The organism is Kitasatospora sp. NPDC059795 (assembly GCF_042732175.1).
Classification (GTDB): domain Bacteria; phylum Actinomycetota; class Actinomycetes; order Streptomycetales; family Streptomycetaceae; genus Kitasatospora.
Genome location: NZ_JBHWID010000004.1, coordinates 202,255 through 258,009 on the forward strand (window position 1 = coordinate 202,255; position 55,755 = coordinate 258,009).

Annotated in this window: 50 protein-coding genes and 1 other RNA gene (1 of these 51 only partly in view); 23 read left to right on the top strand and 28 right to left on the bottom strand. The window is 73.6% G+C overall.

The features are described 5' to 3' along the window. Positions 1-117 precede the first annotated feature (117 nt). From ACFV4P_RS10505 to ACFV4P_RS10525, 5 genes are all read right to left on the bottom strand, one after another. Positions 118-1,068: a hypothetical protein gene (locus tag ACFV4P_RS10505; RefSeq protein ID WP_380469447.1), complete on the bottom strand. Its 951-nt coding sequence runs from the start codon at positions 1,066-1,068 to the stop codon at positions 118-120. A gap of 207 nt (positions 1,069-1,275) precedes the next feature. Then, entirely contained in the window at positions 1,276-2,256 is a 981-nt protein-coding gene (locus ACFV4P_RS10510; RefSeq protein ID WP_380469449.1) for an N-acetylmuramoyl-L-alanine amidase, read from the bottom strand. A gap of 7 nt (positions 2,257-2,263) precedes the next feature. After that, the gene (locus ACFV4P_RS10515) at positions 2,264-3,673 is read right to left on the bottom strand and encodes a hypothetical protein (protein WP_380469451.1); all 1,410 of its coding nucleotides are present in this window, start codon (positions 3,671-3,673) and stop codon (positions 2,264-2,266) included. A gap of 230 nt (positions 3,674-3,903) precedes the next feature. Next, entirely contained in the window at positions 3,904-4,560 is a 657-nt protein-coding gene (locus tag ACFV4P_RS10520; protein WP_073812077.1) for a class I SAM-dependent methyltransferase, read from the bottom strand. Between the two features lie 73 nt (positions 4,561-4,633). After that, positions 4,634-5,992 (bottom strand): M48 family metalloprotease, encoded by a 1,359-nt coding sequence (locus tag ACFV4P_RS10525; protein WP_380469453.1) that lies wholly within the window; start codon positions 5,990-5,992, stop codon positions 4,634-4,636. Positions 5,993-6,142: 150 nt separating this feature from the next. On the opposite strand from ACFV4P_RS10525, the gene ACFV4P_RS10530 reads away from it, so the two are divergent. Continuing rightward, complete coding sequence (locus tag ACFV4P_RS10530) at positions 6,143-7,222, top strand: Zn-dependent alcohol dehydrogenase (RefSeq protein WP_380469455.1); 1,080 nt, start codon at positions 6,143-6,145, stop codon at positions 7,220-7,222. A 156-nt stretch (positions 7,223-7,378) separates the two neighbouring features. Here ACFV4P_RS10530 and ACFV4P_RS10535 read toward each other — a convergent pair whose 3' ends face one another. The 4 genes from ACFV4P_RS10535 to lanL form a co-directional block, all read right to left on the bottom strand. Further along, on the bottom strand, positions 7,379-7,531 hold the full coding sequence (locus tag ACFV4P_RS10535) for a hypothetical protein (RefSeq protein WP_380469457.1): 153 nt from the start codon (positions 7,529-7,531) through the stop codon (positions 7,379-7,381). Between the two features lie 584 nt (positions 7,532-8,115). Then, positions 8,116-8,259 carry a VenA family class IV lanthipeptide gene (locus tag ACFV4P_RS10540; RefSeq protein ID WP_380469459.1) on the bottom strand — a complete coding sequence of 48 codons (144 nt, stop codon included), beginning with the start codon at positions 8,257-8,259 and terminating at the stop codon, positions 8,116-8,118. A gap of 235 nt (positions 8,260-8,494) precedes the next feature. Then, positions 8,495-10,363 (bottom strand): alpha/beta hydrolase family protein, encoded by a 1,869-nt coding sequence (locus tag ACFV4P_RS10545; RefSeq protein ID WP_380469462.1) that lies wholly within the window; start codon positions 10,361-10,363, stop codon positions 8,495-8,497. After that, entirely contained in the window at positions 10,360-13,155 is a 2,796-nt protein-coding gene (lanL, locus tag ACFV4P_RS10550; protein ID WP_380469464.1) for a class IV lanthionine synthetase LanL, read from the bottom strand. The genes ACFV4P_RS10545 and lanL overlap by 4 nt, the downstream gene beginning before the upstream one ends. A gap of 480 nt (positions 13,156-13,635) precedes the next feature. Here lanL and ACFV4P_RS10555 point away from each other — a divergent pair, with 480 nt between their 5' ends. From ACFV4P_RS10555 to ACFV4P_RS10565, 3 genes are read left to right on the top strand one after another with little or no spacing between them, the layout of a single operon-like run. Continuing rightward, complete coding sequence (locus ACFV4P_RS10555) at positions 13,636-14,472, top strand: Nif3-like dinuclear metal center hexameric protein (protein WP_073812069.1); 837 nt, start codon at positions 13,636-13,638, stop codon at positions 14,470-14,472. Positions 14,473-14,506: 34 nt separating this feature from the next. Then, complete coding sequence (locus ACFV4P_RS10560) at positions 14,507-15,250, top strand: zinc ribbon domain-containing protein (protein ID WP_380469466.1); 744 nt, start codon at positions 14,507-14,509, stop codon at positions 15,248-15,250. A 4-nt stretch (positions 15,251-15,254) separates the two neighbouring features. Beyond that, entirely contained in the window at positions 15,255-16,409 is a 1,155-nt protein-coding gene (locus ACFV4P_RS10565) for a bifunctional RNase H/acid phosphatase (RefSeq protein ID WP_380469468.1), read from the top strand. A gap of 98 nt (positions 16,410-16,507) precedes the next feature. Here the strand turns inward: ACFV4P_RS10565 and yaaA are convergent, their stop codons facing one another. Both yaaA and ACFV4P_RS10575 read right to left on the bottom strand, forming a co-directional pair. After that, positions 16,508-17,308, bottom strand: a complete 801-nt coding sequence (gene yaaA, locus ACFV4P_RS10570; RefSeq protein WP_380469470.1) for a peroxide stress protein YaaA — start codon at positions 17,306-17,308, stop codon at positions 16,508-16,510. A gap of 97 nt (positions 17,309-17,405) precedes the next feature. Next, positions 17,406-17,921, bottom strand: a complete 516-nt coding sequence (locus ACFV4P_RS10575) for a DUF3995 domain-containing protein (protein ID WP_380469473.1) — start codon at positions 17,919-17,921, stop codon at positions 17,406-17,408. A gap of 96 nt (positions 17,922-18,017) precedes the next feature. On the opposite strand from ACFV4P_RS10575, the gene ACFV4P_RS10580 reads away from it, so the two are divergent. From ACFV4P_RS10580 to rnpB, 3 genes are all read left to right on the top strand, one after another. After that, positions 18,018-19,472, top strand: coding sequence for an RNB domain-containing ribonuclease (locus tag ACFV4P_RS10580; RefSeq protein WP_380469475.1), 1,455 nt, complete (start codon positions 18,018-18,020; stop codon positions 19,470-19,472). 41 nt (positions 19,473-19,513) lie between these two features. Continuing rightward, positions 19,514-20,977, top strand: coding sequence for an MFS transporter (locus ACFV4P_RS10585; protein ID WP_380469477.1), 1,464 nt, complete (start codon positions 19,514-19,516; stop codon positions 20,975-20,977). A gap of 13 nt (positions 20,978-20,990) precedes the next feature. Then, positions 20,991-21,393, top strand: an RNA gene (gene rnpB / locus ACFV4P_RS10590) — RNase P RNA component class A. Between the two features lie 278 nt (positions 21,394-21,671). Here rnpB and ACFV4P_RS10595 read toward each other — a convergent pair. The 6 genes from ACFV4P_RS10595 to ACFV4P_RS10620 form a co-directional block, all read right to left on the bottom strand. Beyond that, the gene (locus ACFV4P_RS10595) at positions 21,672-22,640 is read right to left on the bottom strand and encodes a hypothetical protein (protein ID WP_380469479.1); all 969 of its coding nucleotides are present in this window, start codon (positions 22,638-22,640) and stop codon (positions 21,672-21,674) included. Between the two features lie 205 nt (positions 22,641-22,845). After that, positions 22,846-24,231, bottom strand: a complete 1,386-nt coding sequence (locus ACFV4P_RS10600) for an ABC transporter substrate-binding protein (RefSeq protein WP_380469481.1) — start codon at positions 24,229-24,231, stop codon at positions 22,846-22,848. 68 nt (positions 24,232-24,299) lie between these two features. Next, positions 24,300-25,184: a carbohydrate ABC transporter permease gene (locus ACFV4P_RS10605; RefSeq protein ID WP_380469483.1), complete on the bottom strand. Its 885-nt coding sequence runs from the start codon at positions 25,182-25,184 to the stop codon at positions 24,300-24,302. After that, positions 25,181-26,092 (bottom strand): carbohydrate ABC transporter permease, encoded by a 912-nt coding sequence (locus ACFV4P_RS10610; RefSeq protein WP_380469485.1) that lies wholly within the window; start codon positions 26,090-26,092, stop codon positions 25,181-25,183. Before ACFV4P_RS10610 ends, ACFV4P_RS10605 begins: the two co-directional genes overlap by 4 nt. Before the next feature lie 390 nt (positions 26,093-26,482). Then, positions 26,483-27,118, bottom strand: coding sequence for a response regulator (locus ACFV4P_RS10615; protein WP_380469487.1), 636 nt, complete (start codon positions 27,116-27,118; stop codon positions 26,483-26,485). Between the two features lie 80 nt (positions 27,119-27,198). Beyond that, positions 27,199-28,410, bottom strand: coding sequence for a sensor histidine kinase (locus tag ACFV4P_RS10620; RefSeq protein ID WP_380469488.1), 1,212 nt, complete (start codon positions 28,408-28,410; stop codon positions 27,199-27,201). A gap of 277 nt (positions 28,411-28,687) precedes the next feature. Here ACFV4P_RS10620 and ACFV4P_RS10625 point away from each other — a divergent pair, with 277 nt between their 5' ends. Continuing rightward, positions 28,688-29,245, top strand: coding sequence for a heme-binding protein (locus ACFV4P_RS10625; RefSeq protein ID WP_073812047.1), 558 nt, complete (start codon positions 28,688-28,690; stop codon positions 29,243-29,245). Positions 29,246-29,329: 84 nt separating this feature from the next. Here the strand turns inward: ACFV4P_RS10625 and ACFV4P_RS10630 are convergent, their stop codons facing one another. After that, positions 29,330-29,770, bottom strand: a complete 441-nt coding sequence (locus ACFV4P_RS10630; protein WP_380469491.1) for a hypothetical protein — start codon at positions 29,768-29,770, stop codon at positions 29,330-29,332. A gap of 223 nt (positions 29,771-29,993) precedes the next feature. Between ACFV4P_RS10630 and ACFV4P_RS10635 the strand changes: the two genes are divergently transcribed. Continuing rightward, positions 29,994-31,736 (top strand): SpoIIE family protein phosphatase, encoded by a 1,743-nt coding sequence (locus ACFV4P_RS10635; RefSeq protein WP_380469494.1) that lies wholly within the window; start codon positions 29,994-29,996, stop codon positions 31,734-31,736. Between the two features lie 78 nt (positions 31,737-31,814). On the opposite strand, the gene ACFV4P_RS10640 is transcribed toward ACFV4P_RS10635, so the two are convergent. Both ACFV4P_RS10640 and ACFV4P_RS10645 read right to left on the bottom strand, forming a co-directional pair. Continuing rightward, entirely contained in the window at positions 31,815-32,831 is a 1,017-nt protein-coding gene (locus tag ACFV4P_RS10640; RefSeq protein ID WP_380469497.1) for a serine hydrolase domain-containing protein, read from the bottom strand. A gap of 80 nt (positions 32,832-32,911) precedes the next feature. Further along, positions 32,912-33,310 carry an ACT domain-containing protein gene (locus ACFV4P_RS10645; protein ID WP_380469500.1) on the bottom strand — a complete coding sequence of 133 codons (399 nt, stop codon included), beginning with the start codon at positions 33,308-33,310 and terminating at the stop codon, positions 32,912-32,914. Between the two features lie 271 nt (positions 33,311-33,581). On the opposite strand from ACFV4P_RS10645, the gene ACFV4P_RS10650 reads away from it, so the two are divergent. From ACFV4P_RS10650 to ACFV4P_RS10675, 6 genes are all read left to right on the top strand, one after another. After that, a complete protein-coding gene (locus tag ACFV4P_RS10650; RefSeq protein ID WP_380469502.1) occupies positions 33,582-35,261 on the top strand; it encodes a hypothetical protein in 1,680 nt (559 codons plus the stop codon). Next, positions 35,258-35,617, top strand: a complete 360-nt coding sequence (locus ACFV4P_RS10655; RefSeq protein ID WP_380469505.1) for a hypothetical protein — start codon at positions 35,258-35,260, stop codon at positions 35,615-35,617. The genes ACFV4P_RS10650 and ACFV4P_RS10655 overlap by 4 nt, the downstream gene beginning before the upstream one ends. A 77-nt stretch (positions 35,618-35,694) precedes the next feature. Further along, positions 35,695-36,378 carry a hypothetical protein gene (locus ACFV4P_RS10660; protein ID WP_380469507.1) on the top strand — a complete coding sequence of 228 codons (684 nt, stop codon included), beginning with the start codon at positions 35,695-35,697 and terminating at the stop codon, positions 36,376-36,378. Continuing rightward, positions 36,375-37,280 carry a protein phosphatase 2C domain-containing protein gene (locus tag ACFV4P_RS10665; RefSeq protein ID WP_380469510.1) on the top strand — a complete coding sequence of 302 codons (906 nt, stop codon included), beginning with the start codon at positions 36,375-36,377 and terminating at the stop codon, positions 37,278-37,280. The genes ACFV4P_RS10660 and ACFV4P_RS10665 overlap by 4 nt, the downstream gene beginning before the upstream one ends. Then, the gene (locus tag ACFV4P_RS10670; RefSeq protein WP_380469513.1) at positions 37,277-39,034 is read left to right on the top strand and encodes a hypothetical protein; all 1,758 of its coding nucleotides are present in this window, start codon (positions 37,277-37,279) and stop codon (positions 39,032-39,034) included. Before ACFV4P_RS10665 ends, ACFV4P_RS10670 begins: the two co-directional genes overlap by 4 nt. A gap of 97 nt (positions 39,035-39,131) precedes the next feature. Continuing rightward, positions 39,132-39,776, top strand: coding sequence for a PadR family transcriptional regulator (locus ACFV4P_RS10675; protein WP_380469935.1), 645 nt, complete (start codon positions 39,132-39,134; stop codon positions 39,774-39,776). A gap of 18 nt (positions 39,777-39,794) precedes the next feature. Here ACFV4P_RS10675 and ACFV4P_RS10680 read toward each other — a convergent pair whose 3' ends face one another. Beyond that, on the bottom strand, positions 39,795-40,016 hold the full coding sequence (locus tag ACFV4P_RS10680) for a hypothetical protein (protein WP_073812032.1): 222 nt from the start codon (positions 40,014-40,016) through the stop codon (positions 39,795-39,797). A 402-nt stretch (positions 40,017-40,418) separates the two neighbouring features. Between ACFV4P_RS10680 and ACFV4P_RS10685 the strand changes: the two genes are divergently transcribed. Continuing rightward, the gene (locus ACFV4P_RS10685) at positions 40,419-41,114 is read left to right on the top strand and encodes a bifunctional DNA primase/polymerase (RefSeq protein WP_380469516.1); all 696 of its coding nucleotides are present in this window, start codon (positions 40,419-40,421) and stop codon (positions 41,112-41,114) included. A 103-nt stretch (positions 41,115-41,217) separates the two neighbouring features. Here the strand turns inward: ACFV4P_RS10685 and map are convergent, their stop codons facing one another. After that, positions 41,218-42,063, bottom strand: a complete 846-nt coding sequence (gene map, locus ACFV4P_RS10690) for a type I methionyl aminopeptidase (protein ID WP_380469518.1) — start codon at positions 42,061-42,063, stop codon at positions 41,218-41,220. Positions 42,064-42,186: 123 nt separating this feature from the next. On the opposite strand from map, the gene ACFV4P_RS10695 reads away from it, so the two are divergent. After that, on the top strand, positions 42,187-42,411 hold the full coding sequence (locus tag ACFV4P_RS10695; RefSeq protein WP_380469521.1) for a hypothetical protein: 225 nt from the start codon (positions 42,187-42,189) through the stop codon (positions 42,409-42,411). A 7-nt stretch (positions 42,412-42,418) separates the two neighbouring features. Here ACFV4P_RS10695 and ACFV4P_RS10700 read toward each other — a convergent pair whose 3' ends face one another. Both ACFV4P_RS10700 and ACFV4P_RS10705 read right to left on the bottom strand, forming a co-directional pair. Beyond that, a complete protein-coding gene (locus tag ACFV4P_RS10700) occupies positions 42,419-43,729 on the bottom strand; it encodes an MFS transporter (RefSeq protein WP_380469524.1) in 1,311 nt (436 codons plus the stop codon). A gap of 64 nt (positions 43,730-43,793) precedes the next feature. Continuing rightward, positions 43,794-44,372, bottom strand: a complete 579-nt coding sequence (locus ACFV4P_RS10705; RefSeq protein WP_380469526.1) for a hypothetical protein — start codon at positions 44,370-44,372, stop codon at positions 43,794-43,796. Between the two features lie 46 nt (positions 44,373-44,418). Between ACFV4P_RS10705 and npdG the strand changes: the two genes are divergently transcribed. Both npdG and ACFV4P_RS10715 read left to right on the top strand, forming a co-directional pair. Beyond that, complete coding sequence (gene npdG / locus ACFV4P_RS10710; RefSeq protein WP_380469529.1) at positions 44,419-45,120, top strand: NADPH-dependent F420 reductase; 702 nt, start codon at positions 44,419-44,421, stop codon at positions 45,118-45,120. Between the two features lie 119 nt (positions 45,121-45,239). Further along, positions 45,240-45,434 carry a hypothetical protein gene (locus ACFV4P_RS10715; RefSeq protein WP_380469532.1) on the top strand — a complete coding sequence of 65 codons (195 nt, stop codon included), beginning with the start codon at positions 45,240-45,242 and terminating at the stop codon, positions 45,432-45,434. 25 nt (positions 45,435-45,459) lie between these two features. Here ACFV4P_RS10715 and ACFV4P_RS10720 read toward each other — a convergent pair whose 3' ends face one another. Further along, on the bottom strand, positions 45,460-46,275 hold the full coding sequence (locus ACFV4P_RS10720; protein ID WP_380469535.1) for a site-2 protease family protein: 816 nt from the start codon (positions 46,273-46,275) through the stop codon (positions 45,460-45,462). A gap of 155 nt (positions 46,276-46,430) precedes the next feature. Here ACFV4P_RS10720 and ACFV4P_RS10725 point away from each other — a divergent pair, with 155 nt between their 5' ends. Further along, on the top strand, positions 46,431-49,748 hold the full coding sequence (locus ACFV4P_RS10725; protein ID WP_380469538.1) for an ATP-binding protein: 3,318 nt from the start codon (positions 46,431-46,433) through the stop codon (positions 49,746-49,748). Between the two features lie 44 nt (positions 49,749-49,792). Here the strand turns inward: ACFV4P_RS10725 and ACFV4P_RS10730 are convergent, their stop codons facing one another. From ACFV4P_RS10730 to panB, 3 genes are all read right to left on the bottom strand, one after another. Beyond that, on the bottom strand, positions 49,793-50,623 hold the full coding sequence (locus tag ACFV4P_RS10730; RefSeq protein WP_380469541.1) for an ABC transporter permease: 831 nt from the start codon (positions 50,621-50,623) through the stop codon (positions 49,793-49,795). Beyond that, positions 50,620-51,600, bottom strand: coding sequence for an ATP-binding cassette domain-containing protein (locus ACFV4P_RS10735; RefSeq protein WP_380469544.1), 981 nt, complete (start codon positions 51,598-51,600; stop codon positions 50,620-50,622). Before ACFV4P_RS10735 ends, ACFV4P_RS10730 begins: the two co-directional genes overlap by 4 nt. Before the next feature lie 121 nt (positions 51,601-51,721). Beyond that, complete coding sequence (gene panB, locus ACFV4P_RS10740; protein ID WP_380469547.1) at positions 51,722-52,594, bottom strand: 3-methyl-2-oxobutanoate hydroxymethyltransferase; 873 nt, start codon at positions 52,592-52,594, stop codon at positions 51,722-51,724. A gap of 195 nt (positions 52,595-52,789) precedes the next feature. Here panB and ACFV4P_RS10745 point away from each other — a divergent pair, with 195 nt between their 5' ends. The 3 genes from ACFV4P_RS10745 to ACFV4P_RS10755 form a co-directional block, all read left to right on the top strand. Next, positions 52,790-54,406: an MFS transporter gene (locus tag ACFV4P_RS10745; protein WP_380469550.1), complete on the top strand. Its 1,617-nt coding sequence runs from the start codon at positions 52,790-52,792 to the stop codon at positions 54,404-54,406. Positions 54,407-54,429: 23 nt separating this feature from the next. After that, positions 54,430-55,071: a TetR/AcrR family transcriptional regulator gene (locus tag ACFV4P_RS10750; RefSeq protein ID WP_380469553.1), complete on the top strand. Its 642-nt coding sequence runs from the start codon at positions 54,430-54,432 to the stop codon at positions 55,069-55,071. Between the two features lie 174 nt (positions 55,072-55,245). Continuing rightward, on the top strand, positions 55,246-55,755 hold the 5' portion of the coding sequence (locus ACFV4P_RS10755; protein WP_380469555.1) for an endonuclease/exonuclease/phosphatase family protein. The gene runs 498 nt beyond the window's last position; only the first 510 of its 1,008 coding nucleotides appear in the window; it begins with the start codon at positions 55,246-55,248; its stop codon lies off the right edge, out of view.

Sequence of the window (55,755 nt, forward strand, 5' to 3'; positions counted from 1 at the left end):
CGCTCGTCTTCCGCCCGCCGCCCCGCGGGGCCGGGCAGTGTGGGGCCACTCCTGCGGCCTACTCCTCTTGGTGTACGCGGGGTTGTGCGTCGGCCGACGCACGCCCCTGAGCGGGCGTCAGCCGCGCTGGATGCCCGCAGTGTCGTTGAGGACGCCGTGGGTGCCGTCGGGCAGCTGGGCGACGAGCGCGGCGCCGCGCTGGTCGACCGCCAGGTACCAGGTGCCGGGCACCAGGTCGCCGACCGGCGGGGCCGCCGGGTTGTCCTTGTTGGCCAGCTGACGGACCGCCGGAACGGCGAACCAGAACGGCGCGAACGGAGCGGCCGCGGCCTGCGGCGGAACCTGGTCCTGGATGGCCGGCTGGACGGCGGTGGGCTGCTGCGCGGCCGGCTGCGGGGCCGGGGCGGAGGCCTGCGCGGGCGCCGGGTAGCCGTAGCCGCCGGCGGGCTGGCCGCCGAACTGCTGGGCGGCGGGCACCGTCTGGTCGGCCTGCGGCTGCTGCTGGCCGGGGAACGGCTGCTGCTGCCCGCCCGGGTAGCCGTACGCGCCGGGCTGACCCGGCTGGCCGCCGTACGGCGGGAACGGCTGCGGGGTGGTCGCCGCGGGGGACGGGGCGTCCGACAGCAGCGGGCCCTGCAGGGCCGGGACGAGCGGACCGGCGATCACCGCGCCCGCCAGCGCCAGCGTGGAGAGCAGCGACAGGTAGGCGCCGACGCCGTTGGTGAGGGCGGTCGGGCAGCCGAGCAGCGTCCACAGGCAGCCCCAGAACGAGAGCACGGACAGCGCCGTGCCCCACTGGTCCAGCCGCAGACCGGCGACCTGCTTGGTGCCCCAGTTCTCCTTCTGCAAGCGGAACAGCAGGATCAGCGCCGCGCCGATCAGGCCGGTGAGCACCACCGACGGCAGCAACGGGAACAGACCCGAGGCCCAGGCGTTCGACGACGCGTCGGCCGGGCAGTACTTGCCGGAGCAGTCGAGCTTCCGGAAGGGCAGGAAGGACGAAATCAGGAGCAGGACCGCCGCACCGGCGACGGCGGCGTCTCCCCTGGTGAGAGCGCGCAGGTTCACTGACGTTCCCCTCATTGGTGTAGTCGTGGTCGGCGGGCGGTGACCGAGCCCCCGTGGTACCGGAGCGGTACGACGGGGCAAAAGCCTAGGGCCAACGCGACGCCGTGTGCACAGCGCCCTCCGGATCCGGTACGAACCGGACAACCGGGAGGAGCATCCGGCACGAGGACAGGACGGGTACGGGACGGTCGGTTCGGGCTGGTCGGCTCACCCCGTGAGATAGCTGGTCAGAGCATCGGCGACGGCCTGCGCGGCGCGCTGACGCCACTCCGGGTCGGACATCCGTCCGGCGTCGCCGGTGTTGCGCATGTTGCCACACTCGATGAACACCTTCGGGATCTTCGACAGGTTGAGTCCTCCCAGGTCGCTGCGCGTGTCGAGGCCCTGCCGGCCGATGTAGCTCGACGTCGGCTCACCGGTGCCGGACGTGAACGTGTCGCGCAGCAGCACGCCGAGCCGGTGCGAGGGATCGACGATCGCCGAGGTGTCGGCCGGGCCGGACACCACCTTCGCCGGCATGATCACGTGGAAGCCGCTGCCGGACGCCGGCGCGCCGTCCGCGTGGACGGAGACCGCCGCGTCCGCCTTCGCCTCGTTGCCGATCCGGGCCCGCTCGTCGATGCACGGACCCCACGGCCGGTCACCGTCCTGGGTGAGCGTCACGGTCGCGCCCCGGTCCTGGAGGATCTGCCGCGCCCGGTGCACCACGTCCAGGGTGAAGTCGGCCTCCGAGTAGCCCGCGTTGGTGGACGTGCCGGTGGTGTCGCACTCCTTGCGGCTGTTGCCGATGCTCACCTGCCGGTTGATGTCGGAGGTGTGCTTGACGTTGCCCGCGTTGTGGCCCGGGTCGAGCAGCACCGTCTTCCCGGACAGCGGACGGTTCGACGCGCTCGCGGACGGCGACGGGGACGACGACGGCGCGGCCTCGTCGGCGGACGGGCCGCCCCCCGGCGCGGGCGGGTCGGAGGCGTCGACCCGGTCGCCCTCCGCGTAGTGCGGCGACACCGAGGGGTGCGCGGTGACGTCCCGCGCGCTGTTCGCGACGGCCTGCCAGCCCAGCCAGCCGATCAGGCAGACCGGCAGCACCACGCTCGCCAGCTTCACGGCCGGCCGCCGGCGCGCGGTGCGCCGCTCCGGGCCGGGGTACGGGTCGGGCTCGACGGGGGGCGGGGTGGTGCGGCCGGTCACGAGTTCCTCAGATCCTGTCCCAGGTACGAACCGTCAGACCGTAGGTGTCGGCGATCGGCTTCCATTTCGCCACGAAGTCCTTCTTGGACTGGGTGGCCTGCGGGTTGAGGTCGTTGGCACGGCTCAGGTCGGCCGTGCTGGGCACCGTGTTGTTCGCGCAGCCCTGCGAGGAGACGGTGCGGGCCCACGCCGCGTACGCCCGGTCGATGTCCCCGGACTGCTGCCAGGCGTCCTTCAGCTTCGCCACCGCCTCCGGCCCGCCCGGCAGGTTGTCGGTGTGCAACTGGGCCAGATCGGCGAGCAGTTGGTCGCGCTGCTGGGCACCCGTGTCGAACACCTTCGCGGCCGCGTCGATCTCCGCCTTCGGCGGGCAGCTGCGCACCTTCGCCACCGCGTTGCCGATCGGCGCCTTCGCGTTCTCGCCCTTCGTCAGCAACGCGTCCAGCGCCTTCGCCTGGGCCGAGGCCCCCGGACCGGCCGAGGACGAGCTCGACGGCGACGCGGACGGGTCGGCGGACGGCGAGGTCGACGGCGCGGCGCCGCCGCCCTGGCCGCCCTGCGGGGCCGGCGCCGGGGCGGAAGCGCCGCCCTTCGCCTCGGGCGTCCCGCTGTCGCTGTTCTTCACCGCCCACACCACGCCGACGCCGATCAGCACCAGCAGCGCCACCGCCGCGCCCACCAGCACCGGGGTGCGCCGCCGCCGCGGGTCGTCCTCGTAGTCGAACTCGGGCTCCTGCCCGGCGAATCCGCCCGCGAACTGCTGCTGGCCGCCGAAGCTCTGCTGGCCGCCGTAACTCGGCTGCGGGCCGCCGAACTGCGGCTGCTGGTAGGGCTGTTGGCCGAACTGGTCGAACTGCTGCTGGCCGCCGTAGCTCTGGCCGGGCGGCGGGAACTGCTGGCCGCCGAAGGTCTGCTGGCCGCCGAAGCTCGGCGGCGGTCCCGGGGGTCCGGGCGGTCCCGGCGGGGGCTGCGGGGCACCGAACTGCTGCTGTTCGTACGGCTGTTGGTCGAACTGCTGCGGGCCGCCGTAGCTCTGGCCCGGCGGCGGGAACTGCTGACCGCCGAAGGTCTGCTGCGGGGCCGCCGGGGGCTGCTGGGGCTGCTGGGCGGCGGGCTGTGGCGCAGGCGCCGGTGCGGGGATCGGCGCGGGGGCCTGCTGCGGGCCGCGGACCGGGGTCGCCGGGCCGGGGGCCACGGCGGTCGGCGTCGCCTCGGGCTGCGGCGGCAGCGGGGGCACCGGGGACACCGGGGCGACGGGCGTGACCGGGCCGGCGTCGAACTTCGGCAGCGGGATCGCCGTGGTGGCCGGACCCGCGGCCGCCGGGTCGTCCGCCATCGGCCGGCGGACCCAGCCGCCCGCGCCGTTGTTCGCGGTCGGATCCCACACCGCTCGCGCGGCCTTGCCCTGTTCCGTCATGCGCTGTCCTCGCCCCCGCCTACTGACCCGCCGATGCCTGCCGTCGTCGTCCGACCGTGCCCCGCACCGGCCGTCCGCCGTCTGCCGCCCCGACACCGTACCGGCCGTCGGCGCGGCGGGTCACGGCGGTCCGCAAGGCGTCGCGGTGGGGACGACGCCGGAACGGCGATGATCGTTCCCGGCCGGGGCCGGAAAATCGGGCCCGGCCGTGGAGCAGTGGTGAAGGTGGGTCAGGACGCGGCGGCGCGGCGCAGCACCCGCAGCGAGCCCGTCACCGAGACCTCCTCGAAGCCCTCGTCCAGCGCCCGCAGGTACACCCGGTACGGGGCCTGGCCGCCGTCCGCCGGGTCGGGGAAGACGTCGTGGACCACCAGCAGGCCGTCCTCGGCCAGGTGCGGGACCCAGCCCCGGTAGTCGCCGGTGGCGTGCTCGTCGGTGTGCCCGCCGTCGATGAACACCAGCGCGAGCGGGCTCTGCCACACCGCCGCGATCTGCGGGGAGCGGCCGACCAGCGCCACCACGTGCGGCTCCAGCCCGGCCGCGTGCAGGGTGCGGCGGAACCGCGGCAGGGTGTCCATCAGCCCGACCTCCGGGTCGACCAGCCCGGGGTCGTGGTACTCCCAGCCGGGCTGCTGCTCCTCGGAGCCGCGGTGGTGGTCGACGGTCAGGGCGACCGTGCCGGCGCGGCGGGCGGCGTCGGCCAGCAGGATCGCCGAACGCCCGCAGTAGGTGCCGATCTCCAGCACCGGCAGCCCGGTCCGCCCGGCGGCGTCCAGCGCGGCCGCGTACAGCGCCAGGCCCTCGTCCTCGGGCATGAAGCCGGTGGCGGCGCGGAACGCGGCGAGCACCTGCGGGTCGGGCGTGGCCGCGGCGGACGGGTCGGTCATCGGGCGCTCCTGCGGGGCTGGTCGGGCGACTGACCAGGACCCTACTGGATGGTAGGAACGCCCTTCCCCGGGCCTATACCAGCTTGCCGGCGACCCGGCGGCGGAGCTCGGCGAGTTCGGCCTCGATCAGGGCGGCCCGGCCGGAGTCCAGCACCACCGGGTGCCGGTGCTGCTCGGGGGCGGTGGCGGTGAGCATCCGCAGCCGCAGGTGGGTCGGCGGGTGCGAGCCGTCCACGGCGTCGCCCTGCCGTGCGGCGACCCGCAGCCGGCGTTCGGTCTCCATCGGCGGGACGGTGCGGACGGCCTCGGCCAGCGACTGCCACAGGTCCGGGTGGGCGGACTGCCCGCCGTCGGCCCGCCGCCGGGGGAGGGTGCGCTGACGGAGCACCACCGTCTCGAAGGTCGGCCAGTGCAGCGACGAGGTGAGCGCGCCCCGGGTGTCGGCGACCGAGGTCAGCCGGACGGACAGCCGGTCGGCCCGGTACTCGGCGGCCTGCCCCGAGCGCAGCGACAGCCGGTTCATCACCAGCGCCAGCCCGTACGCCGCCCGGTTGACCACCCAGAGGACGTGGTTCGCCACCGAATCGGCGATCAGCATCATCAGTCCGGACGAGCCGGTTCCGAGCCGGGTCCGCTTCGGCGCGGTCAGCCTGCACCACTCGACCAGCGCGGCGGTCGCCGAACCGGTCCACAGGCCGCGCCGGTTGTCGCCGTTGACGCAGCGTCCGAGCTCGTGCGCGAGCACCGAGACCCGCTGCTGCGGCGCGAGCACCGTCCACAGCGGCAGGCCGATGGTCAACTGCCGCCGCCGGCGCAGCCCGAGCACGGCGAACGAGAGGTTCCAGTCCCCGTCCACCACGATCGTGTCGACCTTCGTCGCGCCCACCTCCTCGGCGATCCGGTCCACCAGCGCGTACAGGGTCGGTGCGGTGGCGCGGTCCAGCACGCCCTCGCGGGCCGGGCGGCCCAGCCGGGGCCGCAGCAGACAGGCGACGGCCAGCGCGACCACGCCGAGCAGCCGGTTCGTCCAGGCCGGCAGCAGCAGCCCCGTGACCAGGGCGATGCCGAGCAGGAAGACCGAGAGCGAGACCAGGTGGACCGCCCCCGCCAGCGCGTACGCCGCCACCGTCGAGGAGTCCTGGAGGTCGGAGCCGTCCTCCGCGACCAGCTTGAACACCTGCTCGGACCGCTCCCGGACGTCCCGCCGGGCCGCCTCGGCCCGGCGCTCGGCCTTCTCCGCCCTGCGCCGCTGACGCGGCGTGAGGTGCTCGGCGGGCGGCTCGGGCGGCAGCAGGTTCCACTCGCAGCTCGGGCACCAGGTCGGGAAGCGCTCGTTGACGGCGAGTGGCGACCGGCACTCGGGGCAGCGCTCGACCGGCTTCTCGGCGCCGGGTCTGTCGGACGGGTCGGTGATGGTGTCAGTGGTGGGCACGGCGGCGGATCCTGCCACGCCCGGGACACGACGGGAAAGCGGTTTCTGCGCTATACAGAGGGCCGTTCCGCCGCAGTAGAACGTGTTCCACCGTCGTCCCCCGCCCCTCCCACCGGCCTGCCGGTGGCACCCTCATCCCGGGAGCAGCCCGTGCGCGCAGCGATCCTGCAGAAGACCGGACAGGACACCCTGGACGTCCGCGACGACGTCGAAGCGGTCGGCTTCGGGCCGGGAACGGTCCGGGTCCGCATGCATGCCGCCAGCCTCTGCCACTCCGACCTGTCCGCGATGGCCGGCGTGCTGCCGCAGCCCGCGCCGTTCGTGCCCGGCCACGAGGGCGCCGGCGAGGTGGTCGAGGTCGGCGACGGCGTCACCGGCCTCGCGCCCGGCGACCGGGTGGTGCTGTGCTGGATGCCGCCCTGCGGCAGCTGCCCCGCCTGCCGACGCGACCAGACCCACCTGTGCGTGGCCTCGCTCCGCCGGCTCTCCACCCCGACCTTCCGGATCGGCGGCGACACCGACGCGTACGGCTTCTACAGCACCGGCGCGTTCGCCGAGGAGGTCGTGGTCGCTGCCGACGCCCTGCTGCCGGTGCCCGACGACCTGCCGTACGACCTGGCCGCGCTGATCGGCTGCGGCGTCACCACCGGACTCGGCGCCGCCGTCAACACCGCCCGGGTGGAGCCCGGTTCGGCCGTCGCCGTGATCGGCGCGGGCGGCGTCGGGATCGCCGCCGTCCAGGGCGCCCGGATCTGCGGCGCCGCCCGGATCACCGTGGTCGACCCGGTGGCCTCCCGGCGCGAACGGGCGCTCGGCTTCGGCGCGACCGAGGCGATCGCCCCCGACGGCCTCAAGTCCGCCGCCCGCAGCGTTCCCGGCGGCGGCTTCGACTACGTCTTCGAGGCGGTCGGCCGCTCCGAGACCGTCCGGGCCGGCTACGACGCCGCCCGGCGTGGCGGCGCGGTGGTGGTGATCGGCGCCGGCGCGGCCGACGACCGGGTCTCCTTCAGCCTCGGCGAACTCTTCTTCAACGAGAAGCGCCTGCTGCCGTCCATGTACGGCGGCGGCGACGTCCGGCGCACCGCCGGCCGGGCCGTCGAGCTGTGGCGGGCCGGGCGGCTCGACCTGGCCGGGATGATCACCCACCGGCTGCCGCTCACCGAGGTCAACGAGGCGATCCGGCAGATGCGCAGCGGCGAGGCGCTGCGGACCGTGCTGACCGTCGACTGAGCCCGGCGAGCGTCCCGGACGGCACCGTCGGGCCGAGCCCGGCGAGCGTCCCGGACGGCCGACGCCCCCGGCTCCGTCAGGACGGTGACGGGGGCGGGGGCGTCGGCGGTGCGAGGTGGTCGTGCGGCGGGCCGTCGGCCCGCGGCGGCCAGAACGTCAGCGGCGATGGCGGCCGTGCGGGTCCGCGTCCGTGCTGTCGTCGCTGGCAGTGGTGCCCCGGTGCCGACCGTGAGCCACGCCGTCGGCGGTCTCGTCGGCGCCCGGCGCGCGGTGGTCGTGCTCGGTGGTGTCGTCGATGGACTCGGACATCTGGTCAGTTTTCTCCGTGCGAATGGGCGGTCTCTGCGAAAGGTGCACCGGTACGCCACGGCGCACCGATGTGCCCGGAACCCGGACAGCAGGAAGCCGGCCGTCCTCGTGGTCGGCCCGCGCGGGGGCCACGATAACGGCCGAATCGGATCGGAGCCTACCCAAACCGCTGCGCGTCGCGCCCCGAAACCCCTGACGGGCGTTCACCGTCCGGCCCGGCCCGGGCGCCTGTCCGTCCAGGCGTCCCCGCCGGTGCAGGGCGGTACCGGGGGTGGGTATGGGGCTTTTCGTCAAGTGCCGTCGGTCTGTCGCGATTTGATGCTTTCGTCCGGCTCGGGCGCCGCAGCGGGCCGGTCGTCACGCACGGCGGACCGGCAGCCCAGGTCGGTGCCGACTCGGCCGCGCCGAGCACCATGGGACTGCCGGTCCGGAGGTGTGGTCGCACGTGCGGGGCGGGGTGGTCGCTCACCGGTGGTTCCGACACCGGGTGAGGGCTACCGGGGCCCCTGCGCGTGCCGACTCCGGGCGGGAGGGCCGTGCCCGCCCCCGCTTCGGGGGTGGACACGGCCCGGGGTGGCCCGAGGTCAGCTGATGGTGAAGATCAGGCAGGTCAGGGCCAGGCAGGTGAACTGGCACCCGGCGCCGTGGCCGCCCAGCTCGACCGACTCCAGCTCCGGCAGCTCCTGCAGGGCCGCGAGGTCGGTCTCGAACGCGGTCATGTTCTCCATGATGTTTCCTCCCCTATGGGTTCTCGTCGGGCACGGACGTGTCCGACGACTGCGACGGAAAGCGGTTTCCCGTTGCAGGTCCGGCTCCCGCCCGGCGCGCTCCGGGCCGCATCCGGGCAGGCCGGCGGGCCCCCGCGCGCGGCGGGAAGTCTGTTGTGGGTTGTTTCTTCGGGCGGGTTCTTGTTCGGGCGGATCGATAGGCCGGGCGGATCGGCGGGTCGGGCGGATCGGCGGGTCAGGCAGGTCTGCCGGTGCGCAGGAACCCCGCCAGCAGCTCGTGCAGGACCGCCGAGCCCTCCTCGGCGAGCAGCTCGTGCCCCGCGCCCGCCGCCTCCACGTACCGGAAGTCGGCCCCCTCGGTCCGGCCCAGGCGCAGCAACTCGTGCCGCAACAGGCGGGATTGACCGACCGGCACCACCTCGTCGCGGTCGCCGTGCACCACCAGCAGCGGGGCGCGCAGCCGATCCGCGAGCCACAGGACGTCGCGCGGACCCCGGGCGTCGTCGATCGGACGGTCGCCGCCGAGCCGGGTGGTCAGCGCCCGCACCGGCGCCGACGCCTCCGCCAGCAGCCGGCCGCCCGACAGGAACGGCGCCACCACCGCGCACCGCGACACCGTCCCCGCCGGGGCGTGCGCTGTCGCCAGCAGCGCCAGGAACGCGCCGTAGCTGACCCCGAACAGTGCCGGCGGCTCCAGGCCCAGCGCGGCCCGGTGCCCGGCGATCCCGGCCAGCAGCGCCAGGACGTCGTCCAGGTCCGGCCCGCCCCACGCGTTGCGGATCGCCAGCGCGAACTCCGGGCCGTAGCCCGTCGAACCGCGCTGGTTCGGGGCGACGACGGCCAGGCCCTGCGCCGCCATCCGCTGCAACGCCGGGTCGAACTCCAGCCGCCAGGCGTCCGCCGGCCCGCCGTGCAGCGCCAGCACCAGGTGCGGGGCGGTCAGCCACTGCTCGCCGCCGTACACCACCGCCTCCACCGGACCGGCCGGACCCGCCAGCTCCAGGCACCGCGCCGACTGCCACCGGCCGCCGTCCCCGGACACCGCCGAACCGTCCAGCCGCCACCCGGCTCCGTCGGCCGCCGGCAGCGCGTCCACGTCCACGGTGGCGAGGGCGGCCGGGCGGTCCGGCGCCGAGTACGGCATCCGCAGGCCCGCCGACGACCAGTGGCCGACCGCGCCGAGCCGCCCCGGCGGCACCGGCAGCCGGTCGAGCCGGCCGCTGCCCGGCTGCCACAGCACCAGCGAGGACGCCGCGCCGTGATCCATCTGGAGCACCACCCGGGGTTCCGTGCCCGGCCCGTCCGGCGCGAGGGCGATCGGCCGCAGCAGCCGGCCCGGCTGGTGCAGGCAGTCCGGGAAGCGCACCGGATCGGCCCCGCCGACCAGCGCCCAGCCCAGCCGGTCCACGCCCGGCGCGTCACTGCGCAGCATGCCGAAACCGGTGGCCGGGTCGAACAGCACCAGGCGGTCGTTGCTGCTCTCGCCCAGCTCCAACAGTGGGCTGGTGGAACCGAGTTGAAGATCCAGCACGACGGTCTTCACCATTCCGCCGACCACCCGGTCCAACGCCAGCAGCCGACCGGCCCCGTCCAGCCACACCCCGCCGCCGTACAGCCCGGGCAGCTCCGCCACCACGCGCGGCGCGGAACCGTCCGCCGCCAGCAGCCACACCGTGGTCACCGGGCGGGTGTCGGTGCCGAGCAGCACCGCGACCGGCGCCTCCGCGGGCCCCGCCGGGCCGGGCATCGCCAGCATCCGCAGACCCGGCAACCGCATGGCCGCCAACGGGAGTTCGACCGCGGGCCCGCCCGGTTCCCCGGCCGCGAGCAGCACCAGCGCATGCCGGTCGCCGTCGTGCCGGCACGCCAGCACCCGCCCGTCCGGCAGCGCGGCCAGCTGCGACCGCAGCCCCTCCGCCCGGCCCTCCGGCAGCACCAACCCCACCGGCTCCGCCGCCCCCGTCCCCGGCAGCCGCCAACTCTCCACGTACCAGCCGCCGTCGGCCCCGGTCGCCAGGCACGCCGCATGCGACCCGTCCCCGGCAAAGGTGAAACTCAACCGCCGCAACGCCTGCGACGCGGTGCGCACAGTCGCCGTACTCATCGGGATCCTCCTACGGTGCGGTGGGGCAACGGTGTTCCGGTCGAGTGGCTCAACTGCTCGACGCCCGGGCGCGTTCGGGGCGCCGTCGAAGACGCCTCCCGGTACGGCTCGGGGTCGGACCAGAGGCGGGGCCCGGAATGGCGCAGGCGGAGGAGGAAAGCGAGGGGGCCGGTGGTGCCGGTGCCGTAGGCGGGGGTGGAGGCGGCGCCGGTCTCGTCGGGGAGGAGCAGCAGGCCGTCGCGGCGGGCGGCGCGGGCGGCGATCAGCCGGGCGATCTCGTGGGCGCCGCGGCGGAAGCGGGTGTCGCCGGTGGCCCGGGCCAGGTCGAGCAGGTACTCGCCGTTGCCGGCCAGGCCGTGGCAGGCGGAGACCCCGCTGTGCCAGCGGGCGTTCAGCACGGCCAGGCCGGCCGCCTCGGCCAGTCGGCGGGCGCGGTCGTCGCCGGTGCTCTGCCAGTAGCGGATCAGGAAGCTGCCGGCCCCGGAGGAGCCGCTGCACCAGTGCGCCAATCGGACGTGCGCGGGGTCGCCGTGGCTCTGCGGCCACCAGGCGGCCTCGCCGTCCCGGCGGACGGTGGCGGCCAGGGTCTGGACCGCCCGTTCCGCCCCGGCCGTCAACTCGACGGCGGACGGATCACCGGCCGCGGCCAGCCGGTCCGCGCAGGCCAGCAGGAAGGCCCCGACCCCGGCGACCCCGTGGGCGTGCCCGAGGTGGACCGCCCCGGCGAGCGCCGAGTCGAAGTCGGCGGGCACTGGCCAGACCGTTCCGTACGGTTCGGTGCGGGCGGCGGCCAGCAGCGTGCGGGCGCACTGTGCGGCGCGTTCGAGGAACTCGCGCGCCCCGGTGGCGCGGTGGGCGCGCAGTTGGAGGAAGCCCGCGCCGGCAGCGCCGTGGCAGACGTCCGGATTCGGCCAGGCGAGCGGGACGTCGAGTGCCGTCTTCGCGGCCCGTTCGGCGAGGCCGGCGTCGTCGAGGGCGTCGGCGGCGTCGAACAGTGCCCAGGCGGTGCCGGAGCGACCGAAGTGCAGGCCGGGCAGCACCACCGGTTCGGAAGCCGCGCGCCGTTCGACCCAGTCGGCGGCCGTCACGGCGAGGGCCCGGGCCTGTGCGCGGACGGGTTCGGGCAGCGGGGCGAGACTCGCCCGGGCCAGCACCGCGAGCACACCGGCGGCGCCGTGCTGCACGTTGCACGGGTCGGTGAGCTGCCCGCCGGGCACGGTCGGCCACAGCCGGTCGAGCCGTTCCGGAGTGGCGGTGGTCGCCAGGTGACGCAGCCCGTCGTGCAGCAGCCGGTCGAACGGCGGCGGGCCCGCCGGGCGCGGAGCGGGCGGGGCCTCGCCGTCGAGCTCCTTCCGGGCCCGGGCCACGCTCCACCGCCGCTCGGCGTCCTCGGCACGCAACCCCAGTACCAGCGGGGCCAGTCGGCGCGCGGTGAGGCCCTCCCGGGCGGCCGACGCCAGCCAGCTGCCCATGGACCCGTCGCCCGGCAGCAGCGGGTCGTGGCCGGTGGCGAGCAGGAAGAGCAGCCCGCCGAGCGCGTACAGGTCGGCGGAGGGCGCGGCCAGGGCGGTGCGGTGCGGCCCGGCCTGCTCGGGGGCGCGGTACCCGGGGGTGCCCGCAGTGCCCGCCAACTCCCCGGCGGGGACGGTCAGTTCGAGGTCCACCAGGCGCACGCTCCGGTCCGGCAGGACCAGCACGTTGCCGGGGGAGAGGTCGCGCAGCACCAGCCCGTGCCGGTGGACGCGCTCCACCAGGCCGAGCAGGGCCGCCGCCAGCGGACCGGCCTCGGCCCACGGCACGTCCGGGGCGCCGTCGTGCCGCAGCCGGGAGGCCACCCAGCTGCCGAGGGCCTGGCCGGGGACGCGTTCCTGCACCAGGAACAGCGAGTCCTGCTGCTCGACCAGGGCGTGCACCCGCGGCGTCAACCCGGTGTCGGCCAGTCGGCCGAGCAGCTCGGCCTCGTGCCGCAGCGCCTCGCGGGCGTCCGTCCCGGCCCGGTCCACCTCGATGTGGGCGCGGGCCTGCTTGACCACCACCTCGGCGCCGGTGGCGGGTTCGGTGCCGAGGAACACGCCGCCCTTGGCGCTGTGCCGCAGCGCCGCGGTGAGTGCCCAGCGGCCGTCCAGCAGCACCCCGGCCCGCCGCCCCTTCGCCGCCGGCGGTGCGGAGGTGGTCGATCCCGCCCCCTCGACGGGGTCGGCCACCCACGCCGGACGGCGGTAGGAAGCGGTACGGACGTCCTCGACCAGCGCGCCGTCCGGGCCGCGCAGCATCGAGCGGTACGCGCCGTCCGGCCCGAGCTGCGCCCGGCCGGTGAAGACGCCGTACCGGTAGTGGACCGGGCTGCCGGGGCGGTACGGGCGGTCGGAGAGGATCGTCGGCCCGGGCATTCCCGACGTCGCCCGGTGGAGTTCCTCGGCGAGCCGGCGGAATTGTTCGTCGCCGTCCGGATAGACGGTGAGGAATTTCCCGGCCGAAGCCCGGTCGCTGTTGCGGGAATTGATTTCGTGCAGACGATCGCGGTCGGCGGCGAACTTGAACGTGCAAGGGTCCGCGGCGAGCACCGCGGCAACCGAGGCCAGCACCTCGACCGCGACCTCCGAGGCGGCGGCGACGTGCAGCTTCCAGCCCTGCTCGGGCAGTTCGCGGCCGGGCGGCCGCACCGTGCACCAGAACCCCTCGACCGCGACCGTCCAGTCGCCGCCGCCTCCCCGGGCCCTGCTGTTGGCCACGGCCGCCCGTGCCACCTCCGCCAACGTGCCGTCCCTGCCCGGCACGTCGTCGACCGGCACCGGCCCCCCTGTCCTGCGCAGCGGTGTGCCCGCCCCCATCTGCTTCACACCCCTTCGCGGTGGACTCGACCGACTCACGGTCTGCGGAAGTCACGAGAGGCTCGCCCGCGCCGGCCGAATTCGTTCGTGAATTGAGGCCGGTCGCCTTTTCCGACCCCCCGGTCGAGGCAACTCTCGTTCGCAGGACTGAAGTTACTTTCGAGGAGGGGGTGACTCAACACCGGCCGGGTCACTTCACTCTTAAGGGTGATCTAATTTCGTTTTCGAATACGTTCGGTCCGGCCGGTGTGGGCATGGGGTTTCCGGGCCCCCACCGGCCGACCGGTGGGTTCGGGCCCCGGAAAGCGCCTGCTCGCGCCCCGGCCCGCCGCTCCCGACCGCGTTGACGTGCAGGTGTACGGGCCGTCCGCAGCACGGGTGCCGGGCGGCCCCGGCCCGGGCCCGGCCGGGCAGGGCCGTGGCACGCGGTAGTCTCGACAGGTGCCGAAACTGTCCGACGTCATCGCCGTGCTCGAAGAGATCTACCCCCCGCAGTGGGCGGAGTCCTGGGACGCGGTGGGCCTGGTCTGCGGCGATCCCGACGCCGAGGTGGGCCGGGTGCTGTTCGCCGTCGACCCCGTGCAGGCCGTCGTGGACGAGGCCGTCGAATGGGGCGCCGACCTGCTGGTCACCCACCACCCGCTCTACCTGCGCGGCACCACCACGGTCGCCGCGACCGGGTTCAAGGGCCGCGTGGTGCACACCCTGATCAAGCACGACATCGCACTGCACGTCGCGCACACCAACGCCGACCACGCCGACCCGGGCGTCTCCGACGCCCTCGCCGAGGCCGTCGGCCTGAAGGTCACCGGTCCGCTGGTGGCCGACCCGACCGATCCGGCGGGCCGCCGCGGCAGCGGCCGGATCGGCGAACTCCCGCAGCCGATGACGCTGAGCGCGTTCGCCGCCCGGGTCGCCGCCGGACTGCCCGCCACCGCGGCGGGCGTGCGCGCCGCCGGCGACCCGGAGCAGCAGGTGCGCCGGGTCGCGGTCTGCGGGGGCTCCGGCGACTCCTTCCTCGCCGAGGCCCGCAAGGCCGGCGTGGACGCCTACCTCACCGCCGACCTGCGCCACCACCCCGCGTCCGAGGCCACCGAGGCCGCGCCCGTCGCCCTGGTCGACGCCGCGCACTGGGCCACCGAGTGGCCCTGGCTCACCCTCGCCGCCCGCGAGCTCACCGGCCGCGCCACCGACCGCGGTTGGCCGTTGGAGACCCGTGTCTCCACCCGGGTCACCGACCCATGGACGGCGCACGCGCCGATGCCGTACACCCCCTGACACCCCGTCGAACCACACACAGGAGCCATCCCGCGTGAACGCCGCGCCCGCCGACCAGATCCGCCTGCTCGACCTGCAGGCCATCGACTCCCGCCTCGACCAGCTGGCCCACCGGCGCCGCACCCTGCCCGAGCACGCCGAGATCGACAAGGCCACCGCCGACCACACCGCCCTCAAGGACCTGGTGGTCGCCGCCCAGGCCCAGCTCGGCGACACCACCCGCGAGCAGGCCAAGGCCGAGGCGGACGTCGAGCAGGTCCGCAGCCGCGCCGCCCGCAACCAGCAGCGGATGGACTCCGGCGCCGTCACCTCGCCGAAGGACCTGGAGAACCTCCAGCACGAGAACACCTCGCTGGCCAAGCGCCAGGGCGACCTGGAGGACGTGGTGCTGGAGGTGATGGAGCGCCTGGAGTCCGCGCAGACCCGGGTCACCGAGCTCACCGCCCGCCTGGAGCACTCCACCGTCGTGGTCGCCGAGGCCGAGGGCCGCCGCAACGCCAAGTTCGCCGAGATCGACGGCGAGGCCGAGAAGGTCCGCCGCGACCGCGAGGCCATCGCCAACATCATCCCCGCCGACCTGATGAAGGCCTACCTGCGCCTGCGCGAGCAGCAGGGCGGCGTCGGTGCGGCCCGCCTGTACCAGCGCCGCTGCGAGGGCTGCCGCACCGAGTTCTCGATCACCGAGTTCAACGCGATCAAGGCCGAGCCCAGCGACAAGGTGCTGCGCTGCGAGAACTGCGGCCGCATCCTGGTCCGCACCGGCGAGTCGGGCGTCTGACCCGGTGGCCGGAGCCCAGTTCATCGTGCAGGCCGACGGCGGCTCCCGGGGCAACCCGGGGCCGGCCGGCTACGGCGCGGTCGTCCTCGACGCCCGCACCGGCGAGATCCTGGCCGAGGCCGCCGAGTACATCGGCCGCGCCACCAACAACGTGGCCGAGTACAAGGGCCTGATCGCCGGGCTGAAGGCCGCCCACGCACTCGACCCGGACGCCCGGATCCTGGTCGAGATGGACTCCAAGCTGGTCGTCGAGCAGATGTCCGGCCGCTGGAAGATCAAGCACCCCGACATGCAGCCGCTCGCCGCCGAGGCCCGCGGCATCGCCGCCCGCGGCAAGGTCGAGTACCAGTGGATCCCCCGGGAGAAGAACAAGGAGGCCGACCGGCTCGCCAACGAGGCGATGGACGCCGGCAAGCAGGGCCGCCAGTGGGAGCCCAAGCCCCGCGCCGCCGCGCCCGTCGCCGCCGCCGCGGTGGACGAGCCGCTGCCCGCCGCGCCCGCACCCCGGGCCGGCTGGGCCGGGCCCGCCGACCTCGGCGCCCCCACCACGCTGGTGCTGCTGCGGCACGGCGAGACCCCGCTCACCCCGCTGCGGCAGTTCTCCGGCAGCACCGGCAGCGACCCCGGCCTCTCCGAGAAGGGCGTCTGGCAGGCCGAACGCACCGCCGAGGCGCTCGCCGCCCGCGGCACCGTGCAGGCGGTGGTCTCCTCGCCGATGCTCCGCACCCGGCAGACCGCCGAGGCCGTCGCCCGCCGGCTCGGCCTGGACGTCCGGATCGAAGAGGGCCTGCGCGAGCTCGACTTCGGCGACTGGGAAGGCCTCACCTACGCCGAGGTGCTGGAACGGCACCCCGACGACCTGAACGCCTTCTTCGGCTCCGCCAAGGCCAAGCCCACCGGCAGCGCCGAGTCGCTCACCACCCTCACCCACCGGGCCGGGCAGGCACGCGACAAGATCCTCGCCCGCTACCCCGGCAAGACCGTCCTGGTGGTCTCGCACGTCAGCCCGATCAAGAGCCTGGTCCGGCTCGCCCTCGGCGCCCCGCCGGACGCCGTGCACCGGATGGAACTCTCCGCGGCCTCGCTCTGCGCCGTCCAGTACTACAGCGACGGCAACGCGTCACTGCGGCTGCTCAACGACACCTCGCACCTGCGCTGACCGCGTCGCCGCGGCGGAACTCGTGGTGGCGGAACTCGCCGCGGCGGAACTCGTGGCGGCGGAACTCGTGGTGGCGGAACTCGTGGTGGCGGAACGTCTCAGTGGACGTCCGTCACCACGACGTCCAGCTGCCACGGCTTGCGGGCCGTACCGCGCGCCGAGACCTCCACCCGGTGGCCGAGCTGCCCCAGCGCGTCCACCAACTCGCCCGGCGAGGACGGCTCCAGGCCCTGCGCCAGCAGGTCGCGCACCAGCCGGCCCTTGGTCGCCTTGTTGAAGTGGCTCACCACGGAACGCTTCAGCACCCCGTCCACCTCGCGTTCCTGCAGCACCCGCACCGTCGCCGTCCGGCCCGCCACCTCACCGGCCGGCTTCCATGCCGCCGCGTACGCCGAACTGCGCAGATCCAGCACCAGCCGGTCCGCGGCCTCCGCCGCGAGGACGCCGTCCATCGCCGCCCGCCAGTACGGGCCGAGCGCGCCCAGCGGCGGCAGCTTCACGCCCATCGCGCAGCGGTACGGCGGGATCCGGTCGCCGATCCGCACCGCGCCCCACAGCCCCGAGAACACCAGCAGCGAACGCTCCGCCCGGGCGTACGCCTCCGCGTCCAGCTTCGCCAGGCCCAGGTTGTCGAACAGCACCCCCGTGTACACCTCGCCGGCCGGCCGCGCCCCCGCCGTCGGCAGCCCCGCGTTCTTGGCCACCTCCCCGCGCAGCCCCTTGCTCAGCCCCAGCACCTCGGCGGCCCGCTCCTCGTCCCCCGAGCACAGCTCCACCAGCGCGGCCAACGCCCGCTCCCGCGCCCCGGCCAGCCCCGCCAACGAAAGCCCCGCCACCTCCACCGGCACCCCGGCCTCCGGCGCGGCCTTCCCCTCGGACGGCGGCAGCAGAACCAGCACGACGACACCTTTCAACGACCCACAACAGACCCGTCAACCCTAACGACCTGCACACGAACCCGTGGCGGCCGGCTTCGGGCCGGGGCCGGCCGCGGTGCTACCGACCGCGGGCGGCGACCACTGCCGCGCCGGCGCCGAGGGCCAGGCAGAGCGGGGCGTAGACGCGGCGGTCCAGGCGGACGAAGGCGGGGGAGCGGTGGGCGAAGGCGAGCGGGCCCGCCAGGCCTCGGGTGAGGAGGACGCCGGCGACGGCCGCGCTGCCGGCGGTGCGCAGGCGGCGGGGACCGGCCGCGGGGAGTGCTCCGCCCCGGGCGGCGACCAGGTAGGCGGCGGTGCCGAGCAGCCCGGCCACGCCCAGACAGGCCGGTGCAGACGGGAGCCGGTCCGGCGCGACGCCGACCACCAGGTCGGCGAACTGTTCGCGGTCGCGGCACGGCCACGGCGAACGCGACCACACCGCGTGCAGCCCGCCCACCGCGGCCAGCGTGCCCGCGACGGCCGCCGCCGTGGCCCGCGTCCCGCGCCGCCCGACCCCGTCCGTCGCGACGGTGCTCCCGCAGCACCGGCACTCCGCCGCCGCCGCCCCCTGCCGGATGTCCGCCCGACCTGCCACGGCCTGCCCCTTCCCACGGTCAAACCCCGTGCGCCACAACCGGCTTCGCGGCCGATCCGGTACGTCGACCACGCTACTGCGTCTTACGCTGCGACCATGCCGCGCCGACACCTCAGCGTCCGGGCCGCCCAGACCGCCAGGATCAACACCGAACTCGCCGACCTCAGAGCCGGCCTGGAGATCCGCACCGACTGGCCGCCGGACGTGCTCGCGGAGGCCGACCGGGCCGCCTCGCTGCCCCGACTGCCCGAGTTCGACGCCACCGACCTGGACCTGTTCACCCTCGACCCGCCGGCCTCCCGCGACCTCGACCAGGCCATGCACCTGGCCCGCCGCGGCACCGGCTACCGGGTGCACTACGCGATCGCCGACCTCGCGGCCTACGTCTCCCCGGGCGGCGCGATCGACACCGAGGCCGGCCACCGCGTCCAGACCCTGTACTTCCCGGACGGCGCCGTGCCGCTGCACCCGGCCCGGCTCTCCGAGGGCGCCGCCAGCCTGCTGCCGGGCCGGCCGCGGCCCGCCGTGCTCTGGCAACTCGACCTGGACGCCGACGGCGCGCTCGTCCTGGCCGACCTGCGCCGCGCCCTGGTCCGCTCGCGCCGCCGACTCGACTACGCCACCGTCCAGGGCCGGATCGACGCGGGCACCGCCGACGGGCAGCTCCGGCTGCTCGCCGAGATCGGCCGGCTCCGGGAGGCGCAGGAGCAGGCCCGCGGCGGGGTCAGCCTGCCGATCCCGGAGCAGGAGGTGGAGGCCGTGAACGGCGGCTACCGGCTCCGCTACCGCGCACCCCGGCCCGCCGACGGCTGGAACGCGCAACTGTCGCTGCTCACCGGCATGGCCGCCGCCGAACTGATGCTGGACGCCGGGACCGGCCTGCTGCGCACCCTGCCCGCCGCCCCGGAAGCCGCGTACGCGCGGCTGCGCCGGGTCGCCGCCGCGCTCGGCGTGCCGTGGCCGGACGGCCTGCCCTACCCGCAGCTGATCCGCTCCCTCGACCCGGCCCGCACCGCCGACGCCGCGTTCCTGAACGAGTGCACCGGCCTGCTGCGCGGCGCCGGGTACCACGCGTTCGACACCGCCCGGGGCACCCTCCCGCCCGCCGACCCCGGGCACGCCGCGCTGGCCGCCCCGTACGCGCACTGCACCGCGCCGCTGCGCCGACTCGGCGACCGGTACGCGCTGGAGATCTGTCTGGCGGTGGCGGACGGCACCGACGTCCCGGGCTGGGTGCGGGACACGCTGCCGCTGGTGCCCGCGCTGCTGGAGAGCGGCGACCGCCGGGCGCACGAGGTGGAGCGCGCGTGTGTGGATCTGGTGGAGGCCGAGCTGCTGCACGACCGGGTCGGCGAGGACTTCCGGGCGGTGGTGGTCGACGTGGACGAGCGCCGGCCGACCGTCGGCACGGTGCAGCTGGGCGAGCCCGCGGTGGTCGCCAAGTGCGACGCGGCCGATCGGCTGCCGCTGGGCCGCCGGGTGACCGTCCGGCTGACCCTGGCCGATCCGGTCACCCGCGCCGTCCGGTTCGCGCTGGTGCCGGAGGCGTGACGGGCCACAGAGCCGGTGGAGGCCGGTGCGATGATCGGAGGATGAGCCGATCGATTGCTGTCCCCGACCGCCGTCACCGGCTGATCGTCCTGGCCATCTGCTGCCTGAGCCTGTTCATCGTCGGCCTGGACAACACCGTGGTGAACATCGCGCTCCCGGCGATCCAGCACGACCTGGGCGCGCCCGCCTCCGGCCTGCAGTGGGTGATCGACGCCTACACGCTGGTGCTGGCCTCGCTGCTGATGCTGTCCGGGTCGGTCGCCGACCGGATCGGCCGCAAGCGGGTGTTCCAGACCGGGCTGCTGCTGTTCGTGCTCGGCTCGCTGCTGTGCAGCCTGGCGCCGGGCCTGGGCTGGCTGGTCGCCTTCCGGGCGGTGCAGGCGGTCGGCGGGTCGATGCTCAACCCGGTGGCGATGTCGATCATCACCAACACCTTCACCGACCGGAAGGAGCGGGCGCAGGCCATCGGCGTGTGGGGCGGCGTGGTCGGCATCAGCATGGCGCTCGGGCCGCTGATCGGCGGGTTCCTGGTGGACAGCGCGGGCTGGCCGTCGATCTTCCTGATCAACATTCCGGTCGGGCTGGCGGCCTTCCTGCTGACGTACCGTCTCGTCCCGGAGTCCCGGGCGCCGCGGCCCCGCCGGCTGGATCCGGTCGGCCAGCTGCTGATGGTGCTGCTGCTGGGCTGTGGCACCGCCGCGATCATCGAGGGGCCGGGCCACGGGTGGACGTCGCCGCTCATCCTGGCGCTGGCCGGGGTCGCGCTGGCCGCGCTGCTGGTGTTCCCGCTCTGGGAGCGGCGGGTGCCGGAGCCGCTGATCGACCCGCGGTTCTTCCGCAGCGCGCCGTTCACCGGGGCCACCGTCACCGCGGTGTGCGCGTTCGCCGCGCTCGCCGGGTTCCTGTTCCTGAACACGTTGTACCTGCAGAACGTGCGGCACTACAGCCCGGTGGTGGCCGGCCTGTGGACGCTGCCGATGGCCGGGCTGACCCTGCTGACCGCCCCGCTGTCCGGCCGGATCGTCGGCAGCCGGGGCCCGCGCCTGCCGCTGCTGGTGGCCGGCGCGGCGATCGCGGCCAGCGGCGTGCTGCTGACCGGGCTGACGGCGGACTCCTCGGCGTTCCTGCTGCTGCCCGCGTACGCGCTGTTCGGGCTGGGCTTCGGCATGGTGAACGCGCCGATCACCAACTCGGCGGTCTCCGGCATGCCGCTGGCCCAGGCCGGGGTGGCCGCCGCGGTGGCGTCCACCAGCCGGCAGGTCGGCCAGTCGCTGGGCGTCGCGGTGATCGGCACGGTGGTGGCCGGCGCGGTCGCCTCGGCCGGCGACTTCTCGTCCGCCACCCACACCGGCTGGTGGATCGTCGTCGGACTGGGCCTGGTGGTGTTCGTCCTCGGCCTGGTCACCACCACCCCGCGGGCGGCCGACTCGGCGGCCCGGGTGGCGGCCCGCCTCGATCCGGCACCGGGCGGCGTACAGGGTGCGTCCATGGAGCGGCTACGATGACCAGTACGGCGGACGAGCCGGCCGGGCGGTCGCGTCGGGTCCCTTCTGGGGGCCCGCCGAGGAACGTCCGGGCTCCACAGAGCAGGGTGGTGGGTAACGCCCACCCGGGGTGACCCGCGGGACAGTGCCACAGAGAACAGACCGCCCACCGCTTCGGCGGTGGGTAAGGGTGAAACGGTGGTGTAAGAGACCACCAGCGACCGAGGTGACTCGGCCGGCTCGGTAAACCCCACCCGGAGCAAGGTCAAGATCGACACCCTCGGGTGTCGTGCGCGAGTGTTCGAGGGCTGCTCGCCCGAGCTCGCGGGTAGACCGCACGAGGCTGTCGGCAACGGCAGCCCTAGATGGATGGCCGCCTCCCCGGGCCGCGCAAGCACCCCGGGAGACAGAACCCGGCGTACAGGCCGACTCGTCCGCCGCCTTCGGGTTCTCCGCCGAACGCCGCATGCCGCACGCCGCATGCCGCATACGTGCCCGCGTGATCGTGTGCCAACTCTCCGTGTTTTCGCCATCGGCTTTCCGGAATGGGCAACTGGCTGTCCGAATGTCGATTCGTCGGCGTACCGCCAATTCGTCGCGAGTTGTTTCGGCGCGGACATTTCAATCTCGGAGACAGCGAAAGGGCGGTCACCTTTCGGTGACCGCCCCTCACTTACTACCGGACCGCCTCAGGCCCAGCGGGCCCGCGGGAAGGTCAGGCCTTGCCCCAGGTGCCGGAGGACCACAGCGCGCTACCGTTGGTCGGGGTGCTGCCCGCGCGGTAGGTGACCATGTTGCCGTCCGACTGGATCCGGGTCCACGCGCCCGGGTTGTTCCAGGTGCCGTTGGTCCAGTACGCGGCCTTGTTGTCGGCCACGCCGAAGACGCCGGTGGGGTCCTGGACCGTGAGCGCGCCCGGGTGCCCCTGGGTGTTGGCCGCCCAGATGACGCCGCCGTCCTTCTTGCGGTAGATCACCAGGTTGCCGTCGGCCTGCTGGATCAGGATGGTGGTGCTGGACTCCAGCCAGTTGTTCGCGAAGATGGCCTGGCCGTACTGGCCGGTGCCCTTCAGGTTGTCGGCCGGCGAGTCGACGTACTGGCCGTTCACGAAGTCCGGGAAGAAGCCGGTGTCGTTCCGCCAGTACGGGGTGCCGCCGTTCGCGTCGCCGACCAGCAGCTCGCCGCCGTCCAGCACGAACACGGCGTTCGTCTTGTTCCAGGTGCTGGTGGACCACAGGGCGGTGGTGCCGTCCTGCTTGTAGAGGACGAAGTTGCCGTCGGCCTGCATGACGCCGTAGGCGCCGTTGTTGCCCCAGGTCTTGGTGGACCACAGGACCTGGATCTGCTTGCCGTTGTCGGCGGTCATGTAGAGCACCAGGTTGCCGTCGGTCTGCATCGTCAGGGTGCTGTAGCCGACCTTCAGGCTCTCGCCCGACTTCAGGGTGTCGCCCGCGTTCAGCAGCGCGTAGGTCGGGGTGACGACGGCGCCCTGCGGAGCGGCCTTGGCGGTCTTGGCCTGCTGCGCGACCTTCGGCATGGTGCGCGCGCTCGACGCGGCCTTGGCCTTGGTGCTGATCTTGCCGTTGGGCGCCGGAGCGGCGGAAGCCGCCGGAACCGCGACGGCCGTCATCGCACCGGCTGCGATCAGCAGCGCGGCGGCACGCTTGAACGTGCTCTTACGCATGGGTGTCCCCCCTCGAAGAGAAAATGGCTGGAGCCGTGATGAATCCAGCGGAGAATTCATACACCCGGCCGCGGACAGTGTTGCAGGCGGGGTGGGTCGCTCGCGACGGAAATTCGTACGAACTGTCAGCGAACCTCCGGCACAGCGCCGAAGAGCCCGGCCGCGCGACGGCGGCCGGGCTCTTCGGGGCGGTGCTGGCGGAGGCTCAGCCCACCGAGGAGTTGTAGCTCTCGATGGCGGGCTGGAGTTCCTTGGCGGCGTCCGCCAGTGCCTGCTGGGCGGTCTTGGTGCCCGCGATGGTCTGCTCGATCGCGGTCTCCACGCCCTTGCGGGCCTGCGGCATGACGCCGAGCAGGCAGCCGGCCGTCGCCGTGGTCGGCTTGGTGGCCTTCAGCTGGTCGATCGCGGTCTGGAACTGCGGGAACTTGCCGAGCCACTCCTTGTCGGCGGGCACCTCCAGCGCCTTGGAGTTGACCGGGAAGTAGCCGGTGCCGGTGTGCCAGGCGGCCTGCTGCTCCGGGGAGGTGAGGAACTTCTCGAACTCCCAGGAGGCGCGCTTCTGGGCGTCCGAGTGGCCCGGGCCGGAGATCCACAGCGAGGCGCCGCCGATGATCGGGCCGCCCTGGTCGTCCGCGGCGGTCTTCGGGAACGGCGCGGTGCCGACGGTGAACTTGGCGGCCTCGGTGTAGCCGCGCAGCACGCCGGTGGACTCCAGGTGCATGGCGACCGTGCCGGCCTTGAACGCGGCCTGCGCGTCCGGGGTCTGACGGCCCGTGTTGGCCGCGTAGCCGCCCTTGACCAGGTCGGCCCACCACTGGACGATCTCGGCGCCCTTGGCGGAGTCGAAGGCGACCTTGCCCGCCTTGCCGCTGCGGCCGTTCTCGGCGTCGCAGTACAGCGCGCCGTTCTCGGCCAGCAGCTGCTCGACGAACCAGCCGTAGATGGCCGCGCCGAAGCCGTAGCGGACGGTCTTGCCGCTGTCGTCCTTCTTGGTCAACTGCTTGGCCATGTCGCCGAGTTCGGCGAGCGTCGTGGGCGGCTTGGCGGGGTCGAGGCCGGCCTCCTTGAACGCGTCGTCGTTCAGGTACAGCAGCGGCATCGAGGAGTTGAACGGCATCGACTGCAGCTTGCCGCCGACCGAGTAGTAGTTGCGGATGTTGGCCTGCAGGTCGTCCAGCGAGAGGCCGTCCTTGTCGGCGAAGGCCTGCGCCGGGACGGTCTGCTTGGAGTCGATCATGAAGCGGGTGCCGATGTCGTAGACCTGCACCACCGCGGGCGTGGCCTTCTGCTGCACCGAGGCCTTGTACTTGGCGATCAGGTCGTCGTAGGTGCCCTGGAACAGCGGCTTGACCTCGATCTTGCCCTGGTGCGCGGCGTTGAACTGGTTCACCAGGGCGGTCAGCGCCTCGGCGTTCTTGCCGGTCATCGAGTGCCAGAACTCGACGGTGGTCACGCCGGACGCCTGGTCCAGCGCGGAGGCCGCCGGGGCGCCGGACTCGTCGGAGGAGCCGCCGGAGCCGCTCGAACTGCAGGCGGTCAGGGCCAGGCCGGACACCAGCAGCGCGGCGAGCGCGCGGGCACTTCTCTTCACGGGTTCTCTCTCTTCTGCGAGGGTGGGTACCGGGAACGGTGGTGAGAGCAAAGCGAGTCGAGCGGCCGTCAGCGGACCGCGCCGGCGGTCAGACCGCGGACGATGAACCGCTGGCCGAACAGCACCAGCGCCAGCGTGGGCAGCAGCGACAGCACCACGCCGGCCAGGATCAGACCGGGGTCGGCCATCTCGGAGTCCCGCAGCGAGGACAGACCGATCTGCAGGGTCTGCATGTTGGCGGTGCGGGTGATGATCAGCGGCCAGAAGTACTGGTTCCAGGAGGACAGGAAGACGTAGATGGCGAGCGCGGCCAGGGCCGGCTTGTTCAGCGGCACCAGGATCCGCCACAGGAAACGCCAGTGGCCCGCGCCGTCGATCCGGGCGGCGTCCCGCAGCTCGGCGGGGAACTGACGGAACGACTGCCGCAGCATGAACGTCCCGAACCCGGACGCCAGGAACGGCAGCACCAGGCCGAAGTACGTGTTGCCCATTCCCCAGCCCGACAGCGTCAGGTAGTTGGGGATGATGATGGCCTCCCACGGCACCATCAGGGTGGCCAGGAACAGGCCGAACACCACGGAGCGGCCGCGCATCGGCAGGAACACGAAGGCGTACGCGGCGAGCACCGAGGTGAACAGCTGCGCCAGCGTGATCAGGCTCGCCACCAGCAGCGAGTTGCCGTACTGGCGGACCAGCGGGATGGCGTGCACCGCGCCGGAGAAGTTCTCCCCGGTGATCGAGTGCGGCACCATCGCGGGCGGGTAGCTGGCGATCTCGTCCGGGCGCATGAAAGCGCCGGCGAAGACGTAGTAGACCGGGAACGCGACCGTCAACACGGCCACGGCCAGCACCGCGTAGACCCCGGCGCGGCCCAGCGCGGAGCGGAGGTGCACCGGCCGGCGGGCCGGGCGGACCGGATCGGCGACGGTGGGCGTCTTGGTGAGAGTGCTCATGCGTAGTGCACCTTCCGCTCCAGGACTCCGAACTGCACGGCGGTGCAGCACAGCACGACCACCATCAGCACCACGGCCTGCGCGCTGGCGGTGCCGAAGTCGCTGGAGCCGTAGGCGAACGCCTTCTCGTACACGGAGTACACCAGGGTGCGGGTGGAGCCGTCCGGGCCGCCCTTGGTGAGGATGTGGATCTGGCCGAAGCTCTGCAGCGCGTTCACGGTGGAGATCACCACCAGGAAGAACAGGCTGGGACCGAGCATCGGCACAGTGATCGACCGGGCCAGCCGCAGACCGGACGCGCCGTCCAGCCGGGCGGCCTCCAGGACCTCGCCGGGGATCGAGCCGATGCCCGCGGAGAGCACCAGCACGTTGTAGCCGAGGTTCATCCAGATCGTGGAGATCGCGATGGAGATCAGCGCGTACTGGGAGTCGGTCAGCCAGCCCACCGGGCCCAGACCGACGTGCGACAGCAGCCCGTTGAGCACGCCGCTGGCGGGGTTGTAGAACACCGAGAAGACCACCGAGGCGCTCGCCACCGAGAACGCGAACGGCAGCGCGAAGGCGGACCGCAGGAACCGCACGCCGCGGATCCGCCCCTCCATCAGGAGCACCAGCAGCAGCGCCCCGAGAACCCCCGGAACCACCGTGAACAGCACGAACAGCGCCGTGGTGACCAGCGTGGTGCGGAAGTCCGCCGAGGACAGCAGGTCGGTGTAGTGCTTCATCCCGACGTACTTGGAGGGCGCGCCGAACAGGTCGTTGGCGTGCGCGCTCAGATAGAAGGTGCGCCCCAGCGGATAGAGGATGAAGAGCGCGAAGACCACTACCGAGGGCAGCAGAAATGCCCAGGCGAGACCGTGCTCGCCGAACCGGCGCCTCGGCTCGGGAGGGCTTGATGCGGTCGGCATGCTGCGCGTCCGCCTTTCGTGACGTTGGTACCGGCCAAACCGTGTCGTCCCTGAACGACGGGTCGGCGAGGGGAGGGTGAGCGGAGGGTTGCGCGTATGTTACGCGTTCGCGTCACATCTACCCCGGTGAAGTGTTGCCACCCCACCGCGGTCGGTTCCGCGCCCTCCAGCAGCCGTTGTTCCGTCAGAACTACCGGCCGGTAGGAATACTGACTTCCGGTCACTGTGCGTGGCAAGGCTTCGGACGTGCTCGATTGATCTTCAGTTGTGAGGGAGTTGAGGCGGGGGCCGGGACAGGGGCGGGGCGGGGGTCGGGGCGATGCCGGGGCCGGGGTCCGGTGGGTGGCTCGGTGGGTGGGCTGGTGGGTGGTCCGGTGGGGGCCCGGTCGGTCAGCGCAGCAGGCGGCGCTCCTTGGCGATGGCGACCGCGCCGGAGCGGGTGTCGACGCCGAGCTTGGCGTAGATCCGGCCGAGGTGGGTCTTGACGGTGGCCTCGCTGATGAACAGCGCCCGGGCGATCTCCCGGTTGCCCAGGCCCTGGCCCAGCTGGTCGAGGATGTCCTGTTCACGGTCGGTGAGTTGGGGCATCGGGGAGCGCATTCGGGCCATCACCCGGGACGCCACCGGCGGGGACAGCGCCGGCCGGCCCGCCGCGGCCGAGCGGATCGCGGCGAACAGCTCCGCCGGGCGCTCCGCCTTCAGCAGGTACCCGGTGGCGCCCGCGTTGACGGCCCGGGTGATGTCGGCGTCGGTGTCGAAGGTGGTCAGCACCAGGACGTGACTGTCGCCCGGCCCGGCCAGGATCCGCCGGGTGGCCTCCACCCCGTCGATGCCGCTGCCGAGTTGAAGATCCATCAGCACCACGTCCGGCTGTAGGCGGGCGGTCAGTACCACCGCCTCCTCGCCGGTGCTGGCCTCGCCGACGACCTCGATCGAGCGGTCGCTGGACAGCAGCGCCAACAGCCCGGCCCGGACCATCGCGTGGTCGTCGCAGATGAGCAACCTGACCGTGTCGTCGTCGTTCATGGGGCCTCCGTGCGGTGCGGTGCGATGCGGGTAGTGCGGTGCGGGTGGCACAAGCGCGGTGCGCGTGTCGGGAGTTGGGGTCAGCGGGCCTCCGGTGGGCTCGTCAGTGGGATGGCGGCCGAGACCACGGTGCCCTCGCCCGGTGCCGACTCGACGGTGAGCGTGCCGCCCAGCTGCCGCAGGCGGGCCCGCATCGCGGGCAGCCCGTGGCCGCGCCCGCTGCCCGAACCGGCTACCCCGGGGCGGCGGTTCGGGCCACGGCCGCCGGGCGACAGGGTGAAGCCGCGGCCGTCGTCCGCGACGTCCAGCACCGCCTGGTCGCCCAGGTAGGAGAGGGTGATCGAGGCCCGGCCGGCTCGGGAGTGCTCCCGGACGTTGGCCAGCGCGCCCTGGGCGATCCGCAGCAGTGCGGACTGCGCGGCGGCCGACATCGGTACCGGGCTGCCGTCCAGTTGGAAGCGGACCGGCAGGCCGCTCTCGGCGGCCTCGCGTTCGGCGAGCGCCGCGAGCGCGGCCTCCAGGGTGCCCTGCTCGGCGAGGTCGGCAGGGGCGAGGTCGTGCACGAAGCGGCGGGCCTCGGCGAGATTGCGGGCGGTGATCGCCGCAGCCGTCCGGATGTGGCTGCGGGCGGCCGCTTCGTCCTGTTCCCAGGCCAACTCGGCGGCCTGCAGCAGCATCTGCTGGCTGGACAGGCCTTGGGCGAGGGTGTCGTGGATCTCGACGGACAGCCGCTCCCGCTCGGACAGCGCACCCTGCTGGCGCTCCACCGCGGCCAGCTCCCGGCGGGCCCGGATCAGGTCGATGATCAGCTTCCGCTGCCGGACGCCCTGCCGCTGCATGTACAGGAACACCGCGGTGGCGAGCGCGGCGATCGCCGGTGGCAGCAGCACCATCGTCGGATCGGCCCCCGGCAGCCGTAGCTCGGACACCATCACCAGCGCGGTGAGCGCCGTCACCAGCGGGATCGACGCCCGTGGCGGGAAGGCCCGGAGCACCGTGTACAGCAGGGGGACGGCGCACCAGGCGAAGCTGGGCGCCATCAACACCAGCACCGCCCAACTGCCCAGCACCGTGGCCAGCCAGGCCGGACGGCGCTCGGACAGGCCGGACAGGTGGCCCACGGCGAGGGCGGTGCTCAGCGCGATCACCCACGGCGTCAGCGCGCTGGTGAAGTGGTGCGCGAGGTAGCGCGTCAGCGAGGTGCCGAGCAGCAGCACGAAGGCCAGCCGCATGACCGCCACGAGCCAGCGTGCGTCCGGGTCGGCCGCTCGGGAGAGGGGTTGACGCATCATGGCCGGCCTCCTTTCGCTTGCTGGTCGGTGCTGGTCGGCGCACCTGTCGGTGACGATCGGTGACCGCTGGTGTCGTTCGGTCACCGGCCGTCACTTGGATGGTGCCCGCGGATCACGGCCTCCACATCAACCGATCGGCTGACACGGTTGTCGTCCATCTTGCTCCGCCGGTCGAGCCGGTTCGCCGATCCGCAGCACGGGTTCCGGCGGGAAGCATGTGAAGCGAGGCCGGAGCACTTCCGCAGTCCGGCCCCAACCACCGATCCAGGAGCCGAAGATGAAGAAGCTGAGCACCCGTACCCGCGTTGTCACCGGTGCCGTCGCGGTGGCCGCGGTCGGGGCGAGCGTGGTCGGTGCCGTCTCCGCCAACGCCGAGACGCCGAAGCAGGCCCCCGCCGGCGCCGCCGCGTCCGACGTCCAGAACAAGAGCACCTTCGAGACCCCGCACCTGACGGTCGAGTCCGCCGTCAAGGCCGCCCAGGCCAGCCTGGACGCCGCGGCGAAGGACGGCCAGAAGATCTCCGTCGCGGTCGTCGACCGGAACGGCAACGTGATCGTCGAACTGCGCGGCGACGGCGCCGGCCCGCAGTCCTTCGAGTCCGCCCAGCGCAAGGCCTACACCGCGGTGTCCTGGAACGCCCCGACCTCAGAGCTGGTCAAGCGCCTCGCCCAGGCGCCGAACCTGAAGGACATCCCCGGCACCCTGTTCCTCGGCGGCGGCGCCCCGGTCCAGCTGAAGGGCGCCCCGATAGCGGCCGTCGGCGTGGCCGGCGCCCCCAGCGCCGACCAGGACGAGAAGTTCGCCCAGGCAGGTGTGGCCGCCTTGAGCAAGTGACCCGCGGGGGCAGCACCGGGGCCGGTGGTTCGCACCCCGGACGAGGGGAGCGGGCCACCGGCCCGGGCGGCACGATGCGGCGGATCAGGCCTCCCGATAGGCGCACAGCGCCCAGATCACGAAGACGTCCAGCGCGATCAGCACCAGCGACCACAGCGGGTAGGAAGGGATATCAAGGAAGTTGTCCACCAGGCTCACCGCGGCGAAGAGCACACCGGCGATCCGCGCCCAGAACATGCCCTTGATCACGAAGAGGCCGGTCAGGGCGAGCAGCGCGCCCACCACGAGGTGGATCCAGCCCCACGAGGTGAGGTCGAACCGGAAGACGTACCGAGGGGTGCTCACGAAGACGGCGTCCTCCGCGATCGCCATGATCCCGCGGAACACCTCCAGCAGGCCGCTCACCAGCATCAGCACACCGGCGAACAGCACCGTCCCGGACACCCAGGGCTTGTTCCCGGGCGCCGGTGAACCGTGCGACCCGGGCGTTGCCGGGGTCGGGGTCGGGCCGACGGACGAGCTCATGGGAACCTCCTTGGGCCGAAAGTGGACCTGTGACGACCCTCGGCCCGCCCACCCTCCGAAGCACACCGGGGGGCTCCATTCGGGTGAACTTCCGGGTGCCTTCGCAGGCCCCCGTCGACCCGACCGCCGCAGGGCGTCCGGCCACGCACCGGATCGCCCCCGCCGCGCCCGCTGTGTTTACTGGTCACAGTGCCCGGGCGCCCGGCGAGGAGGTGCCGCAGCCATGGCCGACACCCCTTGGAACGACCTGCCGCAGCCGCTGCGCCGCGTGTTGGACGGCACGCCCGCCGGCGTCGGCGTCCTCGACACCGAACTGCGCTTCCGCTACGTCAACCCGGCGCTGGCCGCGATGAACGGCGTCCCCGCCGAACAGCACCTCGGCCGGACGATCGCCGAACTGCTGCCCGGCGTCGACCCCCGGGAGGACCTGCTGCGCGCCGTGCTCGCCGACGGCCGCCCCCGCGAGATCACCTCCAGCGGCCACACGCTGGCCGGATCCCCGCTGCACCAGCGCTACTGGCACGGCGCGTACCACCGGCTGGAGACCGCCGGGCGGCCGGTCGGGCTGGTCGGCGTCCTGCTGGAGGTCACCGCCGCCCACCGCCAGCAGCACGAACTCGAACAGGCCCGGGCCCGGCTCGCCCTGCTCGACACCGCGGCCACCCGGATCGGCACCACCCTCGACGTCGACACCACCTGCGGCGAGCTCGCCGCCTTCCTGGTCGACCACCTCGCCGACGCCGCCACCGTCGAACTGCTCCCGCACCCCGACAGCCGGCACGCCCGCCTCCTCCCCGACGGCGGCCGCCGGTTGCAGCGCACGGCGATCGCCGCCAAACCGGACCTGCTGGAGCAGATCCGGCAGGTCGGCGAACGCGGCGAGTACGTCGACTACCGGCCCGACTCCGCCGTGCCGCGCTGCCTCGCCGAGGGCCGGCCGGTGATCGAGAACCTGCTGACCGAGTCCGATCTGCGCCGCACCGCCCCCAATCCGGAGCGGATCGCCGACTTCCGGGCGCTGCTGATCCACTCGGCGATGGTGGTGCCGCTGACCGCCCGCGGGCACCGGATCGGCACCGTCACCCTGCTGCGCGCCGCCCCCTCCCCGGGCTTCGACGAGGACGACGCGGTCGCCTCCCAGGACCTCGCGGTGCGCGCCGCCATCAACCTCGACAACGCCCGCCGCTACAGCCGCGAGCACGCCGTCGCCGTCGACCTGCAGCGCGCCATGCTCGCCGAACCCGGCAGCCCGCACCCGGACATCGCGGTCGCCTTCCGCTACCGCCCGGCCGGCACCAGCGCCCTGACCGGCGGTGATTGGTACGAGACGGTGGCGCTGCCCGACGGCCGTACCGTGCTCGCCATCGGCGACGTGATGGGCCACGGCATCGAGGCCGCCGCGCACATGAGCCACTACCAGGCGATGCTGCGCGCCATGGCCCTGCTGGAGCCGTCCGCCGACCGGCTGCTGGCACGGATGGACGGCCTGGCCGGAGACGTGCACGACTACCGCCCGTCCACCTGCCTCGCGGTGTACGCCGAACCGGCCCGCGGCCGCTACTGCTTCGCCAGCGCCGGCCACCTGCCGCCCGCCGTGGTCCGCCCGAACGGCGAGGTGGCGCTGCTGCCGGTGGAGCCCGGCCCGCCGCTCGGCACCGGCCGCAACGGCTACGTCCCGAGCACCGCGGTGCTGCCGCCCGATCACACGCTGCTGCTGTTCACCGACGGCCTGGTCGAGCGCCGCGACGAGGACATCGACCGCTCGCTGGAGCGGTTCACCGCCCGGCGGCTGCCCGCCGGGGCCGGCCCGGACCGGCTGCTGGACGCGGTGCTGGCCGGTGCCCCCGACCCGGCCGAGGACGACATCGCGCTGCTCGCCGCCGCCGCCCGGGTGCGCCCCGGGCAGCTCCGCGCCCGGGAGGTGATGACGGTGCTGACCGGCGGCCGGTGGCAGCCGCTCCGATGAGGTGCGGGCAGGCGGGCAGTGGGCGGGCGAGAGGCGGGCAGGGGGCGGCGGGCAGGCGAGGTGCGGGCGGCGGGGTGGTCAGCCGGTGGTGAGCGAGTGCAGTGCCAGGGTGCGCAGGTCGGCCAGCCGGGCCCGGTCCCAGCCGTGGTAGACGGCGTTGGTGCACAGCACCACGTAGCGGCCGGTGGCCGGGGAGAGGAAGAGGCTGGTGCCGGTGTAGCCGTGGTGGTAGGCCGAGCCGTCCGCGGTGATCAGCCAGGCGAGCCCGCGGTGCAGGCCGGGTTCGACGGTGGCGCACGGGCGGAGGCTCTCGGCGAACCAGTCGGCCAGCGGGCTCGCGCCGGTCAGCAGGTGCTCGGCGTAGGCGGCGAGGTCGTCGGAGCAGGAGAACGCCCCGGCGTGGCCGGCCACCCCGCCGAGCAGTGCCGCGCTCGGGTCGTGCGGCACGCCCCAGGTGCGGGGCGCGCCGAGCAGCCGCCGTTCGGTCGGGGCGAGCTGCGGGTCGCGGGGCAGCGGCCCGTACGCGGTGCGGTGCAGGCCGAGGTCGCGCCACAGCTCCTCGGCGAGCAGGTGCAGCGGGCGGCCGAGCAGCGCGGGCAGCAGCAGGCCGAGCAGGATGAAGCCGCGGTCGATGTAGCGGTGCCGGTCGCCGGGCGGGCTCACCAGCGGCTCCGCGCACAGGTGCTCGATCAGCGGTCGGCCGGTGTGCTCGTAGCGGGCCAGGCCGGTCTTCGGCACCAGCCCGGAGGTGTGGGCGAGCAGGTGTCGGACGGTCAGGTCGCCGCCGGGTGCGGGCAGTTCGGGCATCCGGTCGCGCAGCGGGGCGTCCAGGTCGAGCCGCCCGGTGCGGACGGCGACGCCGATCAGCGGCCAGGTGGCGAGCACCTTGGTGAGCGAGGCGAGGTCGTACCGGGTGTGCGGCCCGGGCCGGGCGTCGCCGCACTCGGGGGCGACCAGCCCGTGCCCGACGGTGGTCCGCCCGACGCCCGTCTGGCCGACGGTCAGCACACCGCCGGGGAACAGCCCCTCCGCGACGGACTCGGCGAGGGCGGCGCCGAGGCCGGTGGCGGTGGCGGTGGTCCAGGCGTTCTGCACGGCGTCCCTCTCGTCCGGGCGGCGCTTCGTTCGGATTGTCGCCCGCGCCCGGCGGTGGGCACCAGAGAGGGCACCGGACGTCAGGTGTGCTGGGCGGCCAGCGCGTCGAGGGCGGTCAGGGCCCGGTCGGCGTCGTCGGCGGGGACGAACAGGTGGTCGTGGTGGAAGCCGGCCACCACGTTGCAGCTGATGCCGTGCTCGGCGAGTGCGGTGGCGACGGCGGCGGTGAGGCCGACGGCGTCCAGCGCCGAGTGCACCCGCAGGGTGATCCAGGCGGCGGTGAACGCGTGCGGCAGGCCGAGCGATTCGGCCTCCTGTTCGGGGACGACGAAGGTGACGCCCTCGGGTTCGGCCACCGTGACGACCGGCCGCAACCCGGCGGGCACCCGCCCGGGAAGCGTGCAGTACACGTAGCGGCCCGGATTGAGGACGGGACTCAACCCGGACAGCAGCTGTCGAAGATCGCGTTCGCCTGCCATGGCCGTCACCGTAGTGGCTGCGGACCGCCCGGTGGAGCCGCTGCGGGGGCGTGTCGGGGTGGCCGGGAGTTTCGGCCGGGCCGCCCCAGCGGGCTCCGGAGGGCACTTCGGCCACCTGGTCCCCGGGCGTCCCGGTGGTCGCATATAGCCAACAACTCCCTTTGTTTGCAACATACTTGGTTATTCCTTGGCCTGCGTGGTACCACCTTTTGGTGAGCTCCGTCACGTGTCGCACCCTGTGCCGCAGCCGGTGCTCTCCAGGGGGGCAGAGATGACCACGGACCCGGACGACAAGGCGACCACGCACGGGAAGGCCGTGCCGCCGATGAGACCCACCTTCGCGCCGCCCGACCCACCGCCCGCTCGGCCGTCCACCTCACCGCCCGCTCGGCCGTCCGACCCACCGCCTGTTCCGCAGACCAAGGGAGTCGCGGGGCCGTCGTCGAGCACCTGGGCGGCGCCGCACCGGGCCCCGACCGGGCAGGCCCAGTCGTCGGCGACGGACGCCACCCGCTACCTCTGTGTCGCCGTCCAGCTGAACAGCGACCTGTCCCGGCGGGCCGTCGACTCCGTCCTCAAGGAGCCGCATCGCGCCGTCGCGTTCTCACCCGGGGTCGATCTGGCCTGTGTGCTGCGGTACGCGCTTGCCGCGCGGGCCCGGCAGGCCACCGTCCAGGTCCTGCTCGCGCTCGTCTCGATCGGCGTGCTGGCGTCGCTCGCCTTCCAGCCCTTCCCGGACAGTTCGGAAACCGTCCTCCCGGTGCCGCTGCCGCCGCTCGTCGTTCCGCTGCTCCTGGTGGCCTGGGCGATCGTGCTGGCCGAGCGGCTCATCACCTTCTACGGAGTGCTGCGGGCCAAGCTGAGCCGGGACAGCTTCGACCCGGATGCGGCTCCTCGGGCCAATCCGGACAGCGAGAGACTGCTGCGGCACATCGCCGCACCGGACCGGCAGGGGAACGTGTCGGTCTTCGCGGGCTTCGACCCGTTCCTCGGCTACGGCGGGCTCACCAAGCCGTGGAACTTCACCATCGCCGTGGACCGGCCCGACGGGCAGTCCGACCACGTCGTGCCGTTCACTGTCCGGGAGTTGACCACCGAGGTCACCGGCGCGCTCCAAGCCCTCGGACTGCCCGGGGTGGCGGTGTCCGAGCGGGTCTTCGTGAACGGCGCCGACCTCGCCCAGCGCCTGGACCCCGCCCTCCACCGGCTGCTCCTTCCCCGCCCCGACGACCGTCCGCAGACCGAGCTGCGCCAGGCCGTGATCGACAAGCTGTGGGAGAGCGGCTCGGGGCCGGCCCGCCCCTACCTGGTCGCCACGGTCTCCGGGTGGAACGGCGAACTGGTGGCGGGCTTCGTGATCCGCTTCTCGCTGAGCACGGCCCGGGACCTGCTCTTCGTCGAGGGCGGCAGCACCCTGCTCCCCCCGCTCCAGCGGCGCTACCACCAGGTCGACCACCTGCTCGACCGCCCCACCTGGTGGCAGCTGCTCGCCCTCGTCAACGCCTCGGCCCTCGCGGTGCCGGGCCGGCTGCTCAGCAGCCCGCTCAGGGCGTTCGAGTTGCTGCTCGGCGGCCTGGCCGACCGTCGGAAGGAGAAGGAGCAGCTGCGGCAGATCGCGCTCGGGGCGTTCAACCACGGTGCCGAGCTGAGCCTCCGGGAGTTGGCGGCCGAGACCGTGTTCCACCGGTACTTCCAGCAGGTCGACAGCCAGATGTACACCAAGATCGTCGAGCGGCGCGTCCTGGACACCCTCACCGACTTCCTCGCCGACCGGCAGGTGGACGTCTCCGAGCTCCGGGAGCGCCAGAGCGTGATCTACAACGGGGGCGTCTTCGCCTCCGGCAACGCCAACGTCAGCTTCGTCAACTCCTCGGTGGCCGCCGGCGCGGGCAGCAAGCTCGTGCGCCTGGCCGGCCGTGCCGCGGGCGGGATGAGAAAGGAAGGCCGATGACCGAGGACCGGCACATCACCGGCGGTCTCCACATCAGCGGCAACGCCCAGGTCACCATCAGCGGCGGCGCGATCGCGGCGGGCCAGGACTCCTCCGCCACGATCCACACCTCGGGGGTGGACGAGGAAGCCGTCGCCCGCCGGGTGCTCGCCCTCGTCGAGCAGCTGCGGCAGAGTCCGGACCCGGCCGCGGTCCGGACGGCGGACGAGCTCGAACAGGTGGTGGCCGGGCCCACCAGGCGCTGGGACCAGGTCCTGCGGTTCCTCGCCCGGGCCGGCCGGGGCGTGGCCGCGACCACCGCGGTGGCCACCGAGATCCAGGGGCTGGAGCAGGCCGTCCAGGCCCTGCTGCCCTAGGGCCCGTCCGGGCCCGAAGCAGCACCGTCGAAGTCGGATACCAGGCGCCGCTCGCGCGCCGCGGATGGGGGACGCAAATGGCCGAGATCAAGGGTGTACTGCTGCCGGCCTACGTGCTGGCGGACGAGTCGGCGTCGATGGGCCCGTACCTGGAGGAGCTGTCGGACGGCCTGGTCTCGCTCTGCGAGGGGCTGCGGGCGGAGCCGATGATCGCCGCGAAGCTGCGGCTCGCGGTGCTCGGGTTCTCCGACGACGTGCAGGTCCGGCTCGCGGTCGCCGACATGCGCACCGAGACCAGCCTGCCCGAGGTGGTGATCCGGGGGACCACCCGCTACCGGGCGGTCTTCGACGACCTGCTGCAGCGCATCCCCACCGATGTGCAGTGGCTCCGCGGCCAGGGGTACCGGGTGCACCGCCCGGTGGTGTTCTTCCTCAGCGACGGCCAGCCGACCGACGGGAACGCCTGGCGGCTGCCGCACGCCGAACTGGTCGACCGGGCCCGCACCCCCACCGCCCCCAACATCATCGCCTGCGGCATCGGCAGCGCCGAGGCCCGGACCATGCTGGAGGTCGCGACCCGGCCGGAGTTCGCGTTCGTGGCCGTGCCGGGGGCCGACATCGGCCGGGCCATCGCGGAGTTCTTCCACTCGCTCACGGCGAGCCTGGTCTCCTCCGGCCACGCGCTGAACTCCGCCGACCCCCGACTCGTCGTCAATCGGCCGGACCAGTTCACCCTGGCCATCGACGAGGTCGGCCTGTGAGCCCGAACGGCGTCGAGGTCCCGCCGTGGCGGCGGATCGCCGTGGGCACCCCCGGCGTCGAGTTCGAGGCCCGGCCGCCCGGCGAGGAGGCCTCCGACGTGCCGGACGCCGAGTGCGACGGCTGGTCGACGGCGGCCCTCACGCTGCGGCTGGCGTCGGTGCGGGGCGCCCAGCACCGCTACTACGGCAAACCGCGTCAGGACGCCGCCCGCGCCGTGCCGCACCAGCCGAGCGGCGCCGTCGTGTTCGCCGTCGCGGACGGTGTCTCCAGCGCCGCCAGGGCCGAGCAGGGCGCCGCCGAGGCGTGCCGGGCCGCGTTGGACCGGATCCTGCTCCAACTCGCCTGGAGTCCGGCCTCGCTGGACCTCCGCGACGTCGCCCTGCACGCCGCCGAACGGCTGCGGCGGCTGGCCGGCGTGCGGCTCAACAAGGCCGAGCCCGATCCGACCGAGGTCGCGGCGCTGTACGCGACCACACTGGTCACCGGCGTGGTCCGACCGCACCCCGACGGGCCGGTGGTCGAGCTGTGCCGGATCGGGGACTCGGGCGCCTGGCTGCTCGACGGCCGGCGGGCCGTCTACCGTCCGGTCTTCCCGTCGAAGACCGGCTCGGACACCCTGCTGGTCTCCAACGAGGTCAGGGCGCTGCCCGCCGTGCCTGCCACGGTCGAACAGGCCACCGGGCGCCTGGCGCCCGACCAGGTGCTGCTGATCGGCACCGACGGCTTCGGCGACCCGCTCGGCGACGGGGACGGCCGGGTCGGCGCCCTGTTCGCCGACCAACTCGGCACGCCCCCCGCCCCGTTGTGGCTCGCGCACGTGCTGGACTTCGACCGGGAGACCTTCGACGACGACCGGACCCTGCTGGCCGTCTGGCGGCGTAGCCCCGCCCCGCCGCGATGAGCCCCGCCCCCGGAAAGGCCGTCGACCGGGACGCCCTGGTCCTGGACGGCCGCCTCGGGCAGGGCGGGCAGGGCGTCGTCCACCGGGTCGCCAACAGAAAGATCAACCGGGCTGCGGAGGACGGCGGTTGGGAGGTCGTCTACAAGGAGTACGTGCCCGCCCTGCTGCCCGAGCTCGACGCCGCTGTGCTGACCGCCATGGTGGACCTGCGCGGCGAGCTGAGCGCCGACGAGGGCCGCTGGCTGTTCGAGAAGACCGCCTGGCCGGCGGCCGTGGTCCGGGAGGAGGGCCGGGTCGGCGGATTCCTCATGCGGGCCGCCCCGGACCGCTTCCGGTTCGACTTCCTCAGCCTGGGCGGGGCCGGCGCCACCCGTCGGCCGGCGAACCTGGAGTTCCTGCTCAACAGCGACGCGTACGTCACCGGGATCGGACTCGCCGTCGGGGACCGGGACCGCCTGCTGCTGCTGGCCGACCTCGCGGCGACGCTCGGCCGGCTGCACCGCATCGGCATCGGCGTCGGGGACCTGTCGCCGAAGAACCTGCTGTTCGCCGCCGCCGACCCGCCCGAGTGCTTCCTCATCGACTGCGACGCGATGCGGCTGCGCGGCGGCAGCGTCCTGCCGCAGGCCGAGACCCCGGACTGGCAGCTCCCGGAGGGTGAGGAGAAGGCCACCCCGGCCGGTGACGTCCACAAACTCGGGCTGCTCGCGGTCCGCCTGATCGCCCGCGACCAGACCACCACCGACCCCACCGCCCTGGCCGTGCTCAGCCCCGACCTCGGCGGGCTCGCCCGGCGGAGCCTCGACGCCGACCCGGCCCGCCGGCCGTCGCCGGGCGAGTGGGAGGAGCACCTGCGGGCGGTCGCCCCGACCGTTCCCGTTCCCGTTCCCGTCCCCGTTCCCGTCCCCGTTGCCGCATCCGACGACGAGGGCGACGACGTCCTCGACGAGGTGGACGACGAGCCGCCGAAGCCGTCGAGGATCCCGAGGCCCGTTCTCGCCGCCGCCTTGGTGGTGGCCCTGCTGCTCCTGGCGTTCCTGGTCGACCGGTCCTTTGGCGGTGTCCGCTCCGCCGCGCCGACCGCCACCGCAAGCCGGTCGTCGACCCCCTCCCCGACCCCCTCCCCGACCCCCTCCCCGACGCCGTCCCCGAGCCCCGTGCGCACCACCCGCACGCCCTCGCCGGCGGTCACCACCCCCACGTTCGACCCCAGGTCGCTCGACAGCGCGCAGACCGACCGGACACCGCTGAGCGTGGCCGCACTGCTGCCCGGCTCCTTCACCGACGCCAAGGGCGTGACGTACAGCCGGACCAGCGGGGGTGCGCAGGGCTGCGTCGACGGCACCTCGGGAACGGCCTCGTCCGTGCTGCGCGCGGCCGACTGCGACCAGCAGATGGTCGGGACGTACAGCGACTTCCAGGGCAGGGTGCTGGTGATGGTGATGGTGATCCCCCTGGCGGACGCGCAGACCGCCAAGGACGCCTACGACGCGCTCGACGACGCCTACACCACGGACTGGGGCCTCTGGTGCCCGAGGGAAGGCCCCGGCTCCGAGCCCTGCGACAGCACCGACACGGCCGTTCACCGGGCCGTCCAGAGCGGCTACCGGAAGCAGCACCACCGCTACCTGATGTCCTCCCGGGCGCTGTACGTCAATCTGACCACCGACTCCAGTGCCGAGGAATGGACGGCGGCGGCCGCCGAAGCAGCGGTCGACGAAGCCGGGCCGCAGAACTACTCCGGCAGCCGGTGACGCGGAAAGTGGTTGTCGAACGACAGTTACCGATATATCGTCGAGTTATCGAGATGCTTCGACGATCGAGGTGTCCGACAACCACGGGGAGTGGAACATGCACTTCGAGAAGCGCCATGGTGAAGAGCGTCGGCGCCGCTGGGCGGAAGCCCCGCACGGCGAGGGCGAGGAGTTCGGGATGCGGGCGGCGTTCGGGCCGTTCGGCGCGCCGGGGCGGCCGATGCCGCCGTTCGGGCCGCGCGGCCGCGGCTTCGGCGGCCACGGGACGCGCGGGCACGGCGGCGGCGGTCGGCGCGGCGGACGGGCCCGGCGCGGCGATGTGCGGGCCTCGCTGCTCGCGCTGCTGCGGGAGCGTCCGATGCACGGCTACGAGATGATCACCGAGATCGGCGAGCGCACCGGCGGTGTCTGGCGGCCCAGCCCGGGCTCGGTGTACCCGACGCTCCAGCTGCTGGAGGAGGAGGGGCTGATCAAGGCCAACGAGGAGTCCGGCAAGAAGCTGTTCGAGCTGACCGAGCAGGGCCGGGCCGAGGCCGAGCAGGGCGCCGAGTCGCCGTGGGACGAGGCCGGCCGGCGGGACGACTGGGAGGCCGTGCAGGAGGTCGGCGCCGCGCTCGCGGCGGTGGACCACGCGGTGCGCCAGGTCATGATGACGGGCACCGAGGAGCAGCGCGCCAAGGGCCTGGCGGTGCTGGCCGAGACGAAGAAGAAGCTGTACCTGATCCTGGCCGAGGAGGCCTGAGCCCCCGCGGCGGGCGGGTCAGCCGCTGGCGGCGTCGTCGTACTCGTAGCGCCAGCGGAACCGGCCCTTGGCGTTGTACTCCTTGGCCCGCCGGTAGACCAGCGTGATCGCCGGGGTGTCGCCGTGCGCGGGCACGGGCACCCGGTAGACCTTCGGCACGGTGTGCAGCGGGCTGAGCAGGATCGGCAGGACCCGGCCGTCCAGCGGGCCCCCGAGGAATTCGGTGTCGGAGCTCTTCACCGGTCCAGGGTAGGCGCGGTGCGGGATGTCCGGTGCGGGCGGGTGTGTCCGCCGAGCGGCGGCAGTGTGACGCGGACGGCATCGCGGGCGGTCATTCGGAGGGCTCCGGGAGCCTTATCCTGCTACGTACGCCCCCGGGGGTTGCCCCGGGTCCGCGGGCCCGTACGGGCCGGGTGGGGCGCACCGAGGTGCGCCCGCCCGCCGAGCGCGAACCTCGAACTCCGTACCTGTCCCCGGGCGTCGGCCGGCCGGAGAACCCGGCCCCGGTCGACGGCAGACGCCCCCCGCACGTGGTGCACCGATTCGGGAAGCAGCGAGCGGGCGCGTGCGTTGGCGTCGTTTGTTGCGTCGGTGGTCGTGTCGTACCAGGCACGGCAGCTCAGCAGGTGCGGAAGGGGCCAGATGGAAGCCAGCAGCAGGTGGACGTCCTGGTGGCGGCGGGACCGGAAGGACGACCCGGACGCCGAGAAGGACGCGGCTGCGAAGCTGGATCTGCTGCTGGGGGCGGTCCGGTCGGGGTTCCCGGTGGCGCCGGCGGCGCACCCGGAGGGCTACCGGTGTTCGTGCGACCGGGTCGGCTGTCCGGCCCCGGCCCAGCATCCGGTCTCCTTCGCGTGGCAGTCGCAGGCCACCGTCGACGCCGAGCAGTTGGCCCACTGGCTGACCCGCGACCCGGAGGCGAACTTCGTCACCGCGACGGGCCGCGCGCACGACGTGCTGGACGTGCCGGCCGAGGCGGGTGTGCTGGCGCTGCGGCGGCTGGACGTGCTCGGCGTGGGCGGCCCGGTGGCGGCGGTCGGGAACGACCGGTACCTGTTCTTCACCGCGACGCGCGGCACCCCGCAGGACGAGGACGAGTGGTGGCCCAGCGCGCTGGACTCCACCCCCGAGACGGTCTCCGAGCACCCCGGGCTGCGCTGGCACTGCCGCGGCTCGTACACCCTGGTCCCGCCGGCCGCGCTGACCGACGGCTCCCGGGTGCGCTGGCTGCGCGGCCCCGACCAGCCGCTGCCGGACCCGCTGCGGGTGCTGGACGTGCTGACCGACGCGTGCACCGAGGTCGGCGCGGTCGCCGAGGAGCAGTGGCTGATCGGCTGAGCCGAGGCCGGAGCGGAGCAGGAACGATTAACCGGAGCGGACCGGCAACGACAGAGCGGCCCGTCCCCCCGACCGGGGAGGCGGGCCGCTCTGTCGTGGCGGCTCAGGGCAGGGTGAGGATCTCCGCGCCGTCGGCGGTGACCACCAGGGTGTGCTCGAACTGGGCGGTGCGCTTGCGGTCCTTGGTGACCACCGTCCAGCCGTCCGGCCAGATCTCGTAGTCGTAGGTGCCCAGGGTGAGCATCGGCTCGATGGTGAAGGTCATGCCCGGCTTGATCACCTGGGTGGCCCGCTCGCTGTCGTAGTGCGGGACGATCAGGCCGGAGTGGAACGAGGTGTTGATGCCGTGGCCGGTGAAGTCGCGGACCACGCCGTAGTCGAACCGCTTGGCGTAGGACTCGATGACCCGTCCGATCACGTTGATCCGACGCCCCGGCCTGACCGCCTTGATCGCCCGGTCTAGGGACTCCCGGGTGCGCTCCACCAGCAGCCGGGACTCCTCGTCCACGTCGCCGCACAGGTAGGTGGCGTTCAGGTCGCCGTGCACCCCGTGGATGTACGCGGTGGCGTCGATGTTGACGATGTCGCCGTCCTGCAGCACGGTCGAGTCCGGGATGCCGTGGCAGATCACCTCGTTGATCGAGGTGCAGACCGACTTCGGGAAGCCCCGGTAGCCGAGGTCGGACGGGTAGGCGCCGTGGTCGCACATGTATTCGTGCGCGACGGCGTCGAGCGCGTCGGTGGTGACGCCGGGGGCGATCAGCTTCGCGGCCTCCGCCATCGCCTGCGCCGCGATCCGGCCGGCGATCCGCATCTTCTCGACGGTCTCCGCGGTCTGCACCTCGGGGCCGGTGTACGGGGTCGGCGCGGGCTTGCCGACGTACTCCGGACGCGCGATGTGCGCGGGGACCTTGCGGGTGGGGGACAGGGTGCCGGGTACCAGAGCCATGTTCGCGAGTCTATCGGCCGCCATCCGCCCGCCCCGGGCCGTGTGCGCGGCCGGGCCGCCGGGAATGATCACCTACAGCGCCGCGGCGGCCGTCGCGGGGTCCACAGGACGGGAGACGAGACGATGGTGTTCGGCCGCAGCAAGCCCACCGGTCAGCCGGGGGAGTGGTTCTACTGCATCAAGCACGGCAAGGTCGAGGAGGGCCCGGAGTGCCCGGCCAAGGACCGGCTCGGCCCCTACGCCACCCGCGAGGAGGCCGCGCACGCCCTGGAGATCGCAGCCGAGCGCAACCAGGAGTGGCGCGAGGACCCGCGCTGGAACGACGGCGAGCCCGGGAACAAGGGCTGACGCCGCGTCACACCCCGGCCTCGGCCGCCGCCTCGGCGGCCTGCCGCTCGTGCTGGGCCCGCACCGCCAGCGCGTGCGGGTCGGTGCGGGCGTCCCAGGCCAGCAGCTTCGGGATGGACGCCGTCAGCGCGAGGACGCCCACCACGCACATCACGCCACCCGTCCAGATCGAGGCCCGCACGCCGACCAGCGCGGCCATGCCGCCGGCCCGGACCTGGCCGAGCTGCGGGCCGACCGAGTACGACAGGACCTCCACCCCGGCGAGGCGGCCGCGCAGCTCGTCGGGGATGGACTGGTTCCAGATCGTCGACCGGGCCACCCCGCTGATCTGGTCGGCCGCGCCGGCCAGCGCCAGGCACAGCAGCACCAGCCAGATGTTCCCGACCAGGCCCGCCAGCGCCATCGACACGCCCCAGCCGAGCGCCGCGAACAGCAGCATCCGGCCGTGCCGGTGGATGCGCGCCAGCCAGCCGCCGGTCGCCGACACCACCAGCGCGCCGACCGCCGTCGCCGCGTACAGCAGGCCCAGCGCCCACTCGGCGTCCAACGAGGCCGCCAGGAACGGGAACACCGCGACGGGGAACGCGAACAGCATCGCCACGGTGTCGATCGCGTAGGTGCCCAGCAGGTCCTTGCGGCTCCACGCGTAGCTCAGGCCCTGCCCGAGGCTGCGCAGCGAAGGCCGGTCGGCGCTGTCGGCGGGAGGGACCGGGCGCATCCGGGCGATCATCGTCAGCGAGACCAGGAAGGTCAGCATGTCCAGCGTGTAGGCGCTGTGCGCCCCGGCGACCGCGACGACCACGCCCGCGAGGGCCGGGCCGGCCACCGAAGCGGCGTTGCGGTACAGCGAGATGAGGGTGAACGCGGCGGGCAGGTGCTCGTGGGCGACGACGCGGGGGATCATCGCGTCCAGCGCCGGGCGCTGCAGGCCGTCCAGCGCGGCGGTCAGCGCCCCCACCAGGTAGATCGGCCACAGCAGGGGGTGCGGCAGCAGCGAGTTGGCCAGCAGCAGCGCGGCCATCAGCGTCAGCCCGACCTCGCTGAGCAGCACCAGGCGGCGGCGGTCCAGTGCGTCGGCCAGGGCGCCGCCCCACAGGCCGAACACCACCAGCGGCACCAGTTCGAACGCGCCGACCAGGCCGACCGCGAGGGTCGAGTCGGTCAGCTGCTTGATCTGGATCGGCACCGCGACGTAGGTGAGCAGGCTGCCGAAGGCGGTGACGCAGCCCGACGTCCAGAGCAGCCGGAAGTCCCGGGAGGCGTGCCAGGGCGTCAGATCCGGGATCACCCTGCGGAGGAACTCGTCGTCGGAGGTCACATGGTCAGATGCTGCGGGAAGCGGACGGAACGGGGCAAGCGATTTTCGGCGGCCCGTCAGCGCCTCACCAGCGCACCACCGGTGAGGCGGTCAGCCGCTCCGCGAGCCGGGCCAGCCGGGAGCGCGGCGGCACCGTCGAGGTGGCCGAGCTGACCAGGTGCTGCACCAGCTCGAACGGCTCCGGATCGACGTCCGGGACGGTCAGCCGCTCGTGTGCCAGCGCCGTCAGTTCGGGGTCGCCGTCGTCCAGGGTGAGCAGCACCGCGCCGGCCCGGCGGGCGTCGTCCAGCCGTTCCAGCAGGGGCGCGTCGGCGGGCGCGGGGGCGACCAGCAGGACGGTCGCGCCGGCCCGCGCCTCCTCCAGCCGGGGCAGGCCGCAGGCCAGGTGTCCCGGCGCGCCCGCCGGGACGGTGTGCCGCACCAGCGTCGGGACGAGCTCCGGCACGCCGCTGTAGGCGGCCTCGTCGCTCAGATGGGCGGCCAGGTGCCAGGGCTCGTAGCAGGGGGTGCCGACCAGCAGCAGGCCGGTGGCGCTGCGCCGGGTGACCGAGCCGCGCAGTGCGGAGGCGAAGGCGCCCGTCCTTTCGGGCCAGCCGGTGCCGGCCAGCGACTGCCGGAGTGCGGAAACTCTCACCGCGTCCATGCGCGACAGCATGATGGTCGGGCGGGGCGTTTGGCAGGATCTCCCCATGACGCAACCCGATTCAGTGAACGCGACGGCCGGACCGGGCCGAGAGCTGCCGGACGTCTCGGAGCTCGTGGTGGGAGTCCTCGGCGGCACCGGCGACCAGGGCCGAGGCCTGGCATACCGGCTGGCCAAGGCCGGCCAGCAGGTGGTGATCGGCTCCCGCAGCGCCGAGCGCGCCGAGGACTGCGCCACGCAGCTCGGCCTGGGCGTCCGCGGCGCCGACAACGCGACGTGCGCCCGGGAGAGCGACGTGGTGATCGTCGCGGTGCCGTGGGACGGCCACGCCGAGACGCTGGCCTCGCTGCGGGCCGACCTCGCCGGGAAGATCGTGGTGGACTGCGTCAACCCGCTGGGCTTCGACAAGCAGGGCGCGTACGCGCTGCAGGTCCCGGAGGGTTCGGCCGCCCAGCAGGCCGCCGCGCTGCTGCCGGACTCCACCGTCACCGCGGCCTTCCACCACCTGTCGGCGGTGCTGCTGCAGGACGGGTCGGTGGACGAGATCGACATCGACGTGATGGTGCTCGGCGAGGACCGCGCCGCCACCGACACCGTGCAGGCGCTGGCCGACCGGATCCCGGGCATGCGCGGCGTCTTCGCCGGGCGGCTGCGCAACGCCCACCAGGTGGAGGCGCTGGTCGCCAACCTGATCTCGGTCAACCGGCGCTACAAGGTGCACGCCGGCGTGCGGATCACGGACGTGTGAGCCCGGCGCGCCGCGGTGTGACCCACGCCGCGGCGCGCTCCGGCCACCCCCGGCCGGTGCGGGGTGTTCGGTCGGCGAGAATGGCGGGGCCACACCGCGCCCGCCCGAGGAGTCCCGTCATGCCCCGCAACGCCCTGTACGCCACGATCGTCCTGGTCCTGGCGGTGATCGCCGCGGTGGTCTCGTTCGTCCAGGGCAACTGGCTCGGCGTGGTGTGGGTGCTGATGGCCGGCGTGGCCAGCAACATCGCCTGGTACTACCTGCGCAAGGAGCGCGTCGCGCGGGCCGTCGCCGAGCAGGCGCAGGCCCAGTAGGCGGCCCGGCCCGGGCCCGGTCGGGTCAGTAGGTCTTCCAGAAGCTGAACAGCATGCGGCCGATCGACGCGTAGTACGACCCCACGCCGAACACGTCGAAGATCCTCATGGTCAGGTCGTACAGCCACTGGCCGACCTGGCTCTGCCACACCAGCGCGAACAGCACCAGCATGCCGTAGGGCGCGTACGGGGCGATCGCGCGCCGGGTCCGGAGCGACAGCCAGGGCTCGATGATGCCGTAGCCGTCCAGGCCCGGTACCGGCAGCAGGTTCAGGATCGCGGCCGTGACCTGCAGGTAGCCGAGGAATGCGAGCGCGAACGGCAGCGGGGAGACCGGCAGTTCCTGGTCCTGGAAGTGGGTCGGCACGTCCGGGTTGTCGAACCAGCCCTGTCCGACCGCGACCAGCAGCAGGATGCCGAACGCCGCGTTCACCAGCGGGCCGGCCGCCGAGATCAGGCTGTGCTTGAGCCGGCCGGCGATCCGGTCCCGCTCGATGTAGACCGCGCCGCCGGGCAGGCCGATGCCGCCCATCAGCACGAACACCACCGGCAGCACGAAGCTCAACAGCACGTGCCCGTACTTCAACGGGTTCAGCGTCAGGTAGCCCTTGGTGCCGACCGTGATGTCGCCGCCCGCCAGCGCGGTGCGGGCGTGCGCGTACTCGTGCAGGCAGAGCGACACCATCCAGCCCGCCACCACGAAGAGGAATATCCCCAGTCGGTCGTTGCCCCAGCCGGTGGCCAGCGCGAGGCCGGCGGCGACGAAGGTGGCGACCAGAGCCAGGAAGATCGGGCTGACCCGGCTCTCCGCGCTGCGCTGGCCGGTACTGGCGTAGGTCATCTCGGGAAGGCTCCGGAACTGGGGGTGGGGCGGACGTCCGATCATGCCTGGCGCCCTGCGCACCGGACAAGCGGCCCACGATGAACGGACGGCGGCGGCCGGGCGTTCCGCACGAGTGTGCGTCCGGCGTCCGGGACGTCGCGCAGAATGGGCGGGTGCATTACGGCATCCTCGGCACCACCACGGCCCACCACGACGACGGCACCCCGATCGCGCTCGGCGGCGCCCGGCTGCGCGCCCTGCTGGCCGCGCTCGCGCTGCGCCAGGGCCGGCCCGTCCCGGCCGAACTGCTCGCCGACGAGGTGTGGTCCGACGAGCCGCCGCAGGACGCCGCCGCCGCGCTGCAGACCCTGGTCGGCCGGCTGCGCCGCACCGTCGGCCGGGCCGAGATCGGCTCCGGGCCGGCCGGCTACTGGCTGACCGGCCCGCACACCGACGTCGCCGAGTTCCAGCGCCTCGCCGGGGACGGCGCCCGCGCCCTCGCCGACGGCGACCCGGCCGGCGCCGCCGACCGGCTCACCGCCGCCCTCGCGCTGTGGCGCGGCCCCGCGCTCGCCGACCTGCCCGACCGCACCGCCCCCGCCGCCCGGCTGGAGGCCCAGCGCGAAGAGGCCCGCCGGCACCGGCTGACCGCCCAACTCGCCCTCGGCCGGGCCGCCGAGGTCGCCGCCGAACTCGCCGAACTCTGCCGCGACCACCCCCTCGACGAACAGCTCCACGCACTGCGCCTGCGCGCCCTGCGCGCGGCCGGCCGCACCGCCGAGGCGCTCGCCCGCTACGAGGAGGTCCGCCGCACTCTCGCGGAGGAGCTCGGCACCGACCCGGGGCCCGAACTGCGTGCCCTGCACCGCGAGTTGCTCACCGCCGGGCCCGAGCCCGAGTCCGAACCCGCACCGGTCGCCCCGCCCGCCGCGCCCACGGCCAGCAACCTGCGCCGCGGCCGCACCAGCTTCGTCGGCCGCGAGGGCGAACTCGCCACCGTGGCAAGCGCGTTGGCGGCCGGCCGACTGACCACCCTGACCGGCCCCGGCGGCTCCGGCAAGACCCGGCTCTCCGTCGAGGCCGGCCGCCGCGAACAGGACGCCGCCCGCTGGCCCGGCGGCGTCTGGCAGGTCGAACTCGCCCCGCTGGACGACCCGGCCGCCGTCCCCGACGCCGTCGCCATCGCCCTCGGCCTGCGCGAGACCGTGCTGCACACCGGCGGCGCCGTCGTCGAGGCGATCGAGGGACGCAAGGACCCGGTCTCCCGGCTGGTCGACCACCTCGGCCGCCGCCGTCTCCTGCTGCTGCTCGACAACTGCGAGCACGTCGTCCAGGCCGCCGCCGACCTCGCCGACCGGCTGCTCGCCGACTGCCCCGGCGTCACCGTCCTCGCCACCAGCCGCGAACCGCTCGGCGTCCCCGACGAGACCGTGCTGCCGGTCGAACCGCTGCCCGCCCCGTCCGCGCTGCGCCTGCTCGCCGAACGCGGCGCCGCCGCCCGGCCGGGCTTCCGCACCGACGAGGACCCCGCGGCCTGCGCCGAACTCTGCCGCCGCCTCGACGGCCTGCCGCTGGCCATCGAACTCGCCGCCGCCCGGCTGCGCGGGCTGACGCCCCGCCAACTCGCCGACCGGCTCGACTCCCGCTTCGCGCTGCTCACCGCCGGCTCCCGCACCCTGCTGCCCCGCCAGCAGACCCTGCGCGCCGTCGTCGACTGGTCCTGGGACCTGCTCGGCCCCCGCGAACACGCCGTGCTGCGGCGGCTGTCGGTGTTCGCCGGCGGCTGCACCCTGGAGTCCGCCGAGGCCGTCGTCGCGGACCAACGGGTGCCCCGGGCGGAGGTCGCGGACCTGCTGCTGTCGCTGGTCGACAAGTCCCTGCTGGTGGCCGGGCTCGGCGACCAGCCCCGCTACTGGATGCTGGAGACCATCCACGAGTACGCGGCCGAACGGCTCGCCGAGGCCGCCGAACCCGAGGTCGCCCACCGCCACACCCGGCACTACCGGGAGGTCGCCCGGACCGCCGGACTGCGGCTGCGCGGCGCCGGACAGCTCGACGAACTCGCCCGGCTCGACCGCGAACAGGAGAACATCCGGGCCGCGCTGCGCCGTGCCGTCGACGCCGGCCAGGAGCAGGAGGCGCTGGTGCTGGCGCTGTCGATGGCCCCCTACTGGGCGCTGCGCGACTACCGCATCGAGGCCGGCGGCTGGTTCCGGGCGGTCTCGGCATTCGCCCCCGACCCGTACGGCGACGACGCCCCGGCGCCCGTCCCGCTCGTCACCGGCCCGCTCGACCAGCCGCCGCCGCTGCCGCCCGAGCTGCTCCAGGAGGGCCGCCGCCACCTGGGCCTGCACCGGCTGATCAGCATGTTCTCCGACGACTTCGGGATGCTGCACGACTCCTCCGCGATGCACACCGCCCGCCGGGTGCTGGACGTCTACACCCCCGACCTGCCGCAGTCCTACCGGGCGCCGGTGCTCAGCCGGGTGTTCGCGGTCTTCCTCACCGGCGAGATGGACCGCACCCGCGAGGTACTGGACGACGCGGTGGCCGGCGCCCGCCGCCACGGCGGCCCCGGCGACCTCGCCTACGCCCTGCAACTGCGCGCCCGGCTGCTCAACGACCTGGCCGGGGGCCTGGCCCAGGCGATCGCCGACAGCGAGGAGGCGCTCGCCCTGTACACCGCGCAGGGCGACCTGTGGGGCAGCTCCGACGCGCTGGCCGCGAAAGCCGAGAACGCCACCAAGTCCGGCGACGGCGCCCTCGCCGAACGGGCCTTCCGGGAGGCCATCGACCTGGCCACCCGGCTCGGCGCCCGCCAGGAGGTGCCGGTGCTGCGCGCCCGGCTCGGCGAGGTGGTCGCCGAGTACGACCCGGAGGAGGGCGAGCGGATGGTCCGCGACGCCGTCGCCGAGGCCGCCGAGGACGGCCGGGACGCCGAGGGCGCGCGGCTGTACGGCCGACTGGTGCTGTGCAACCTGTGCGTGCAGCGCGGCGAGTACGCCGAGGCGCTCGCCGTGCTCGACCGGCTGTCCGCCGAGATGCCGTCCCGCGGCCCGCTCCCCTGGGTGTTCGCCGGCATCGTCACCGCCATCCGCGGCTGGGTGACGGCCCGGGCCGGCGACCCGCGGGCCGGCCTCGCGCTGACCCGCGAGGGCCGCCGCGCGATGGCCGAGGCGGAGGGCCGGGCCACCGTCTTCGTCGAGCACATGGGCATGATGCTGATGGTCCCGCTGGCCGCCGTCCTCGCCGAACTCGCCCAAAAGGAGGGCCGGTTGGCCGCCGCCCGGCGCGGCGCGGAACTGCTCGGCGCGCACGACGGCCTCAGCGGCGCGTCCGGCTCCTTCATGGAGCGCGCCGAACGCGCCCGCTGCGAGCGCATCCTGCGCGAACTGCTCGGCGAGGACGAGTTCCTGACGATGCGGCAGCAGGGCGGACGCCTCACCCTGCACGAGGCGTCCGCCCTGCTGAACGATCCCGGGGAGTTCTGAACGCCCCGCCGGAGGGCCGGTCCGGAGCGCCCGCCGCCCGGGGATCAGGTGCGCTTGCGGAAGCGGGCCACCGCCAGCGGCGCCGTCACCACGGTGATCGCCGCCGCCCAGATCAGCACCGTCAGCACCGAGTTGCCCACCGGCTGGTCGTTGATCAGGGCGCGGCAGGCGTCGGCCAGCGCCGACAGCGGGTTGTGCTTGGTGAACGCCTCCAGCCAGCCCGGCATGGTGCTGGGACTGGCGAAGATCGAGCTGCCGAACTGCAGCGGCATCATCACCAGCATCGACATGCCCTGCACCGCCTGGGCGCTGCGCAGCGACATGCCCAGCAGCATCGACACCCACATCAGCGAGGCGCCGAACACCAGCGACAGGCCGACCGCGGCCAGCAGCTTCAGCGGGCCGCCGACGATGTCCATGCCGAGGATCATCGCGAAACCGATCAGCACCGCGAACGCGACGACCGCCCGCAGCGTCTCCGCGATCATCTTCGACAGCAGCACCGTCGAGCGCCCGATCGGCAGGGTGCGGAAGCGGTCCATCACGCCGGTCTGGAAGTCGGTGTTCAGTCCGGTGCCCAGCGCCATCGCCAGGTTCAGGCCGGTGGTGCCGAGCAGGCCCGGCACCATGTACTGCATGTACGTGTGCTGGTCGGCGGCCATCGCGCCGCCGAACACGTAGACGAACAGCACGATCATGATGATCGGCACCAGCAGCGCGTCCAGCATGGACTCCGGGTCGGCCTTGATCCGCATCAGGTTCCGGCGGGTCAGCGCGCCCAGGTGGCGCAGGTTGGCGCGCAGGCCGATCCGGGTGTCCTCGGCGGGCAGCGCGGGCGCGGCGCCCGGCGCGGGGTTCAGCGTGGCGGTGCTCATGCGACGGGCCCCTTGTCACGGGCCGGAGTGGGGACGGACGACTTGCCGGTGATGCTCAGGAAGACCTCGTCCAGGCTGGGCAGCTTGGTGTCGATGCCCGCGACGCCGAATCCGCGCGTACCCAACACGCCGATCACCGTGGTCAGTCGGCCCTCGTCCGTGAGATGCACCGAGAGCAGGCCGGACTCCTCGGAGAACGTCGCCGGGATGCCGGCCTCCTGAAGGCTGCGGGCCATCTCCGGCAGCTCCGCCGGGCGCGTCGGACGCACCTGCAGGCTCCGGCCGCCGACCTGGGTCTTCAGCTCCTGGATGCCGCCGCCGGCGATCACCCGGCCCTTGTCGATCACGGTCAGCTCGTCGGCGAGCTGCTCCGCCTCCTCCATGTACTGCGTGGTCAGCAGCACCGTCGAACCCTCGCCGACCATCCGCTGCACCTCGTCCCACACCTCGTTGCGGGTCCGCGGGTCCAGGCCGGTGGTGGGCTCGTCCAGGTACAGCACCTTCGGGCGGCCGATCATCGACGCCGCGAGGTCCAGGCGACGGCGCATGCCGCCCGAGTAGCCCTTGGCGGGGCGCTTGGCCGCGTCGGTGAGCGAGAAACGCTCCAGCAGCTCGAAGGCGCGGGCCTTGGCGTCCTTGGCGGACAGGTCGAGCAGGCGCCCGATCAGGTAGAGGTTCTCGTAGCCGGACAGCGCCTCGTCCACCGACGCGTACTGGCCGGTCAGGCCTATCGTGCGGCGCAGCTGCTTGGGCTGGCGCAACACGTCGTACCCGCCGACGAACGCCGTGCCCGCGTCCGGCTTGATCAGCGTCGACAGCACCCGCACCAGCGTGGTCTTCCCGGCGCCGTTCGGCCCGAGCAGGCCCAGCACCGTCCCCTCGCGCACCGCCAGGTCGACCCCGTCGAGGGCCTTCGTCTCCCCGTAGTGCTTCACGATGCCGTGGACCTCCACGGCGTTCCGGTCGATTCGTGTCATGGGAACACCGTGCCGGGGGCGGCTGTCACGGCACTGTCAGCCCGCTGTCAGGGGCGATGACAGCGGGCTGTGGGGGCGCGAGGGGTGCTGGTGGTGCTCTCCCCGGTTCTGCGCCCGGTCTTTACTGGAAGCTGTGCTCCGGGCCCGGGAAGGTGCCTTCGCGGACGTCCGAGGCGAACTCGGTCGCGGCCTGCGCCAGCGTGGCGCGCAGGTCGGCGTACTGCTTGACGAACTTGGGGACGCGGCCGGCCGTCATGCCGGCGAAGTCGGTCCAGACGAGGACCTGGGCGTCGGTGCCGGGGCCGCCGCCGATGCCGACGGTGGGGATCGCGGAGTGGGCGGTGACCTCGGCGGCGAGTTCGGCGGGGACGGCTTCGAGGACGACGGCGAACGCGCCGGCCTGCTGGACGGCCTTCGCGTCGCGGAGCAGCTGGTGGGCGGCCTCGTCGCCGCGGCCCTGGACGGGGTAGCCGCCGAAGGCGTGGACGGACTGCGGGGTGAGGCCGATGTGGGCCATGACCGGGATGCCGGCCTCGACGAGGAGTTCGATGGTGCGGGCGCTGCGCTCGCCGCCTTCGAGCTTGACGGCGTGGACGCCGGCCTCCTTCATCAGGCGGGCCGCGTTGTGCATGGCCTGGGCCGGGGACTCCTGGTAGGAGCCGAAGGGCAGGTCGGCGACGACGAGGGAGCGCTGGGTGCCTCGGACGACGGCGGCGGAGAGCATCACCATCTGGTCCATGGTCACCGGCACGGTGGTCTCGTAGCCGAGGTGGCAGTTGCCCGCGGAGTCGCCGACCAGCAGGACGGGGATGCCGGCTTCGTCGAAGACGCCGGCGGTGAGGGCGTCGTAGGCGGTGAGCATCGCCCAGCGTTCGCCGTTGCGCTTGGCCTTGGCGAGGTCCCGGACGGTCACGCGGCGGTTGGCGACCCCGCCGTAGAGGGTGTTGGTGGGCGCGTCCTGCGTTTGGGCAGGCTGAAGCGGAGAGGCGTTCATCGAACAGACTCCTGGTGTGTGTCGTCTCGTGGCGCCGTACGGCGTCCCCGGATCTGGCTCCATGCTTGCACGCCACGGGCCGTCAGCAAAGGGGCGGAGGGTCCGCGGAGTTCTTGGGGAGGTCTTTGCCGTTCGGTGTCCCGACCGTTACGATACGGAACGGTCTCGTATCGAAAAGGCGGCTAGTGTGTTCGTATGACCTCGCCGACCGCGCCGCCCCCGGCATCCCGGGTGCCGGAAGCCGTACACCGCCGACGCTGGTGGATCCTGGGCACCCTGGTGCTCGCCCTGCTCGTCGTCGTTCTCGACAACTCGATCCTCAACGTGGCGATGAAGACCATCGCCACCCCCGCCCCGGTGGGCCTCGGCGCGAGCCAGAGCGACCTGGAATGGGCGATCAACTCCTACACCCTGGTCTTCGCCGGCCTGCTGTTCACCGCGGGCCTGCTGGGCGACCGGTTCGGCCGCAAGTGGACGCTGCTGGCCGGCATGGTGGTCTTCGGCCTCGGCTCGCTGCTGTCCGCGCTGGCCGCCGGCCCGGGCGAACTCATCGGCTACCGCGCGGTGATGGGCCTCGGCGGCGCGTTCGTGATGCCGGCGACGCTGGCCATCATCATGAACGTCTTCGAGCGGCACGAGCAGCCCAAGGCGATCGGCATCTGGGCCGGCGCGGTGGGTCTGGCGATCGCCGTCGGCCCGATCACCGGCGGTCTGCTGATCGAGCACTTCTGGTGGGGCTCGGTGTTCCTGGTGAACGTCCCCATCGTGATCCTCGCGCTCGGCCTGATGGGCTGGCTGATCCCGAACTCCAAGGACCCCAGCCCGGGCAAGCTCGACCCGGTCGGCGTGGTGCTGTCGGTCGTCGGCCTGGTCGCGCTGATCTACGGCATCATCAAGGGCGGCGAGCTCGCCGACTTCACCGCCACCGAGGCCTGGGCGCCGACCCTTCTCGGCGTGGTCGCACTGGCCGCCTTCGTGCTGTTCGAGAAGCGCACCAGCCACCCCGCGCTGGACGTCACCTGGTTCCGCAACAAGGTGTTCTCCGCGTCGATCGGCGTGGTCGGCATCGTGTTCTTCGCGCTGATGGGCGTCTCGTTCTTCGGCGTCTTCTACACCCAGAGCGTGCGCGGCTACAGCGCCCTGCAGGCCGGTGAGCTGATGCTGCCGCTGGCCGTCGCCCAGCTGATCTTCGCGCCGCGGGCCCGGCTGGTGGTCGACCGGATCGGCATCCGGCTGACCTGCGCCGGCGGCATGCTGCTGGTCACCGTCGGCTTCCTCGGCTACGTCTTCCTGACCGCGACCACCCCGATCTGGCTGCTGATCGTGATCGGCTTCGTGATGGGCACCGGCATGGCGCACGTGATGCCGCCGGTGACGGTCGCCATCATGGGCGCGCTGCCGCGCGAGAAGGCCGGCGCGGGCTCCGCGCTGAACAACACCTTCCGCCAGGTCGGCGGCTCGCTGGGCATCGCGGTGCTGGGCGCGCTGCTGTCCACCGTGTACCGCAACGGCATGGAGGACCACCTCGCCGCGGTGCCGGAGCAGTTCCGCAGCCGGGCCGGCGAGTCGATCGAGTCGACCCTCGGGACGGCCGAGAAGCTGCACCTGCAGGCCCTGGTCGACCCGGCCAAGGACGCGTTCATCAACGCCATGCACGTGGTCTCCGGCGTCTCGGCCGGCGTCACCGTGATCGGCGCGGTGCTCGCCCTGGTGCTGCTGCCCGGCAAGTCCGCCGCCGCCCCCGGCGGCCCCGCGGGAGCGGCCGGTGCGCAGGGCCGGACGGACTCCGACGCGAGTCCCGCCAAGGTTTGATCGACAGGGTGGAGAATAGGGCCATGACAAGCGCCGACACTCCGCTCAAGCCGTGCCACGGCCCCGCCGCGGAGCAGGACGCTCCGCGGCGGGGCCGTCCGCGCAGCGAGGCCGCCGAGCAGGCGATCTACGGCGCCGTCGAGAAGCTGATGGAGGACGGCGTCGGCCTCGCCGAGCTGTCCATCGAGCGGATCGCCGCCGAGGCGGGCGTCGGCAAGGCCACCATCTACCGGCGCTGGTCCAACAAGGAGGCCCTGCTGGTCGACGTGGTGGACCGGTTGGAGGAGCCGATGCCCCCGCTGGTCGGCCCGACCTGCCGGGACGACCTGATCGCCGCCGTCGACTACATGCGACGGCGCGGCCTGATCAAGCGCTCCCGGTGGATCGTCAAGTCCGCGCTCGGACAGATGAACAGCTGGCCCGAGCTCAAGCAGACGTACCACGAACGGGTGGTCCATCCGCGCCGCGAGCTGATCCGGCAGATCGTCCGGCGCGGCGTCGAGGCCGGCGAACTCCGCTCCGACCTGGACATCGAACTGCTCTGCGAGATGCTGATCGGACCGATCCTGCTGCGCACCGTCCTGTGGGACGACGCGCCGCTGGAGGACCCGGACCTGGCCCGCCGGATGGTCGCCGCCGCGTTCGAGGGACTCGCCGCCCGGTAGACCGGTCCGGTCCGAGGTGGAACTTTTCGCACACGTGCTCGCGTCCCTCCCGTCATAGGCTGAGCCGAGAACCGGATCTGAGCAGGTCGGAGCAGGTCGGAGCAGGTCGGAGCAGGTCGGAGCAGGCGGACGGGTCGGCGGGGAGCCGACGGAGCACGGCGGCAAGGAGCGGGCATGGTGCGGGCGGACGGCCCGGCGGCAGCGGCGGCAGCGGCGGACGAGCGGGCGCCCACCCGGCGCGAACGGCTGTGGCGCTGGTTCGACTGGCGGCGCGGCCGGCCGCTCACCCTGCTCGGCGTGCTGGTCACGGTACTGCTGGTGGCGCACGCCCAGGTGCCGAACACGATCGGCAACCTGGGCAGCCTGCTGGAGACCTTCCTGCCCTGGTTGGGGCTGGCCGTGCCGGTGCTGCTGGCACTCGCGCTGTGGCGGCGGTCCGGCGTCGCGGTGGTCGCCGCGCTGCTGCCCGCCGCCGTCTGGCTGAACCTGTTCGGCGCGCTGCTGGTCGACAAGAGCAGCGGCCCCGGCGACTTCACCGTGCTCTCCCACAACGTGGCCGCCGCCAACGAGGACCCGCAGGGCACCATCCGGATGCTCACCGGCTCCGGCGCGCAGATCGTCGCCCTCCAGGAACTCTCCGCCTCCGCCGCCCCCGTGTACACCGCCGGGCTCGCGCAGAAGTTC

What these genes read in the sequence shown, in the direction of transcription:
- ACFV4P_RS10515 (WP_380469451.1), bottom strand. Translation starts at nt 3,673, where the DNA reads ATGACGGAACAGGGCAAGGCCGCGCGAGCGGTGTGGGATCCGACCGCG.
- ACFV4P_RS10520 (WP_073812077.1), bottom strand. Translation starts at nt 4,560, where the DNA reads ATGACCGACCCGTCCGCCGCGGCCACGCCCGACCCGCAGGTGCTCGCC.
- ACFV4P_RS10535 (WP_380469457.1), bottom strand. Translation starts at nt 7,531, where the DNA reads ATGTCCGAGTCCATCGACGACACCACCGAGCACGACCACCGCGCGCCG.
- ACFV4P_RS10540 (WP_380469459.1), bottom strand. Translation starts at nt 8,259, where the DNA reads ATGGAGAACATGACCGCGTTCGAGACCGACCTCGCGGCCCTGCAGGAG.
- ACFV4P_RS10545 (WP_380469462.1), bottom strand. Translation starts at nt 10,363, where the DNA reads ATGAGTACGGCGACTGTGCGCACCGCGTCGCAGGCGTTGCGGCGGTTG.
- ACFV4P_RS10580 (WP_380469475.1), top strand. Translation starts at nt 18,018, where the DNA reads ATGCCGCGCCGACACCTCAGCGTCCGGGCCGCCCAGACCGCCAGGATC.
- ACFV4P_RS10585 (WP_380469477.1), top strand. Translation starts at nt 19,514, where the DNA reads ATGAGCCGATCGATTGCTGTCCCCGACCGCCGTCACCGGCTGATCGTC.
- ACFV4P_RS10595 (WP_380469479.1), bottom strand. Translation starts at nt 22,640, where the DNA reads ATGCGTAAGAGCACGTTCAAGCGTGCCGCCGCGCTGCTGATCGCAGCC.
- ACFV4P_RS10605 (WP_380469483.1), bottom strand. Translation starts at nt 25,184, where the DNA reads ATGAGCACTCTCACCAAGACGCCCACCGTCGCCGATCCGGTCCGCCCG.
- ACFV4P_RS10610 (WP_380469485.1), bottom strand. Translation starts at nt 26,092, where the DNA reads ATGCCGACCGCATCAAGCCCTCCCGAGCCGAGGCGCCGGTTCGGCGAG.
- ACFV4P_RS10615 (WP_380469487.1), bottom strand. Translation starts at nt 27,118, where the DNA reads ATGAACGACGACGACACGGTCAGGTTGCTCATCTGCGACGACCACGCG.
- ACFV4P_RS10620 (WP_380469488.1), bottom strand. Translation starts at nt 28,410, where the DNA reads ATGATGCGTCAACCCCTCTCCCGAGCGGCCGACCCGGACGCACGCTGG.
- ACFV4P_RS10625 (WP_073812047.1), top strand. Translation starts at nt 28,688, where the DNA reads ATGAAGAAGCTGAGCACCCGTACCCGCGTTGTCACCGGTGCCGTCGCG.
- ACFV4P_RS10630 (WP_380469491.1), bottom strand. Translation starts at nt 29,770, where the DNA reads ATGAGCTCGTCCGTCGGCCCGACCCCGACCCCGGCAACGCCCGGGTCG.
- ACFV4P_RS10635 (WP_380469494.1), top strand. Translation starts at nt 29,994, where the DNA reads ATGGCCGACACCCCTTGGAACGACCTGCCGCAGCCGCTGCGCCGCGTG.
- ACFV4P_RS10645 (WP_380469500.1), bottom strand. Translation starts at nt 33,310, where the DNA reads ATGGCAGGCGAACGCGATCTTCGACAGCTGCTGTCCGGGTTGAGTCCC.
- ACFV4P_RS10650 (WP_380469502.1), top strand. Translation starts at nt 33,582, where the DNA reads ATGACCACGGACCCGGACGACAAGGCGACCACGCACGGGAAGGCCGTG.
- ACFV4P_RS10655 (WP_380469505.1), top strand. Translation starts at nt 35,258, where the DNA reads ATGACCGAGGACCGGCACATCACCGGCGGTCTCCACATCAGCGGCAAC.
- ACFV4P_RS10660 (WP_380469507.1), top strand. Translation starts at nt 35,695, where the DNA reads ATGGCCGAGATCAAGGGTGTACTGCTGCCGGCCTACGTGCTGGCGGAC.
- ACFV4P_RS10670 (WP_380469513.1), top strand. Translation starts at nt 37,277, where the DNA reads ATGAGCCCCGCCCCCGGAAAGGCCGTCGACCGGGACGCCCTGGTCCTG.
- ACFV4P_RS10675 (WP_380469935.1), top strand. Translation starts at nt 39,132, where the DNA reads ATGCACTTCGAGAAGCGCCATGGTGAAGAGCGTCGGCGCCGCTGGGCG.
- ACFV4P_RS10685 (WP_380469516.1), top strand. Translation starts at nt 40,419, where the DNA reads ATGGAAGCCAGCAGCAGGTGGACGTCCTGGTGGCGGCGGGACCGGAAG.
- map (WP_380469518.1), bottom strand. Translation starts at nt 42,063, where the DNA reads ATGGCTCTGGTACCCGGCACCCTGTCCCCCACCCGCAAGGTCCCCGCG.
- ACFV4P_RS10695 (WP_380469521.1), top strand. Translation starts at nt 42,187, where the DNA reads ATGGTGTTCGGCCGCAGCAAGCCCACCGGTCAGCCGGGGGAGTGGTTC.
- ACFV4P_RS10705 (WP_380469526.1), bottom strand. Translation starts at nt 44,372, where the DNA reads ATGGACGCGGTGAGAGTTTCCGCACTCCGGCAGTCGCTGGCCGGCACC.
- npdG (WP_380469529.1), top strand. Translation starts at nt 44,419, where the DNA reads ATGACGCAACCCGATTCAGTGAACGCGACGGCCGGACCGGGCCGAGAG.
- ACFV4P_RS10715 (WP_380469532.1), top strand. Translation starts at nt 45,240, where the DNA reads ATGCCCCGCAACGCCCTGTACGCCACGATCGTCCTGGTCCTGGCGGTG.
- ACFV4P_RS10720 (WP_380469535.1), bottom strand. Translation starts at nt 46,275, where the DNA reads ATGACCTACGCCAGTACCGGCCAGCGCAGCGCGGAGAGCCGGGTCAGC.
- ACFV4P_RS10730 (WP_380469541.1), bottom strand. Translation starts at nt 50,623, where the DNA reads ATGAGCACCGCCACGCTGAACCCCGCGCCGGGCGCCGCGCCCGCGCTG.
- ACFV4P_RS10735 (WP_380469544.1), bottom strand. Translation starts at nt 51,600, where the DNA reads ATGACACGAATCGACCGGAACGCCGTGGAGGTCCACGGCATCGTGAAG.
- panB (WP_380469547.1), bottom strand. Translation starts at nt 52,594, where the DNA reads ATGAACGCCTCTCCGCTTCAGCCTGCCCAAACGCAGGACGCGCCCACC.
- ACFV4P_RS10745 (WP_380469550.1), top strand. Translation starts at nt 52,790, where the DNA reads ATGACCTCGCCGACCGCGCCGCCCCCGGCATCCCGGGTGCCGGAAGCC.
- ACFV4P_RS10750 (WP_380469553.1), top strand. Translation starts at nt 54,430, where the DNA reads ATGACAAGCGCCGACACTCCGCTCAAGCCGTGCCACGGCCCCGCCGCG.